This is a genomic window from Streptomyces sp. ME19-01-6, from assembly GCF_033793745.1.
Lineage (GTDB): Bacteria > Actinomycetota > Actinomycetes > Streptomycetales > Streptomycetaceae > Streptomyces.
The window spans coordinates 56,847-112,643 of sequence record NZ_JARAXF010000025.1; the positions used below are offsets into that span (position 1 = coordinate 56,847).

At 69.4% G+C, this 55,797-nt stretch carries 52 protein-coding genes and 5 pseudogenes (2 of these 57 running past the window's edge); 24 read left to right on the forward strand and 33 right to left on the reverse strand.

What is annotated here, in order from left to right:
* Window positions 1–88, forward strand: the final stretch of a protein-coding gene (locus tag PV419_RS38180) for a DUF6571 family protein (protein ID WP_319696896.1). It extends 2,084 nt beyond the left edge of the window; only the last 88 of its 2,172 coding nucleotides appear in the window; its start codon lies off the left edge, out of view; it ends in the stop codon at window positions 86–88.
* Between the two features lie 14 nt (window positions 89–102).
* Window positions 103–783, forward strand: coding sequence for a hypothetical protein (locus PV419_RS38185; RefSeq protein ID WP_319696897.1), 681 nt, complete (start codon window positions 103–105; stop codon window positions 781–783).
* 120 nt (window positions 784–903) lie between these two features.
* On the opposite strand, the gene PV419_RS38190 is transcribed toward PV419_RS38185, so the two are convergent.
* Together PV419_RS38190 and PV419_RS38195 are read right to left on the reverse strand one after the other, a co-directional pair.
* A complete protein-coding gene (locus PV419_RS38190) occupies window positions 904–3,300 on the reverse strand; it encodes an ATP-binding cassette domain-containing protein (RefSeq protein WP_415925470.1) in 2,397 nt (798 codons plus the stop codon).
* A gap of 103 nt (window positions 3,301–3,403) precedes the next feature.
* A complete protein-coding gene (locus PV419_RS38195; RefSeq protein ID WP_319696998.1) occupies window positions 3,404–3,814 on the reverse strand; it encodes a VOC family protein in 411 nt (136 codons plus the stop codon).
* 150 nt (window positions 3,815–3,964) lie between these two features.
* Here PV419_RS38195 and PV419_RS38200 point away from each other — a divergent pair, with 150 nt between their 5' ends.
* Window positions 3,965–4,393 carry a helix-turn-helix transcriptional regulator gene (locus tag PV419_RS38200; RefSeq protein ID WP_319696900.1) on the forward strand — a complete coding sequence of 143 codons (429 nt, stop codon included), beginning with the start codon at window positions 3,965–3,967 and terminating at the stop codon, window positions 4,391–4,393.
* Between the two features lie 10 nt (window positions 4,394–4,403).
* Window positions 4,404–4,820, forward strand: coding sequence for a VOC family protein (locus PV419_RS38205; protein WP_319696902.1), 417 nt, complete (start codon window positions 4,404–4,406; stop codon window positions 4,818–4,820).
* Window positions 4,821–4,839: 19 nt separating this feature from the next.
* Here the strand turns inward: PV419_RS38205 and PV419_RS38210 are convergent, their stop codons facing one another.
* Both PV419_RS38210 and PV419_RS38215 read right to left on the reverse strand, forming a co-directional pair.
* Window positions 4,840–5,991, reverse strand: a complete 1,152-nt coding sequence (locus PV419_RS38210; RefSeq protein WP_415925471.1) for a serine hydrolase domain-containing protein — start codon at window positions 5,989–5,991, stop codon at window positions 4,840–4,842.
* Window positions 5,958–7,274: a multidrug effflux MFS transporter gene (locus tag PV419_RS38215; protein ID WP_319696906.1), complete on the reverse strand. Its 1,317-nt coding sequence runs from the start codon at window positions 7,272–7,274 to the stop codon at window positions 5,958–5,960. Before PV419_RS38215 ends, PV419_RS38210 begins: the two co-directional genes overlap by 34 nt.
* A 97-nt stretch (window positions 7,275–7,371) precedes the next feature.
* Here PV419_RS38215 and PV419_RS38220 point away from each other — a divergent pair, with 97 nt between their 5' ends.
* Window positions 7,372–8,370 (forward strand): Gfo/Idh/MocA family oxidoreductase, encoded by a 999-nt coding sequence (locus PV419_RS38220; protein WP_319697000.1) that lies wholly within the window; start codon window positions 7,372–7,374, stop codon window positions 8,368–8,370.
* 120 nt (window positions 8,371–8,490) lie between these two features.
* Complete coding sequence (locus tag PV419_RS38225; RefSeq protein WP_319696907.1) at window positions 8,491–9,231, forward strand: aminoglycoside phosphotransferase family protein; 741 nt, start codon at window positions 8,491–8,493, stop codon at window positions 9,229–9,231.
* 177 nt (window positions 9,232–9,408) lie between these two features.
* Here the strand turns inward: PV419_RS38225 and PV419_RS38230 are convergent, their stop codons facing one another.
* The 3 genes and pseudogenes from PV419_RS38230 to PV419_RS38240 form a co-directional block, all read right to left on the reverse strand.
* On the reverse strand, window positions 9,409–9,879 hold the full coding sequence (locus tag PV419_RS38230) for an NUDIX domain-containing protein (protein WP_319696908.1): 471 nt from the start codon (window positions 9,877–9,879) through the stop codon (window positions 9,409–9,411).
* 2 nt (window positions 9,880–9,881) lie between these two features.
* Window positions 9,882–10,142, reverse strand: a pseudogene (locus PV419_RS38235) (XRE family transcriptional regulator); the annotation flags it as partial.
* Between the two features lie 41 nt (window positions 10,143–10,183).
* Complete coding sequence (locus PV419_RS38240; RefSeq protein ID WP_319696909.1) at window positions 10,184–11,806, reverse strand: alkaline phosphatase D family protein; 1,623 nt, start codon at window positions 11,804–11,806, stop codon at window positions 10,184–10,186.
* Window positions 11,807–11,979: 173 nt separating this feature from the next.
* Here PV419_RS38240 and PV419_RS38245 point away from each other — a divergent pair, with 173 nt between their 5' ends.
* From PV419_RS38245 to PV419_RS38255, 3 genes are all read left to right on the forward strand, one after another.
* Entirely contained in the window at window positions 11,980–12,774 is a 795-nt protein-coding gene (locus PV419_RS38245; RefSeq protein WP_319696911.1) for an SDR family oxidoreductase, read from the forward strand.
* Window positions 12,775–12,972: 198 nt separating this feature from the next.
* Window positions 12,973–13,647, forward strand: coding sequence for a hypothetical protein (locus tag PV419_RS38250; RefSeq protein WP_319696913.1), 675 nt, complete (start codon window positions 12,973–12,975; stop codon window positions 13,645–13,647).
* Between the two features lie 295 nt (window positions 13,648–13,942).
* Entirely contained in the window at window positions 13,943–14,647 is a 705-nt protein-coding gene (locus tag PV419_RS38255) for a response regulator transcription factor (RefSeq protein ID WP_319696914.1), read from the forward strand.
* A gap of 137 nt (window positions 14,648–14,784) precedes the next feature.
* Here PV419_RS38255 and PV419_RS38260 read toward each other — a convergent pair whose 3' ends face one another.
* The 11 genes from PV419_RS38260 to PV419_RS38310 form a co-directional block, all read right to left on the reverse strand.
* Window positions 14,785–15,234, reverse strand: coding sequence for an SRPBCC family protein (locus PV419_RS38260; RefSeq protein ID WP_319696916.1), 450 nt, complete (start codon window positions 15,232–15,234; stop codon window positions 14,785–14,787).
* A gap of 18 nt (window positions 15,235–15,252) precedes the next feature.
* Window positions 15,253–16,599, reverse strand: a complete 1,347-nt coding sequence (locus tag PV419_RS38265; RefSeq protein ID WP_319696918.1) for a hypothetical protein — start codon at window positions 16,597–16,599, stop codon at window positions 15,253–15,255.
* Entirely contained in the window at window positions 16,532–18,901 is a 2,370-nt protein-coding gene (locus PV419_RS38270; RefSeq protein ID WP_319696919.1) for an MMPL family transporter, read from the reverse strand. Before PV419_RS38270 ends, PV419_RS38265 begins: the two co-directional genes overlap by 68 nt.
* A gap of 46 nt (window positions 18,902–18,947) precedes the next feature.
* Window positions 18,948–20,126 (reverse strand): acyl-CoA dehydrogenase family protein, encoded by a 1,179-nt coding sequence (locus PV419_RS38275; protein WP_319696921.1) that lies wholly within the window; start codon window positions 20,124–20,126, stop codon window positions 18,948–18,950.
* Between the two features lie 6 nt (window positions 20,127–20,132).
* Window positions 20,133–21,200, reverse strand: coding sequence for a methyltransferase (locus PV419_RS38280; protein WP_319696923.1), 1,068 nt, complete (start codon window positions 21,198–21,200; stop codon window positions 20,133–20,135).
* Window positions 21,197–22,933, reverse strand: coding sequence for an AMP-binding protein (locus tag PV419_RS38285; RefSeq protein ID WP_319696925.1), 1,737 nt, complete (start codon window positions 22,931–22,933; stop codon window positions 21,197–21,199). Before PV419_RS38285 ends, PV419_RS38280 begins: the two co-directional genes overlap by 4 nt.
* Window positions 22,930–24,174: an aminotransferase class I/II-fold pyridoxal phosphate-dependent enzyme gene (locus tag PV419_RS38290; RefSeq protein WP_319696927.1), complete on the reverse strand. Its 1,245-nt coding sequence runs from the start codon at window positions 24,172–24,174 to the stop codon at window positions 22,930–22,932. Before PV419_RS38290 ends, PV419_RS38285 begins: the two co-directional genes overlap by 4 nt.
* Window positions 24,167–24,460, reverse strand: coding sequence for an acyl carrier protein (locus PV419_RS38295; RefSeq protein WP_319696928.1), 294 nt, complete (start codon window positions 24,458–24,460; stop codon window positions 24,167–24,169). The genes PV419_RS38290 and PV419_RS38295 overlap by 8 nt, the downstream gene beginning before the upstream one ends.
* Window positions 24,460–25,302: an acyl-ACP desaturase gene (locus tag PV419_RS38300; protein ID WP_319696930.1), complete on the reverse strand. Its 843-nt coding sequence runs from the start codon at window positions 25,300–25,302 to the stop codon at window positions 24,460–24,462. The genes PV419_RS38295 and PV419_RS38300 overlap by 1 nt, the downstream gene beginning before the upstream one ends.
* Before the next feature lie 3 nt (window positions 25,303–25,305).
* Entirely contained in the window at window positions 25,306–25,572 is a 267-nt protein-coding gene (locus PV419_RS38305) for an acyl carrier protein (protein WP_319696932.1), read from the reverse strand.
* Window positions 25,573–25,786: 214 nt separating this feature from the next.
* Window positions 25,787–27,421 (reverse strand): fatty acyl-AMP ligase, encoded by a 1,635-nt coding sequence (locus PV419_RS38310; protein ID WP_319696934.1) that lies wholly within the window; start codon window positions 27,419–27,421, stop codon window positions 25,787–25,789.
* Window positions 27,422–27,854: 433 nt separating this feature from the next.
* On the opposite strand from PV419_RS38310, the gene PV419_RS38315 reads away from it, so the two are divergent.
* Together PV419_RS38315 and PV419_RS38320 are read left to right on the forward strand one after the other, a co-directional pair.
* Complete coding sequence (locus PV419_RS38315; protein ID WP_319696935.1) at window positions 27,855–28,058, forward strand: hypothetical protein; 204 nt, start codon at window positions 27,855–27,857, stop codon at window positions 28,056–28,058.
* 95 nt (window positions 28,059–28,153) lie between these two features.
* Entirely contained in the window at window positions 28,154–29,497 is a 1,344-nt protein-coding gene (locus tag PV419_RS38320) for a BBE domain-containing protein (RefSeq protein WP_319696937.1), read from the forward strand.
* Between the two features lie 190 nt (window positions 29,498–29,687).
* Here the strand turns inward: PV419_RS38320 and PV419_RS38325 are convergent, their stop codons facing one another.
* Window positions 29,688–30,221, reverse strand: coding sequence for a hypothetical protein (locus PV419_RS38325; RefSeq protein ID WP_319696938.1), 534 nt, complete (start codon window positions 30,219–30,221; stop codon window positions 29,688–29,690).
* 131 nt (window positions 30,222–30,352) lie between these two features.
* Between PV419_RS38325 and PV419_RS38330 the strand changes: the two are divergent.
* Window positions 30,353–31,142 (forward strand): annotated as a pseudogene (locus tag PV419_RS38330) (DUF427 domain-containing protein).
* Window positions 31,143–31,255: 113 nt separating this feature from the next.
* Here PV419_RS38330 and PV419_RS38335 read toward each other — a convergent pair.
* The 4 genes and pseudogenes from PV419_RS38335 to PV419_RS38350 all read right to left on the reverse strand — a co-directional run.
* Window positions 31,256–31,418 (reverse strand): annotated as a pseudogene (locus PV419_RS38335) (transposase family protein); the annotation flags it as partial.
* A 110-nt stretch (window positions 31,419–31,528) separates the two neighbouring features.
* Window positions 31,529–32,590, reverse strand: coding sequence for an LLM class F420-dependent oxidoreductase (locus PV419_RS38340; protein WP_319696940.1), 1,062 nt, complete (start codon window positions 32,588–32,590; stop codon window positions 31,529–31,531).
* Between the two features lie 17 nt (window positions 32,591–32,607).
* Window positions 32,608–33,198: a 3-phenylpropionate/cinnamic acid dioxygenase subunit beta gene (locus tag PV419_RS38345; RefSeq protein ID WP_319696942.1), complete on the reverse strand. Its 591-nt coding sequence runs from the start codon at window positions 33,196–33,198 to the stop codon at window positions 32,608–32,610.
* Window positions 33,195–33,998 carry an SRPBCC family protein gene (locus PV419_RS38350; protein WP_319696943.1) on the reverse strand — a complete coding sequence of 268 codons (804 nt, stop codon included), beginning with the start codon at window positions 33,996–33,998 and terminating at the stop codon, window positions 33,195–33,197. The genes PV419_RS38345 and PV419_RS38350 overlap by 4 nt, the downstream gene beginning before the upstream one ends.
* On the opposite strand from PV419_RS38350, the gene PV419_RS38355 reads away from it, so the two are divergent.
* Window positions 33,949–34,782 carry a class I adenylate-forming enzyme family protein gene (locus PV419_RS38355; protein ID WP_319696945.1) on the forward strand — a complete coding sequence of 278 codons (834 nt, stop codon included), beginning with the start codon at window positions 33,949–33,951 and terminating at the stop codon, window positions 34,780–34,782. The genes PV419_RS38350 and PV419_RS38355 overlap by 50 nt on opposite strands.
* A 243-nt stretch (window positions 34,783–35,025) precedes the next feature.
* On the opposite strand, the gene PV419_RS38360 is transcribed toward PV419_RS38355, so the two are convergent.
* A complete protein-coding gene (locus PV419_RS38360) occupies window positions 35,026–36,036 on the reverse strand; it encodes a type ISP restriction/modification enzyme (RefSeq protein ID WP_319696946.1) in 1,011 nt (336 codons plus the stop codon).
* A 393-nt stretch (window positions 36,037–36,429) separates the two neighbouring features.
* Between PV419_RS38360 and PV419_RS38365 the strand changes: the two genes are divergently transcribed.
* Window positions 36,430–36,831, forward strand: a complete 402-nt coding sequence (locus PV419_RS38365; RefSeq protein WP_319697001.1) for a Tn3 family transposase — start codon at window positions 36,430–36,432, stop codon at window positions 36,829–36,831.
* 81 nt (window positions 36,832–36,912) lie between these two features.
* Here the strand turns inward: PV419_RS38365 and PV419_RS53515 are convergent.
* Window positions 36,913–37,191, reverse strand: a pseudogene (locus PV419_RS53515) (three-helix bundle dimerization domain-containing protein); the annotation flags it as partial.
* Between the two features lie 20 nt (window positions 37,192–37,211).
* Here PV419_RS53515 and PV419_RS38370 point away from each other — a divergent pair.
* A complete protein-coding gene (locus PV419_RS38370) occupies window positions 37,212–37,517 on the forward strand; it encodes a PadR family transcriptional regulator (RefSeq protein WP_381565935.1) in 306 nt (101 codons plus the stop codon).
* A 26-nt stretch (window positions 37,518–37,543) separates the two neighbouring features.
* On the opposite strand, the gene PV419_RS38375 is transcribed toward PV419_RS38370, so the two are convergent.
* Both PV419_RS38375 and PV419_RS38380 read right to left on the reverse strand, forming a co-directional pair.
* Complete coding sequence (locus tag PV419_RS38375) at window positions 37,544–38,203, reverse strand: response regulator transcription factor (protein ID WP_319696949.1); 660 nt, start codon at window positions 38,201–38,203, stop codon at window positions 37,544–37,546.
* The gene (locus PV419_RS38380) at window positions 38,200–39,327 is read right to left on the reverse strand and encodes a sensor histidine kinase (RefSeq protein ID WP_319696950.1); all 1,128 of its coding nucleotides are present in this window, start codon (window positions 39,325–39,327) and stop codon (window positions 38,200–38,202) included. The genes PV419_RS38375 and PV419_RS38380 overlap by 4 nt, the downstream gene beginning before the upstream one ends.
* Window positions 39,328–39,558: 231 nt before the next feature.
* On the opposite strand from PV419_RS38380, the gene PV419_RS38385 reads away from it, so the two are divergent.
* A complete protein-coding gene (locus PV419_RS38385; RefSeq protein WP_319696952.1) occupies window positions 39,559–39,930 on the forward strand; it encodes a DUF6223 family protein in 372 nt (123 codons plus the stop codon).
* Window positions 39,931–39,941: 11 nt separating this feature from the next.
* On the opposite strand, the gene PV419_RS38390 is transcribed toward PV419_RS38385, so the two are convergent.
* Complete coding sequence (locus PV419_RS38390) at window positions 39,942–41,216, reverse strand: APC family permease (RefSeq protein ID WP_319696953.1); 1,275 nt, start codon at window positions 41,214–41,216, stop codon at window positions 39,942–39,944.
* Window positions 41,217–41,856: 640 nt separating this feature from the next.
* On the opposite strand from PV419_RS38390, the pseudogene PV419_RS38395 reads away from it, so the two are divergent.
* Window positions 41,857–42,299 (forward strand): annotated as a pseudogene (locus PV419_RS38395) (IS3 family transposase); the annotation flags it as partial.
* A gap of 62 nt (window positions 42,300–42,361) precedes the next feature.
* Window positions 42,362–42,571: a hypothetical protein gene (locus PV419_RS38400; protein WP_319697006.1), complete on the forward strand. Its 210-nt coding sequence runs from the start codon at window positions 42,362–42,364 to the stop codon at window positions 42,569–42,571.
* A gap of 86 nt (window positions 42,572–42,657) precedes the next feature.
* Here the strand turns inward: PV419_RS38400 and PV419_RS38405 are convergent, their stop codons facing one another.
* Together PV419_RS38405 and ppk2 are read right to left on the reverse strand one after the other, a co-directional pair.
* Window positions 42,658–45,387 (reverse strand): bifunctional GNAT family N-acetyltransferase/acetate--CoA ligase family protein, encoded by a 2,730-nt coding sequence (locus PV419_RS38405; RefSeq protein WP_319696955.1) that lies wholly within the window; start codon window positions 45,385–45,387, stop codon window positions 42,658–42,660.
* Window positions 45,384–46,229: a polyphosphate kinase 2 gene (ppk2, locus tag PV419_RS38410; protein ID WP_319696957.1), complete on the reverse strand. Its 846-nt coding sequence runs from the start codon at window positions 46,227–46,229 to the stop codon at window positions 45,384–45,386. Before ppk2 ends, PV419_RS38405 begins: the two co-directional genes overlap by 4 nt.
* An 82-nt stretch (window positions 46,230–46,311) precedes the next feature.
* Between ppk2 and PV419_RS38415 the strand changes: the two genes are divergently transcribed.
* The 5 genes from PV419_RS38415 to PV419_RS38435 all read left to right on the forward strand — a co-directional run bounded on the left by PV419_RS38415 (window position 46,312) and on the right by PV419_RS38435 (window position 52,013).
* Entirely contained in the window at window positions 46,312–47,226 is a 915-nt protein-coding gene (locus PV419_RS38415) for a universal stress protein (RefSeq protein ID WP_319696959.1), read from the forward strand.
* 15 nt (window positions 47,227–47,241) lie between these two features.
* Window positions 47,242–49,647, forward strand: a complete 2,406-nt coding sequence (locus PV419_RS38420; protein ID WP_319696961.1) for a glycoside hydrolase family 65 protein — start codon at window positions 47,242–47,244, stop codon at window positions 49,645–49,647.
* Window positions 49,648–49,981: 334 nt separating this feature from the next.
* Window positions 49,982–50,341 (forward strand): RtcB family protein, encoded by a 360-nt coding sequence (locus PV419_RS38425; RefSeq protein ID WP_319696963.1) that lies wholly within the window; start codon window positions 49,982–49,984, stop codon window positions 50,339–50,341.
* 72 nt (window positions 50,342–50,413) lie between these two features.
* Window positions 50,414–51,295 carry a universal stress protein gene (locus PV419_RS38430; RefSeq protein ID WP_319697003.1) on the forward strand — a complete coding sequence of 294 codons (882 nt, stop codon included), beginning with the start codon at window positions 50,414–50,416 and terminating at the stop codon, window positions 51,293–51,295.
* Window positions 51,296–51,632: 337 nt separating this feature from the next.
* Window positions 51,633–52,013, forward strand: a complete 381-nt coding sequence (locus PV419_RS38435; RefSeq protein ID WP_319696965.1) for a hypothetical protein — start codon at window positions 51,633–51,635, stop codon at window positions 52,011–52,013.
* Window positions 52,014–52,165: 152 nt separating this feature from the next.
* Here PV419_RS38435 and PV419_RS38440 read toward each other — a convergent pair whose 3' ends face one another.
* Both PV419_RS38440 and PV419_RS38445 read right to left on the reverse strand, forming a co-directional pair.
* Window positions 52,166–53,041 carry a universal stress protein gene (locus PV419_RS38440; protein WP_319696966.1) on the reverse strand — a complete coding sequence of 292 codons (876 nt, stop codon included), beginning with the start codon at window positions 53,039–53,041 and terminating at the stop codon, window positions 52,166–52,168.
* A gap of 78 nt (window positions 53,042–53,119) precedes the next feature.
* Complete coding sequence (locus PV419_RS38445) at window positions 53,120–53,779, reverse strand: CBS domain-containing protein (RefSeq protein ID WP_319696967.1); 660 nt, start codon at window positions 53,777–53,779, stop codon at window positions 53,120–53,122.
* Between the two features lie 247 nt (window positions 53,780–54,026).
* Between PV419_RS38445 and PV419_RS38450 the strand changes: the two genes are divergently transcribed.
* On the forward strand, window positions 54,027–55,229 hold the full coding sequence (locus tag PV419_RS38450) for an Acg family FMN-binding oxidoreductase (RefSeq protein WP_415925469.1): 1,203 nt from the start codon (window positions 54,027–54,029) through the stop codon (window positions 55,227–55,229).
* 71 nt (window positions 55,230–55,300) lie between these two features.
* Here PV419_RS38450 and PV419_RS38455 read toward each other — a convergent pair whose 3' ends face one another.
* Window positions 55,301–55,797 carry the 3' portion of a CBS domain-containing protein gene (locus PV419_RS38455; protein ID WP_319696971.1) on the reverse strand. The gene runs 175 nt beyond the window's last position, so 497 of the gene's 672 nt are visible here — the last part of the coding sequence; its start codon lies beyond the right edge, outside the window — the gene reads right to left on this strand; its stop codon occupies window positions 55,301–55,303.

Here is a 55,797-nt window from a genome sequence, read left to right on the forward strand (position 1 = left end):
GAACAGTTTCACAATAGCGCAAAATACCGGCTACGGGAAGGGAATCGACAGTCAAGGGTTTGGCGGCAATCTACCGGTGACGGACTGAGACGAGTTCTCGCGATGAACAAACGCAAGATGAGGCGGAACCAACTGCTGCTGTTTCTCTTCACGGCAGGAATGTTGGTGGCCACAGTCCTCGTACAGTCAGCCAAGAACTCCCCCGATAAGGAGACGTTCCTTACGCCGGACACTGTGTGCGACAGCGCACTGAACAAGCAGGCCGCCAGGAGCTTTGGGTCCAACATATTCAAGGATTCCATCGTGGACGACTCAGCTCTCCATTCTTTTTCCAAAGTTGCCGATGCCCTCGCCAGAGACGCGGGAAAGGTCGGCAGGCGGACGGTACACCGACTGTGCGATGCGGAGTCTCCCGGAGGGAGCAACGCCCTTCTTACCATCGATTTCGCATGGGGAAAGAGTAAGTCATTGGAATCGTTCCCAACGCAGGGCGAACCGATGCAATTCAAGGAGTTCGACGCCTTGATCTTCGAGTACGATGCCAGGACTGGATTCCCATGCCCGGTCGACGGTAAAGCGTCCAGCCAGAACGACGGGGCCCTTTTGCAGGTGGTAGCGGGTGCTTTGTTTTCCAAGTCAGCTAAAGAGCACAAAGAAGCTGCTTACATCCTGCACTCCGTATCCGTAAAAATGGCCGAGGAGATGGGCTGCCTCAAGGAAAGCGGCTTGCCGAAGAAGCTCGACCACCTGACCCTCGTCCCCACCAAGGCCACGAAGAAGTGACCTGTCCCCGGCGCCCGCGCCGGCGCCGTCCCCGCCCCGGGGCCCCTGACAGCGCCCCGCGCGGGGCGCTGTCGGCCGGGCGCCGCCACGGGCCCGGCCGACTGATCGTCCCGCTGCCGATCATGCGCCGACGTAGGCCGCCAGGTGCTCGCCGGTGAGGGTGGAGCGGGCGGCGACGAGGTCGGCGGGTGTGCCCTCGAACACGATCTGGCCGCCGTCGTGGCCGGCGCCGGGGCCGAGGTCGATGATCCAGTCGGCGTGCGCCATGACCGCTTGGTGGTGCTCGACGACGATGACCGACTTGCCGGAGTCGACGAGCCGGTCGAGCAGGCCGAGCAGGTGCTCGACATCGGCGAGGTGGAGGCCGGCGGTCGGCTCGTCGAGGACGTAGACACCGCCCTTCTCGCCCATGTGGGTGGCCAGCTTGAGCCGCTGCCGCTCGCCGCCGGAGAGCGTGGTGAGCGGCTGGCCGATGGTGAGGTAGCCGAGCCCGACGTCGGCGAGCCGCTCAAGGACACGGTGCGCGGCCGGAGTGCGCGCCTCGCCCGCGCCGAAGAACTCCTCGGCCTCGGTCACCGACATCGCGAGCACCTCGCTGATGTCGCGGCCGCCGAGGTGGTACTCCAGCACCGAGGCATCGAACCGCTTACCCTCGCAGTCCTCGCAGGTGGTGGCGGTGCCCGCCATCATCGCCAGGTCCGTGTAGACGACGCCGACGCCGCCGCAGGTGGGGCAGGCGCCCTCGGAGTTGGCACTGAACAGAGCCGGCTTCACGCCGTTGGCCGTCGCGAAGGCCTTGCGGATCGGGTCGAGCAGTCCGGTGTACGTCGCCGGGTTGCTCCGTCTGGAGCCGCGGATCGCGCCCTGGTCGATCGACACCACGCCTTCGTCGGTGGCCCCCGGCTGCTGGCACAGCGACCCGTGCACGAGGGAGCTCTTGCCGGAGCCCGCCACTCCGGTGACCACGCAGAGCACCCCGAGCGGGATGTCGACGTCGACGCCCCGCAGGTTGTGTGTCCGCGCGCCGCGGATCGGAAGCGTGCCGGTGGGCTTGCGCACCGTCTCCTTGAGCGAGGCCCGGTCGTCGAAGTGGCGGCCGGTGATGGTGCCACCGGCCCGCAGCCCCTCGACGGTGCCCTCGAAGCAGACGGTGCCGCCCGCCGTTCCGGCGCCGGGGCCGAGGTCGACGATGTGGTCGGCGATCGCGATCACCTCCGGCTTGTGCTCCACGACGAGCACCGTGTTGCCCTTGTTCCGCAGCCGCAGCAGCAGGCCGTTCATCCGCTGGATGTCATGGGGGTGCAGACCCGTGGTGGGCTCGTCGAAGACGTAGGTGACGTCGGTGAGCGAGGAGCCGAGGTGGCGGATCATCTTGGTGCGCTGTGCCTCACCGCCCGAGAGCGTGCCCGCGGGCCGGTCGAGCGAGAGATAGCCGAGGCCGATCTCCACGAATGAGTCGAGGGTCTGCTGCAGCGCGGTGAGCAGCGGTGCCACTGACGGCTCCGCGATGCCGCGGACCCATGCGGCCAGGTCGCTGATCTGCATCGCGCAGGCGTCGGCGATGCTGATCTTCTTGATCTTCGACGACCGGGCACCCTCGCTGAGCCGGGTGCCGTCGCACTCGGGGCAGGTGGTGAAGGTGACCGCCCGTTCCACGAACTCCCGGATGTGCGGCTGCATCCCCTCCTTGTCCTTGGAGAGCATGGACTTCTGGATCCGCGGGATCAGCCCCTCGTAGGTCATGTTGATGCCCGCGATCTTCATCCTGGTCGGCTCGCGGTGAAGGAAGTCGTGCAGTTCCTTCTTCGTGAACCTGCGGATGGGCTTGTCCGCGTCGAAGAAGCCCGACTCGATGTAGAGACGGGAGTTCCAGCCGCCCCCCTTGTAGCCGGGGACGGTGATCGCGCCTTCGGCGAGCGACTGGGAGTCGTCGTAGAGCTGGGTGAGGTCGAGATCGGTGACCGAGCCCCGGCCTTCGCAGCGTGTGCACATGCCGCCGGTACGGGTGAAGGTCGCTTTCACCGCCTTCTTGGCACCGCGCTCGACGGTGATCGCACCGCTCGCCCGGACCGAGGGGACGTTGAAGGCGTACGCGCTGGGCGGGCCGATGTGCGGTTTCCCGAGCCGGCTGAAGAGGATGCGCAGCATCGCGTTGGCGTCGGTGGCGGTGCCGACCGTGGAGCGGGGGTCGGCGCCCATCCGCTGCTGATCGACGGTGATCACCGTGGTCAGCCCGTCGAGGACGTCGACCTCGGGCCGTGCCAGCGTCGGCATGAAGCCCTGGACGAAGGCGCTGTAGGTCTCGTTGATCAACCGCTGCGACTCCGCGGCGATCGTGTTGAACACCAGCGAGCTCTTGCCCGAGCCGGAGACGCCGGTGAACACCGTCAGCCGGCGCTTCGGGATCTCGATGCTGACGTCCTTGAGGTTGTTCTCGCGCGCGCCGTGCACGCGGATCAGGTCGTGGCTGTCGGCATCGTGCGGCGCGGGCGACTGCGGGTCCGGCTTCTTGGCCATGCTCATCGTGTCTCCGTCTGTGTGTTGCGCGGGGGCGCCTTCGCGGTCGACGCGACCCCGTCCCATTGACGCCGGACGGGGTCGTGCTCGGCAAGGAGCGGGGTCAGCGCAGTTCGTTGATGCGGATCAGGTTGCCCGCGGGGTCGCGGAAGGCGCAGTCACGAACACCGTACGGCTGCTCGATCGGCTCCTGGACGACCTCGGCATCGCTTGCCTGCAGCCGTGTGAAGACGTCGTCGAGGTCGGGGGTGGCCAGGGTGAGGCGGGCGTAGGTGCCCTTGGCCATCATCCCGGCGATGGTGCCGCGCTCCTCGTCGGTGGTGCTGGGGTCCATGGCCGGGGGCTCCAGCACGATGGACGTGCCGGGCCGGCCGGCGGGGCCGACCGTGATCCAGCGCATCTTGCCCTGTCCGACGTCGTTGCGGACCTCGAAGCCGAGGGTGTCGCGGTAGAAGGCCAGGGAGGCGTCGGGGTCGTCATGCGGGAGGAAGGTCCAGTGAATGGTGATGTCCATGGCGTTGTTCGTGGCGTTGTTCATGGCATTCACGCTAGCCACGCCTCCGTGACCCGGGCTTCTCCATTCCTGATCGGTTCCTGAGCGGTCTTCCTGAGCGGTCTTCCTGAGCGGTCTTGCTGAGCGGTCTTGCTGTGCGAAACTCCTCGAATGAAACGGCAGGACCTCGACGACCTCGTACGGCTGCGGCAGGCCCGCGACCGGATGGACCGTGACTACGCCGAGCCGCTCGACGTCCCGGCGCTGGCGCAGGGCGCCCTGATGTCGCCGGGCCATTTCTCCCGCAGCTTCCGCGCCGCCTTCGGCGAGACGCCCTACAGCTACCTGATGACCCGCCGCATCGAGCGGGCCAAGGCGCTGCTGCGGCGCGGCGACCTGACGGTGACCGAGGTCTGCTTCGCGGTCGGCTGTACGTCGCTGGGGTCGTTCAGCTCGCGCTTCACCGAGCTGGTCGGCGAGAGCCCGAGCGCCTACCGGGCCCGGAGCCATGACCACGGCGCCGCCATCCCGGCGTGCATCGCCAAGATCCACACGCGGCCGGTGAGAAACGGAGAGGCGAGGCCCGCCCCTCGGCCGTAGCGTGAACAGCATGGACATCAGGCTTTCCACATGCTTCATCGCCGTCGACGACCCCGACAAGGCGATCGCCTTCTACCGCGATGTGCTCGGTCTCGAGGTACGCAACGACGTCGAGTTCGAGCGGATGCGCTGGGTGACCGTCGGGGCTCCCTCGCAGCCGGACGTGAGCATCGTCCTGGAGCCGCCCCTGGCCGACCCGAACGCCTCGCCGGCCGACAGACAGACCATGGCCGAGCTGATGGCCAAGGGCCTGCTGCGCGGTGTCATCTTCTCGACGGACGACTGCGACGCCACCTTCGAGCGCGTCAGCGCCGCGGGGGCCGAGGTGCTGCAGGAGCCCATGGACCAGTTCTACGGCCTCCGCGACTGCGCGTTCCGCGACCCGTCCGGCAACCTGCTGCGCTTCACCCAGCCGCTCAAGAAGTAAGCCCTGGGGCGGGCCCCGCTCAGGGGCCCGGCGTTCCGGGTCGCAGCGCCCGCGCCAGCGCCGTCCCCGCCGCCGCGCGCGGGGCGCTGTCGGCCGGGCGGCGGCGCGGGTGCACGGTGTTGGCCAGCAGCACCAGAAACGAGGACGTGGCCCGGTCGAGCACCAGGCTGGTGCCCGTGAAGCCGGTGTGGCCCGCCGCGCCCCGGCCCGCCAGCTCGCCCATGAACCAGGGCTGATCGACCTCGAACCCCAGCCCGGGCGCGGCCAGCAGCAGCTCTACGGACTCCGGGCGCAGCACGGGCGGGCCCTGGCCCAGCAGGGCGCGGCACAGCAGGGTCAGGTCCGCGGCGGTGGAGAAGAGCCCGGCGTGGCCCGCGACGCCGCCCAGCGCGTAGGCGTTCTCGTCGTGGACGACGCCGCGCAGCATGCCGCGGTCGAGCTTCGCCCAGGGGCGCCGCTGGTCCTCGGTGGCGGCGATGCGGGGCAGCCAGGCGCGGGGCGGGCAGTAGCGGGTGGCGGTCATGCCGAGGGGGCGGGTGATGCCGTCGCGTACGAGATGAGCCAGGGAGCGGCCGGTCACCCGCTCGACGACTCGCTGCAGCAGCAGGAAGTTGAGGTCGGAGTAGCGGCGGGTGGTGCCGGGGGCGGTGGTCGGCGGTTCGGCGTGCAGCCTCGCCAGCCGCTGTTCGTACGCGTCGTAGTCGTACAGCGGGAGTTCGGGCAGCAGCCCGGAGGTGTGGGTGAGCAGCTGCCGCACGGTGATCCCGTGTTCGGCGGCGGCCGTGAACTCGGGGGCGTACGCGGCGACCCGGCCGTCCAGGTCGATCTCGCCGCGCTCGACGCACCGCACCGCGATGATCGCCGTGAACAGCTTGGTCAGCGAGGCGAGGTCGAAGACGGTGTCCTGCCCCCGGTCCCGGCCCGGCCCCGCGCCCCGCCCGGCGCGCATCGGCACCCACCGCTCACGCGGCAGCTCCACGCCGCGGTCCGTGGCCTCGTCGTACGCCGCGTACCGCACCGCCCAGCCGAAGGCCTGCTCGACGAGGACGTCCTGCCCCCGCCCGGCGGCCACGACCACCCCGGCGCACCAGGGGCGCTCCCCCTCGGGGAGCGCCCCTACCTCTCGTATCAGCTGGTTCAGACCGTCTTGCGCTGCTGCCACGGACGGCAGAGTCCCACGAAGGCGGCCATGGCCGCGAGCGCACACACCAGCTGGACCACGGTCATCGGCACGGCCGTGTGCTCTCCCGCGATGCCCACCAGCGGCGAGGCGATCGCGCCGACGAGGAAGGAGGAGGTGCCCAGCAGCGCGGACGCGGAGCCCGCGGCGCGCTTGGTGCGCATCAGCGCCTGGGTGTTGGTGTTGGGCATGGCCAGGCCCATCGCGGACATCAGCACGAACAGCCCGGCGGCCATCGGTACGAGGCCGACGTCGCCGAAGACCCCGGTGGCCATCAGGCACAGCGCGGTGGCCGACAGGGTGATCGCGGCGAGGCCGACGAACAGGGCCGCGTCCAGGTTGACGCGCCCGGCCAGCACCTTTCCGTTGAGCTGTCCGACGGCGACCAGGCCGATCGAGTTGATCCCGAAGAGCAGGCTGAAGGTCTGCGGGGAGGCGCCGTAGATCTCCTGGATGACGAAGGAGGACCCGGAGACATAGGCGAAGAGCGCGGCGAAGGCGAAGCTGCCCGCGAGCATATAGCCGGTGAAGACGCGGTCGGCGAGCAGGCCGCGCATGGTGTGCAGCGCCTGGCCGAGGCCGCCGCCATGGCGCCGCTCGGGCGGCAGCGTCTCGTGCAGCCAGCGCCAGACGACGAGGGTGAGCAGCACGCCGACGACGGCCAGCACGACGAAGACGCCGCGCCAGTCGGTGAGGCGGAGGATCTGACCACCGATGAGGGGCGCGGCGATGGGCGCGACGCCGGAGATCAGCATGAGGGTGGAGAAGAAGCGGGCCATCTCGGCGCCGTCGTACAGGTCGCGGACGACGGCACGGGAGATCACGATGCCCGCGGCCCCGGCCAGCCCCTGCAGCAGCCGGAAGGCGATCAGCAGCTCGACGGTGGGCGCGACGGCACAGATGGCGGTGGCGACGATGTAGACCACCATGCCGATGAGCAGGGGACGGCGGCGTCCCCACTTGTCGCTCATGGGACCCACGACCAACTGGCCGAGCGCCATGCCCGCCAGGCAGGCGGTGAGGGTGAGCTGGACGGTGGCGGCGGGGCTGTGCAGCGCGCCGGTGACCTCGGGCAGGGCCGGGAGGTACATGTCCATGGACAGCGCCGGGAGGGCGTTGAGCCCGCCGAGGACGAGGGTGACCAGCAGGCCGGCGCGGCGGGCGCGGTGCTGCGGCGCGGGGATCGGGGAGGTGGCGGAGGGAGCGGAGGGGGCGGACTCGGGTAGGGATATGGGTCTGTGGTCGGGCGCGGTCGGATGGCCGGACGGCGGCATTCAGCTCTCCGTGAGTCGTTGAGTCTTCTCTATGCTCTCAGCAATTCGTTGTGGTCATGACCGGTGTGTCCGGTGGGAGAGCGGAGTGAGTGTGGAGATGGGCGAGACCGTGCGGTGGGGGATCCTGGCGACGGGCGGGATCGCCGCGTCCTTCACGGCGGATCTGCTGGAGATGGCGGACGCGCGGGTGGTGGCGGTCGGCTCCCGCAGCCCGGAGTCCGCGAAGCGCTTCGCCGAGCGGTTCGGGATACCGCGCGCTCACGGCAGTTGGGCCGAGCTCGCCGCCGACGAGGAGGTGGACGTGGTGTACGTCGCCACCCCGCACTCGTCGCACCGCGAGGCGGCCGGGCTGTGCCTGGAGGCGGGGCGGGCGGTGCTGTGCGAGAAGGCGTTCACGCTCAATGCGCGGGAGGCGGTCGAGCTGGTCGGGCTCGCCCGGGCCCGTGGCCGCTTCCTGATGGAGGCGATGTGGACGTACTGCAACCCCGTCGTCCGGCGGATGGTCGAGCTGGTCCGCGACGGCGCGATCGGCGGGGTGCGGGTGGTGCACGCGGACTTCGGCCTGGCCGGGCCGTTCGACGCCGGGCACCGGCTGCGCGACCCGGCCCAGGGCGGCGGCGCGCTGCTCGACCTCGGGGTGTATCCCGTGTCCTTCGCGCAGCTGCTGCTGGGCGAGCCCGATGACATCCAGGCCACGGCGCGGCTGACGCCGGAGGGCGTGGACGAGACCACCGGGGTCCTGCTGGGCTGGGACAGCGGCGCGGTGGCGCTGCTGAGCTGCTCGCTCAACGCGGATACGCCGCAGACCGCGTCGGTGACCGGGTCGGCGGGCCGGATCGAGTTCCCGCGCGGCTTCTTCCACCCGGAGCAGTTCGTCCTGCACCGGCCGGGGCGGGACCCGGAGGTGTTCACGGCCGAGGGCCCGGCGGCCGGTCTGCACGGCTTGCAGCACGAGGCGGCGGAGGTGATGCGCTGCCTGAGGGCGGGCGAGACGGAGTCCCCGCTGGTGCCGCTGGACGGCAGCCTCGCGGTGATGCGCACGCTGGACGCGGTGCGCGAGCGGATCGGTGTGCGGTACGCCGCCGACGAGGGATGAGGCCCGCGGGTGAGGACCACGGCGGTGGACACCGCCGCGGTCCTCAACGCCTGTGCCGGCCGGTCTCAGCCCAGGACGAGGCCGAGGCGCAGCCCATCGTGATTTCGTAAGGTGGGCAGGATGGCACCCGTGGAGGCTGAAGTGCCGCTACCCGGCGGTCGAATCACCCAGGGCGTTGTCCGGATCGGCGGCACCGTCCGGCGCCCCGCCAGCGCCGCGTCGTCGTATGTGGCCGATCTGCTGCGACACCTGACGACACAGGGCTTCACCGGCTCACCGCGCTATCTCGGCCGTGACCCTGCGGGACGCGACACTTTCACCTACCTTCCCGGCTGGGTTCCGCCCAGATTCCAGTGTTGGACCGACTCACAAGTCGCCGCAGCCGGCGCTCTGCTACGGGCGCTGCATGACGCCACCCGCGGCAGCGCACTCGCCGGGCCGCACCCGGTCGTCTGTCACCACGACCCCGGGCCCAACAACACCGTCTTCCGTGACGGCCGCCCGGTCGCCCTCATCGACTTTGACACCGCCGCCCCGGGAGACCCGCTCGAAGACCTCGGATACATGGCCTGGACCTGGTGCATCGCTTCCAAGGCCGAGGCGCCACCCGTTGACGCGCAGGCTGCCCGGGTGCGGGTCCTGGCCGACGCCTACGGACTCTCCGATCACGGCCGCGCCCGCCTCCTCGACGCGATCCTCGACCGCCAGGCCCGGAATGCCGACTGGTGGCACGCGCACCTCCTCGCCCCGGCACCCCGGATCGCCACCGAGGATCAGATCGCTGAGCGAATCGCCTGGTCCCGCCGCGAGCACGCCTTCACAACCACCCACCGCAGGGTGTTCAGCACAGCGTTGCGCTGACACCGCGACGGATCAGACTCTGGGCACCAGCCCGCCGCCGGGGTCGCCGCTGGAGGGCTCTGGACCGCGCATGGTGCTCGCCCGGCCCTGAGTGCGTACCGGCCCCTCAATCTCCCGGCCGGAGCCTTGGACGGCGCGCTGGCCTGCGGTGAGGGACCTGCCCCGGTGTTCACGGGGTCAGCCGAGGTACGGTCGGTCGTGGTGCTCCAGGAAGTGGCGGAGTCGGAGCCGCTGTGTGTGGTGCATGGGCAGCTCCGCAAGTTCCTCTGGTGGGACGAAGCGTAGTTCTGTGGACTCGTCGGAGATCGCGAGTCGGCCGCCGACGATGCGGGCGGTGAAGCAGACGTTGAACTGTCGGCGGACCTCGCCGTCCGTGTAGGCGATGACGTGACGCGGGTCGGTGTACGTGCCGACGAGTCCGGTGATCTCCACGTCAAGTCCGGTCTCCTCCTTGACCTCGCGGACCGCCGTTCCCGGGAGGGAGTCCGTCATCTCCATGCCGCCGCCGGGGAGCGCCCAAAGATCGTTGTCCCGGCGGCGCTGGAGCAGGATGCGACCGGTCTCGTCGGTGATGACAGCGGAGGCGGCGACGACCAAGCTGTTCGGCTCGGGCGCGTTCGGATCGTCGTAGTACTCGGTCCGCGTCATCGTCACCTTTCTTGTACCGGCGTCGTTGTCACCCATACGACGTCGAAGCTTCGGGCGTAGGTGTCGAACATGCCGCCTTCGGCGTGTCGGCGGAGGTGCCAGACGGGTGCGCCGTACGCGTTCACGCCCCAGACATGGGCGTTCACCATGACTTGATCGTCCGCGCGGTAGAGCGAGTTGTAGAGAGTGGTGCCGTGGGTCCGGACCTCGCTGTCTGCGTCGCCGACCGCGATACGCACGGCGCAGCCTTCGGCCGCTCGCTCCCGTGGGGTGGTCCGGCTTCGCCGCCCGGGTCAGGCGGCCGTCAGACGTCCTGGAGGCCGGGGTTGCCGGCCTCGCTGATGAACGACGCCGCCGTGGTGAGCGGTGCGCCCGGCGTGGTGACCGCGGGGACCGTCTTGTAGTCGGCCCGGGCCGCTTCGCCGTCCAGGGTGAACGTCACATAGCCGCGGCGGCCGTCGTAGAACTTCATGTGCGGGTTGGCCGCCATGTACGTGGCCCAGTTGGCGGGCTTTTCGGCGCCGTCCTTGCCGCTGGTGATGGAGGTGCCGACGAACTCCACGCCCAGGGTGCGGGACGTGGGGTCGTCGAAGTCCTTCTTGATGTCGAAGGCGTAGTGGACGTGGACGTCGCCGGTGAGGACGACGAAGTTCTCGAGCCCGGCCGCTTCGACGCCCGCGAGGATGCGCGCGCGGGAGGCGGGGTAGCCGTCCCAGGAGTCCATGCTGAGCTTGGAGCGGGCGGCGGTGGTGTTCTTCCGCTGCGAGAAGGTGACCTGCTGCGGGAGGACGTTCCAGGTGGCCCTGGAGCGCTGGAAGCCGTCGAGCAGCCAGCGTTCCTGGGCGGTGCCGGTGAGGGTGCGCGAGGGGTCCTCGGACTCGGGCCCCGGGTACTGCCAGCCGTCCCCGTACGCCTGGTTGGAGCGGTACTGGCGGGTGTCGAGGATGTCGAACTGGGCGAGCCTGCCGTAGTGGAAGCGGCGGTAGAGCCGCATGTCGGGGCCGGCGGGCCGCTGGGGCATGCGGAGCGGCATGTTCTCCCAGTACGCGCGGTAGGCGGCGGCCCGGCGGATCAGGAACTCCTCCGGCGGGTTCCCGTTCTCGTCGACGTCGCCCGCGTAGTTGTTCTCGGTCTCGTGGTCGTCCCAGGTGACGTACCAGGGGAAGGCGGCGTGTGCGGCCTGCAGGTCCTCGTCGGTCTTGTAGAGGGCGTAGCGCAGCCGGTACTCGTCGAGGGTGAGGGTCTCGGTGTTGAAGAGGGAGGGCAGGGTGCGGTCGGTGTAGTTGCGCGCGCCGCCGACCGGGCTCACGGCGTACTCGTACTGGTAGTCGCCGACGTGGAAGACGGCGTCCAGGTCCTCGTTGGCGAGGTGGCCGTAGGCGGTGAAGTAGCCGTCGTGGTACGCCTGGCAGGAGACCAGGCCGAAGCGGCCTTCGCGGACGTGGGCGCCGGTGGCGGGGGCGGTGCGGGTGCGGCCGGTGGGGCTGGTGAAGCGGCCGGCGCGGAAGCGGTACCAGTAGCCGCGGTCAGCGTCGAGGCCCTTGGCGTCGATGTGCACGGTGTAGTTGAACTCGGCGTGTGCGGTGGCCGTGCCCTTGCGGACCACGCGTCTGAAGCGCTCGTCGTGGGCGATCTCCCAGCCGACGCGTACGAAGCCCTCGTCGGGCAGTCCGTTGCCCGGCTCGTACGGGCGCGGGGCGAGTCTGGTCCACAGCACGACGGCGTCCGGCAGCGGATCGCCGGAGGCCACGCCGAGCGTGAAGGGGTTTTCGGTGAGGGAGTGCGAGGTCAGCTCGGTGGCGTGGGCGCTGGGCAGGTTGGTGGTGAAGGCGATGGCCGCGGCGGCACCGGTGACGGTGAGGAAGCGGCGGCGGCCGAGGCGCGCTGCCGCGGCTCGGAGGGCCTGCTGATGCGGGTGGTGTGTCATGTGCTCTCCCCTGGCTCGTGACGTCAGAGGAATTGGACGGGCAGAGAGCGGCCCCGCGCTAGCCTGTACACGTCATCCAGATGTCGGACGGGTGAGTTCCACGTCGGGACAGGACGTTTGGCGCGATATGCGGTCGCGGTGCGGCCATATGACGTCGCGTACGCTGCGTCCCCATGAGCGAGAGCGGAGGCGCCGCGGGCGTGTCGGGAGTGTCGGTCGTGTCGAAGGTCGCGGTGGTGACCGGCGCGGGTTCCGGGATCGGCCGGGCGGTGGCCCTCGAGCTCGCCGACGCGGGCTGGTCGGTGGCCCTGGCCGGACGCCGCCGGGAGGCCCTCGCGGAGACGGAGCGGCTGGCGGGCCGGGACGGGGCGGTGGTCGCCGTACCCGCCGATGTGACCCGCCCCGAGCAGGTCGACGCGCTTTTCGCGGCGGTGCGGGACCGCTTCGGCCGACTGGATCTGCTGTTCAACAACGCCGGTAGCTTCGGGCCGCGGAATGTGCCGCTGGACGAGCTGAGCCACGAGGACTGGCAGGCGGTGGTCGACACCAATCTGACGGGCGCGTTCCTGTGCGCGCAGGCCGCGTTCCGCCTGATGCGCGTCCAGGACCCGCGCGGCGGCCGGATCATCAACAACGGCTCGGTCTCGGCGCACGCCCCGCGGCCGCGGAGCATCGCCTACACGGCGACCAAACACGCCCTGACCGGGCTGACCAAGTCGCTGTCGCTGGACGGGCGCCCGTACAACATCGCCTGCGGGCAGATCGACATCGGCAACGCGGCCACCGAGATGACCGAGAGGATGAGCGCCGGTGTCCCGCAGGCGAACGGGGAGACGGCGGTCGAGCCGGTGATGGACGTCGCCGACGTGGCGCGTACGGTGCGGCACATGGCGTCGCTGCCACTGGAGGCCAACGTACAGTTCGCGACCGTGATGGCGACGGCGATGCCGTTCATCGGGCGGGGCTGACGGGCGAAGGATCGTCACTACGCGTACTTAACCAGTCACTTGATCAGATAATTCGATCACGTGCTGTTTTCACCCCATAGGGCCAGCCGACCGCGGCCCACGGGCCGCCCCGGGCTGTTCGCAGACACGTTCGTATGGCATGGTCGTCCTCCTACCCGCGCCGCCTACCATGCCGCTCACGACCGAAGAGAGACCGCCATGCGTTCTCTGCCGCTCACGCTGGTCGCCCGCCTGCTGCCGGTCGCCGTACTCGCCGCCGCGGGCGTGGCCATGACGACCACCGCCGACTCAAACGCGCACCCCAAGCCCTCCGCCACCTCGCCGCACCCGTCCGCGACCGCGACCGCCCCCTCCGGTCCCACGTCCGCACCGACCTCGGACGGGCGGGGCACCGGCACCGCCGCGCCGCGCTACCCCGAGCCCCCGGCCAAGCCCTGCGACACCTTCCCGGCGAGCACCGTCAAGGACCTGGTGCCGGCCGCCGCGACGGCCGGCACCCGGCTCAAGACGAGCGACGCGACCCACCGCTCGGGCTGCTCCTGGCATGCGCTGAGCGGATTCGACTACCGCTGGCTGGATGTCACCTACGATGTGTCGGACTCCGCGGCCGCGCGCGCCCGGTCGGCGCAGGGCAGCGGCCCGAGCACCACCGTGCCCGGCATCGGTGACCAGGTGTCGGTCAGCATGAACGTCACGACCGACGACCAGCAGCGCATACGAGAGGCGGTCGTGGTCGCGCGCGAGGCCAACGCGGTGGTCACCGTGACCTACAACGGCGGCGACTTCGAGACGCACGAGGCGGCGGGCGCCGACGAGATACGCCAGGGCGCGATCACCGCCGCGAAGACGGCCCTCGCCGCACTGGACGGCTGACCCGTCCCGGAGCAGCCCATCACCTCGGTCATGGGACCGCATCGCGGCGCCATCCGCAAGCCCATGGAACAGAAGGTGGCATGAAGTTCCCATGCGCTTGAGACCGCGCCCCCCCATGCGCGACGATCGCCTACCAGTGGTAACTCCAGCACCACCGGAACCGCCCTGAACAGCGCAGAAGTGACAACTAGCCCCACCCGGGCGCCCTTAGGGGTGCCGATCTCTGCCCAGCTGGACGCCTTTGGGTGTCGTTTGGGCACCTTTCGGAGCCGGTGTGGATGAAAGGAGCTCAAAGGTGATCGTAACGGGGGAGGACGCCATGCAGATCAAGGTCCTGATCGCCGATGGACACGCCCTTGCGAGACTGGGGCTGTTAACCCTGCTGAGCTCGGTTCCCGGGCTGCGCGCCGTCGGCGAGGCCGCCGACAGCGACGGCGCCCGCGCCCAGGCCGCCGCGCACAGCCCGGACGTCATGCTCATGGACATCTCCCTGCCACATCTCGGCGGGATCACCACCACCCAGCGCATCCTGGAGGCCATGCCCGCCCGGCCGCCCCGCGTCATCATCACCGCCTCGGAGGTCAACGACGAGGAAATCCAGTCCGCACTGCGCGTGGGCGCCGCCGGGATCCTGCTCAAGGACACCTCACCGCAGAAGATGATCGCCTCCATCAGCGCGGTCGCCACCGGCGACATGGCCTTCTCGCCCAGCGTGATGGAGCGGCTGATCGACGCGTACACCTACCGCGCGACGGCCACCGAGACCGCGGGGTCCACCCTGGCCATGCTGACCATGCGGGAGACCGAGGTGCTGCGGCATGTCGCCAAGGGCCTCAGCAACTCCGCCATCGCGCGGGAGCTGAAGATCAGTGAGGCGACCGTGAAGACCCATCTGAACCGGGCGATGACCAAGCTGGGCATCACCAGCCGGGCCCAGGCCGTGGCGCTGGGCTACGAGTGCGGCCTGGTCGTTCCCTCGCAGGCCGAGCGGGTCGCCTGAGAGTTCCGCGCCCCATCCCTTCTCACTTCTCACTCCTGACGACGGGCCTGCCCCGGCGGACCGACCGGCGACCGGTGACGACGACGGCGTTTGGGGCCGCCGGGGCAGCGCGGCGCCTTCCCGCGCGGACGTAAGGCTCACTCCCGCTCCGCCACCTCCTTGATCCGGGTCAGGGTCGTACGCATCCCCTCGACCATCAGCCGCTCCCGCCGGAACCCCACGAGGCCGCTGGCGTCAAAGGCCCGGATCAGCACGTTGGGGCGCCCGAAATGCTCCCGCCACTCGGTCAGCACGACGCCGTCGCCGTCGGGCTCGATGCGGTAGCCCCAGCGCACCTTCGACTGGGCGACCTCGAACGCGAACACCTTGCCTTCCTCGCACTCGACGACCGTGCAGTCGGTGGTCCATGACATGAGCCCGTGCCTGTTGCGGCCGCGGAACCGGGCCCCGACGGCGGGCGCCGTCGCCGGGGCCACCCAGCTCCCGCCCTTGCACTCGGGGCTGAACCGGCCCATGCCGGTGACATCGGAGACCAGTCGCCACACCCGCTCGGGTGGGGCGGCGATGGAGATCGAGACCTCGTCCATTGCTCGTCCGCCTTCCGGTCAGCGGCCGTGCCAGTCCCGCATATGGGACCGGTGCACCTCGGGCACCACGGCCGGGTCGTAGAACTCATCGTAGAAGTCGACGTCCAGATGGACGGACTGAAAGCCCATCTGCGTGTGGTACGCGGGCAGATACGAGGGGAACCGGCCGGACTTCTTGTAGGTGTACTCGCAGAACGCCACCGTGGCGTCGATCGCCTTCTGACTGATCCCGCTGATCCCCGCCGCCACCTTCTCCGGCTCCCGCCAGCCGCCCCGGCCGATGCCGCCGCGGTAGATGCCGTTCTCGCCGAACTTGCGCTCGACGACGGCGTACACCGCCGCCTCCATCGACTCGAAGTACGGCGGGCAGTAGGGCTTGAGCAGCACCTCGCCGTCCCGCTCCAGGCCCAGCGGATAGGCGAAGTTCGCGTCCTGGCGGCGGAGTTTGAGGACCGCCTTGGCCAGCGTGGGCACCCGGAAGTACTGGCTGATCGGCATTTCGGCCATCCGGAAGTCCAGCGCCTCGAACCACCCGCCGTCGTGGCCGGTGTAGTGCGGGAAGCCGCCCAGCCCCAGCGCCTGGCTGACCAGGCCCAGGTTCTGCAGCATCATGCCCATCTCGATGCATGCCGTCTCCACCAGGAGCCGCTCGGCGTACTCCATCGGCATGGACTTCAGCTTCCGGGGATCGTCGTCCAGGTGGCCGCCCTTGGACTTGCCGAACTTGCCGAGGCCGGCCGGCAGGAAGAACCGCCGCTCGTCCAGGCAGAAGGCCGCCATCTCCTCGTTGAAGAACTCCAGCAGGATGTTGATGTAGAGGTAGGTCAGGTCCTCGATCGGCAGGAAGTAGGTGGACCCGGGGGTGTGCAGCGACCACTCGTTGCCGGTCAGGTTGTACGGGGACGCCACCGGCGGATGGCGGCGCTCGGTCCCGATCTTGATCCGGGTGGCCCGGTACGCCCCGACGAAGTCGTCCTTGGCGACCAGCTCCTTGACCTCGTTGAGCTCCGCCGTGGACAGATCGCCGGGCCGGCGGATCAGATAGGTGGCCTCGTCGTCCATGACCACCATCGCCCCGCTCTGGAGCGCGTCCGAACTGGAGACGGTGCGGCCGACCACGCCGGCCATCACATTTCCGCCCTTGCCCTTCTCCCAGTTCCAGTCGTTCAGCGCGGGGCCGGTGATGCCGCAGGCGGCGAAGGTGAGGATCGCCTGCTCCTCCTCCGTCAGCGGCACCGGCTCGTGCTTGCTGCGGTACTCCAGCGGCCCGCCGGGGACCGTCATCCCCATGCCGAATCTACGGGCCCGGCGGGACTTCAGGCCCTCGATCAGCGGAAAGCTCTGCCAAGTGTCGCTCGCTGTCATGCTGTTGCGTGCTCCCGTTTCTTGAGGTTCTCGAGTTATCGGCTACGGACAATGCGCCACGGTGGCCGGGAAACCACCAGTTCGCCGAGCCCATGAGCTTCATGGCGGCCGGAACGACGAACATCCGCACCAGCGTGGCGTCCACGGCGATCGCCACCGCCATGCCGAAGCCCAGCTCGCCGATGGGCTGGATCCCGGAGAGGGTGAAACCGCCGAACACCGCCACCATCAGCACCGCCGCCCCGGTGATCAGCGGGCCCGTGGCGGAGATGCCGAGCGCCACGCTCTCGGTATTGCCGTATCCCGCCTTGTAGTACTCGCGCACCCGACCCAGTACGAACACCTCGTAGTCCGTGCTCAGGCTGAACAGCAGGGCGAGCAGGAGCACCGGTACGAAGTTGGTGACCCGGCCGGACGCGTCGAAGCCGAGCGCTTCCGCCACCGGGCTGCCCTCCTTGAAGGCGAGGGCCAGCATGCCGAACGCCACGGACACCGACAGCACATTGACCGCGATGGCCTTCAGCGGCAGCAGCACCGAGCGGAACGACAGCATCAGGATGACGAAGATCGCGAGCAGCATCACCCCGACGACCGTGGGCAGTCCGTCGGCGATCACCTTGTTGGCGTCCACGCCCTCGGCGGTCTGGCCGCCGACCTCGATGCGCAAGCCCTTCCCGTCGGCCCGTGCCGCCGCCCGCCGCACGTCCACGAGCAGCCGGCGCGTCTCGGGCGAGGAGGCGTGCTCCTCGGGGATCACCTGCGCGATGAACTCGGTGCGGTCCTTGGAGACGAAGTACCCCACCGAGGCGCGGACGGGGGCCGGCAGCCGGTCGCGTACGCCGGGCTCGAGCGCGTCGAACGGGCGCCCGGGAGCCGCCTGCTCCAGGGCGTCCAGCGCGGAGTCCACCCGCCGGACGTGCTTCAGGTCCCGCAGCTCGTCCCGCAGCGCGGCGATCCGCCCGCCCGCGCCGCGCAGCGGGGTGTCGGAGCGGATCAGCACCACCATCGGGGAGGCGTCGCCCTTCCCGAACTGCTCCTCCACCCGGTCGTAGGACTGACGCACGGTCGAGGAGGTGGGGGTGATCTTGGCGTCCGGGGTGAAGGTGTCCAGGGCCAGCGCCGGGACGGCGCCCACCGCCAGCAGCGCGCTGCCGCCCAGCAGGGCGAGCACCGGCCGGCGCAGCACCGCGTGGGCGAAGCGGTACCAGCCGCGCTCGCGCGGGTCCGCGGCGGCGTTCGCCGGGCGCAGCTTGGCGAACAGGTCCCACCGCCCGATCCGGGCGCCGACCACGTACAGCAGCACCGGCAACAGCAGGACGCTGGTGAGCACCGACACCGCGACGACCAGCGCGGCGCCGAGGGCGATCGACTGGATCACCGGGAGGTCGACGAAGGCCAGTGTGGCCATGGACACGATGACGGTCACGCCCGAGGCGACCACGGTCTCCCCGGAGGTGGCCAGCGCGATCCGCAGGGCGCGCGGCACGGGCTCGCCGCCCTCCAGCTCGTCCCGGAAGCGGCGGATCATGAACATCGAGTAGTCGATACCGACGCCGAGACCCAGCATGGTGGCGGTGTTCTGGACGAACACCGACAGGTCGTAGGAGTCCGCGAGCACGGACAGGATCGCGAAGGTGACCACCGCGGCCGTGCCCGCGGTGATCATGGCGACCACCGCGGAGACCACGCTGCGGAACAGCAGCAGCAGAATCAGGGTGATCAGCGGCAGTACGATGATCTCCGCCTTGACCAGGCCCTCTTCGCTCAACACGTTGATCTCGCCGAAGAACGGGGCCGTGCCCACCATGCCGACGGTCAGGCCCCGCGCCTCGTACCGCTTGTCGAACTCCCGCTGGATGTCGGGGAGGATCCGCCGGGCGGTGCCGTCGTCCACGTCGAGGCCGAACATCTCGATCGCGGTGTGGCCGTCCCGGCCGACGAACGCGTTCTTCGGCGCGCCCTGGAAGGTGGACCACCCGTAGTGCGAGGCGGCTTTGAGCCGTTTGTCGCCCTCGATGTCGGCCATGACCTGGCGAACCCGACGCTCGAAAGCGGGCGTGCCGGTGGCGTTCCGCTGGTCGTGGACGACCAGGGTGACGCTCGTCCGGCCGCGGCCGGTGAACCCGTCCTTCTGCTGCTGCGCCACCCAGGTGGACTGCGAGCCGGGGACATACCAGCCGCCGCCGCTCAGCTTGTCCGGCAGCGACAGCGCGAGCAGCCCGCTGATCACCAGCAGCGCGCCCCACACCCCCAGCAACGGCCATCGCACCCGGCCGATGAACGCTACGAACCGCTCCGTCACGTGGCCTCTCCCCGGCTTCTCCCCATCTGCGGTCGGCGGACTGCGGTCAGTAGACCGTGGTGTCCAGGTCCTCGCCCAGGAAGTAACCGGCCAGGGCGGGCAGCGCCTTGGCCCGCGCCGGCGGGTGGAACGCCAGGGCTCGCGTGGCCTGCAGGAGATAGCCGACCTCGGTGTCGCGGATGAAGGAGATGCCGCCCGCCAGCTCGCTCGCGGCCGTGGACACCTCCATCACCGACTCCTGGACCTGGAAGCGGGCCAGCAGCGAGCGGGCCAGCTGGCCGCCCGGGTCCTCGATGGACTCGGCCATGTCCCGCGCCACGTTCTCCACGGCGCCCATGGCGCTCTCCAGCTTCACCAGCAGGGCGCCCAGTTCGGCGCGGGAGACTCGCGGGGAGGCCATCGCCTTCTCCACGAGCGTGCTCGCCACGCCCACGTACGAGGCCGCGGCCAGCAGCTCGAACCAGGTCCAGCCGCGGATCTGGAGGGTGTCCATCCGGGTGCCGGGGCGCTGGTCGGTGAAGACCATCAGCGACTCGTCCAGGACCAGGTCCTCCAGGATGACCTCGTCGCTCTCCGCGCCGGCCAGCACCTCGCTCTCCCAGAACGGGCGCCGGACCAGGCCCTCGGTGGCGGCCGGGATCAGGGCCATGGCCAGATGGCCGTCGTACTTCTCATCGCCCTCCACCAGCACGCTGGCGGTGAACCAGTCCATCGACGCCGACAGGCTGCACGGCTTCTTGCTGCCGCTGATGATGAAGTTCTTGCCGTCCCGGCGGGCGCGCATGGTCGGCTCCAGCATGCTGCCGCCGCGCTTGGCCTCGGCGGAGGCCGAGGCGACCAGCTGCTTCTCCCCCGCGATGGACTTCAGCAGGATCCACTCGAAGGCGTCGGGGGCGCAGTGCTCAGTCAGATACTCCGTGAAGGTGGCCAGCGAGAGCTGGTGCATCATCGCGGCGACCGCCAGCGAGGGCGAGCGCATGGCCAGGGCCCGCTGGACGCGGACCGCCTCCAGCGGCTCGGCGCCCAGCCCGTCGTGCTCGGCGGGCACCAGCAGCCCCGCCCCGCCGGCCTCCCGGAACGCCGGGATGGCCGGTCCGCCCCGCTTCTCCAGCTCCGCCAGCGAATGCTTCGCCAGCTTCTCGTCGAGCCCGGGGAGCAGCCGCTCCAGCACCGCGCGCTCCCGCGCCCCGAGGCGGCCCGCTGCGGACGTGTGGGTGTCGGTCATGGTGAACTACTCCGGCTTCGCTACGACGGCACAGACAGGGGAGAAGCCGCGGTGGACGGCTTCGAGGCGGAATCCGGCGGACGCGAGCAGGGTCTTCAGCTCCGGCTCGGTACGCAGCTCACCGCCGCTGACGACCAGGCACTCGATGTCGCCGAGGGTGGCGAAGGAGGGGGTGCCGTTGCCCGGGATCACCATGTCGAACAGGACCAGAGTGGCGTCCTCGTCCATGGCGGCCCGGCAGTTCTCCAGCAGCTTGCGGGCCTTGTCGTCGTTGTAGTCGTTGACGACCATCGACAGCAGATAGCAGTCGCCGCCCTTGGGCACCGAGTCGAACATGTCCCCGGGCACGAAGTCGACGCGCTCGGCCAACCCGGTCTCGCTCAGCAGCTCCTTGGCGTTGCCCACCACCCGCTCGCGGTCGAACAGCACACCGCGCAGATCGGCGTGGGTCTCCAGCAGGTTGGACAGCACCACGCCCGCGCCGCCGCCGACGTCCACGACCACCTTGTGCTTGCCGAAGTCGTGCAGCGGCACGGCCAGCAGCTGGGCCTGGGAGGCCATGGCCGTCATCGCGTGGTCGAAGAGGTCGCCCTCCTCGGGGTGCTTGTCGATGTACGCGTAGTAGGGCAGGCCGTGGTGGTCGGAGAAGGCCTCGCCGCCCTTGCGGACCGCCTCCGGGGTCAGCGACCACGGGTCCCAGTGCCAGCGCGAGCTGTGCAGCATGGCGTTGTAGCGCATCGAGAACGGGTAGTCGGTGCGCAGGAAGTGTCCGGCCTCGGTCAGCGAGAACGTCTCGTCCTCAGCGTGGTCCAGCACCCGCAGCGTGGCCGCCGCCCGCAGCACCCGGTACAGCGCCCGCGGGTCCGTCTCGTGCTGCTTGGCGAGGTCCTCGGCGCTGCGCGGGCCGTCGGCGAGCGAGTCGGGGATCCCCAGGGTGGCGAGCGTGCCGACGACCTGGGTGCCCCAGTGGCCCAGGATGAGCTGCATGAGGCCGGCGACCGGCAGCACGGAGTGCGCTATGACGTCGACCGGTTTCAGCTGCTGGTCGTCGGAGGATTCGGCGTGCTCGGTCATACTCGTCCTTCCTCGGGGCGCTGCGGGCGGTGGGCGACCACTTCGCCGGGCAGTTTCTGTTCCAGGTACTGGGTCAGCATCAGACGGCGCCGGGGCTTGCCGCTGGACGTGCGCTGGATGGTGCCGCGCCGGCAGCTGAAGACGGTGACATCGACGACACCGCCGATGTAGAGGGACAGCGCCTCGGCCAGCCGCTCGGCCCACTCCCCCGGCTCCAGTTCGGCGAGCACCACGATCCGGCGGGCGTCGACCAGGGTGGCGCAGCGGTATCGGTCCACGCCGGGGGTGTCCCCGAGCCGGGCGTCCAGGTCCTCGGCGTAGATGTTGCGGCCCCTGACGCTCAGGGCGTCGCCCAGCCGCCCGATGACGTACGTCTGGCCGTCCAGCAGGAACCCGGCGTCGCCGGAGTACACGCTGCCGTCCACGAAGCGGGACGAGCTCTCGGCGTCCGGCGGCTCGTACCCGGCGGCCACGCTGTCGCCGGAGAGGAGGAGCTCGCCGAGGTAGCCGTCGGGCAGCGGCCGGCCCTCGGGGTCGACCGGGGTCACCGAGACGCCCTCGATCGTGGTCCCCGAGCTGACCAGCCACTGGGCCGGGCTGTCGGCGGCGCCCGCGTCCCGCAGCGTGCCGCGGGCGAGGAGCTTGACCGGCTGCTCCGGGGCGAGCGACTCCCAGTCGAGGTGGACGGCCTGCGGCACGGTGCCCGGAGGGTGTCCGGTGATGCCGAGCGTCATCTCGGCCATGCCGTAGCAGGGCGTGAACACAGCGGGGTCGAAGCCGTACGGCTCGCACAGCTCGGTGAACTCCCACAGCCCGCGCGGATCGTGCCGCTCCGCCCCAAGAGTGGCCGAGCGCAGGGTGGAGAAGTCGGCGCCCTCCAGGTCCTTGGGCTTGAGCCGACGGGCCGCGTACGCGAATCCGAACGACGGCGCCGCGGTGTACGCCATGCCTTCGCGGGCGATGCAGTCGATCCAGCGCCGGGGGTCGTAGATGAACTGCTCCGGGCGCATCAGGGAGAGGTCCCCCTGCTGGGCCACGATGGTCATCAGACAGCCGACGAGCCCCAGGTCGTGGTACATCGGCACCCAGCTCACGGTCTGCTGCGCGCCGTCGTAGTCGATCAGGCGGCCGTTGCCGCGGGCGTTGGCCTCCATGTTCGCCCAGGTGATGCGGACCCCGCGGGGGCTACTGGTCGAGCCGGAGGTGAACTGGAGGGTGGCCAGCTCGGCGGTGGGGACCGCGCTGAGCCGGTCGGTCTCGGTCCCGGTGGAGAAGTCGCTGGACAGCACGGCGACCGGGCCGCCGCCGTCCTCGCCCGCCGCCTCGGCGGCGTCGGCGGCGTCTTGGAGTATCGACAGGTGCACTGGGTCGCCGACCACCGCCGAGGCCCGGGTCAGCCGCAGGACGCGGGCGACATGGCGTACGTAGTCCTCGCGGCCGCCGAAGCGGGCGGGCGGCGCGATGGCGGTGGGGACCAGACCCGCGTTCACGGCACCGAAGTAACCGGTGACGAAGCCGACGCTGTTGGGCGTGGCCAGCACCACGCCCGGGCGGTCCGGCAACGCCCGGGCCCGGAAGGCCGCACTGGCCAGGGAGACCAGGTGCGCCAGGTCGGCGTAGCTGTAGCGGTCCCAGCCGCCCGAGCCCCGCGCGAAGCGCATACCGCGGTCGGTGCGCGGGGCGACCAGCCAGGAAAGCAGCGGTGAGGGAGCGGCGCCGGGCGCACCGGTCACGGGGTGCCCACCTTCCGCTTCATCACCTTCTGCACCTCGGCGAACACCTCGAGGGCCTGTTCCAGCTGCGCGCGGGTGTGGGTGGCCATCGGGCAGATCCGCAGCATGGCCCCCGTCGGCGGGACACCGGGGTACAGCGCCACACCGGTGAACACCCCGCGGTCGTACAGCTGCCGCCACCACTCCATGGCCAGGTCGTCGTCGCCGAGGATGACCGGGATGATGGGGGTCGTCCGCTCGGGAAGGTCCGAGTCGGGCCCCATCGGCAGGCCCAGGCCCTTGAGTTCGGTGCGCAGAAAGCGGGAGTTGAGGCGCAGCTGCTCGGCGAGCTGGGCGCCTTCGGCCGAGCGGCGGATACGTACGGCTTCCAGCGAGCCGCCCAGGGCCGCCGGGACGCCGACCGTGGTGAACACGAAGGCGCGCGCGGTGATCTGCAGGTAGTCGATCAGCTCACGGCTGCCGGCGATGAACCCGCCGACGCCGGCCAGCGCCTTGGACAGGGCGCCCATCCGGATGTCGATCTGGTCCTGGACGCCGAAGACCTCGGCCGCGCCGGTGCCGTGCTCGCCGAGCACACCGAGGGAGTGCGCCTCGTCCAGCATCACGGCCGCGTCGTTCTCGCGGCAGATGTCCAGCATCTCGTCCAGCGGCGGCAGGTCCCCCTCCATCGAGTACAGCCCGTCGAGGATGACCAGGATCCGGCCGCCGTCGGACTTGGCCCGGCGGACGCTGTCGGCGAACAGGTCCATCCGGTTGTGCCGGAAGCCGCGCAGCTTGGCCCGGGAGAGCCCGGCCCCGTCGAGCATCGAGGCGTGTGCGAAGGAGTCGGACACCACGGTGTCGCCCACGCCCACCAGGGCGCTGATGGTGCCGATGTTGGTCTGGAAGCCGGTGGTGAACAGCAGGGTGGACTCGACCCCCAGCCAGTCCGCCAGCTCCTCCTCCAGCTCCCGGTGCAGGGCCGTGGTGCCGTTGAGGATCCGGGAGCCGGTGAGCGAGGTGCCGTAGCGGTCCACCGCGGCCTTGGCGCCGGCCAGCACACGGGGGTGGCTGGCCAGGCCCAGGTAGTTGGGCGAGCCCAGCATCAGCCGCGGTGTGCCCTCCATGGTGACAACCGGGTCGAGCAGGGATTCCGCGTTCCGGAAGAACGGCAGGTTTCCGTTGGCGACGCCGCGGTGGTACGCCGTCACGAACTCCGACGCCTGCAGGTCCTTGAGCCAACTCGCTGTGTACTCAGGCATCGTGGGCCCCCTCGCTGTCGGTCTTGGCGCCGGACACGCGCACGATGTAGTCGATGGCGTCCCCCACGGTGCGGAGGTCGATCGCGTCCTCTTCGCCGATCTTCACGTGGAAGGTGTCCTCGAGCTCCTGGGTGAGGGTGAGGATGTCGAGCGAGTCGATGCCGAGGTCGGCCTTCCAGGTCGCGCCGCGCACGATGCGCTCGGCGGACACCCCGCGGACCACCAAGTGGTCCTCGATCACCTTCATGACCTCGTCATTCGTCACCCGGGTCGACTGCTCTGCCATCACTCGTCCTCTCCCTGCTCCTGGCGTTCCCCGTGTTCTTGGCGGCCTTGGTCTTCCCGGCGCAGTTGTCCCCGGGCCCTGACCAGATCGCGACGGCTGACGCCGACCTTCTTGAGGGTCGGCATCAGGACGTCGCGGAAGAACACCTCGCGGTCGATCCCGATGACCTGCATGACGGCCAGCCGCTTGTCGTAGTCCGGCAGCAGGTCGTAGGCCGGCATCTTGAATTCCTTGACCACGTGCGCGATGTCCTTGAGCGTGCCCTCGTAGTCCTCCTGAAGGCAGGCCTGGAGAGTGCGCCGGTAGAAATCCGCGTGCGCGGCCTCGTCCCGCGCGATGTAGCGGCAGATCTCGGCCATCACGGGGTCGCCGAGGTCACGGGCCCGGTTCAGCTGTTGCCGATAGCTCATCCAGGTCGTCTTCTCCTGGATGGCGCCGTACACGAACATTCTGCGCGGCGTGGCGAACGGCATCTTCCACCGCCGGCTCAGAACCTTGCTCTCGAATTCCCGGATCTGCTCCTCGGTGCGCTGTCCGCTGCGCAGCAGGAATTCCTTCAGGGCGAGCGCGTGCTTGGATTCCTCATAGCCCCAGTTGACCTGGAACCAGGCCTGCCCGAACGATTCCCGTACGAGGTTGAGCCCCTCGGCCACATAGTCCGGGAGATACATCTCGACGCCGAGGAAGGTCTCCGCGCACTGGGCCAGGCTCTCGTCCCGGCTCTGCTCCTGCCATTTGTCCCACGGGATGTCGTCGAAGACGCTCCAGCGGCGGCGGCGCTCGGCGAGTTCGAAGAACTCCATGTACTGCCGGTACAGAGATTCCTCTGAGAGGAGGTCCACGGCTCAGCCCTCCCGGACCGCGGGCGTTCCGGTCCGGATCAGTTCGACGACATCGCCGACGGTGCTGACCCCGAACAGCACGTCGTCGTCGAAGCTGAGCCCGGTCTGGTCCTCGATGGAGACGATCAGCTCGAGGGTGGCCACCGAGTCGAGGCCGATCTCCCCGATGTCGTCCGCCAGCGTGAACGTCCGCGCGGCCAGCCGGGCGTCCACCTCTGCCGCGGCCTTGGCGACGATGCTGAGCGCTTCTTCTTCCGTCAGATCGGCCATCACCGAACCTCCCGAGAGAGGCGCCTGCCTTCAGGCACGGCTGGTAGCAGCTTCGACGTGCTGAGCGAGAGCCAAGCCAGCACAGCAACCTCCAATCTTTGGGGAAACCGGGCTGGTTCCAACCCGGCTGGTGTTGATCGCACAAGACTCGATCGCTCGCCGAGCAACCGAGCAGCGTGAGCCAGGAATCCCTCTCGTTCGCGAGGGGGAGGGTTCAATGAGCTCCTCCATGGCCCGCCAGGGCGTTGTTTGCATACGCGTCACGGCACGCTGCGCGCCGCAGTTTGCCGCTGCTGGTCTTGGGCAGCGTGCCGGGCTTCACCAGCACCACGTCGTCGGGCGTCACCCCGACCGAGCCGCGGACCCGGGTGGCGATCTGCTTCGCGAGGTCCGGGGGCGAGCTCGCCGGCTTGTGCTCGGCCACCACCACCAGGCGCTCGTCCGGGGTGGAGAACGCGATCACATGGTCCGGGCGGATCCCCGGGAGCCCCAGGGCGGCCCATTCGATGTCCGTCGGGTGGTACTTGCGGCCGTGGTGGATGACCAGGTCCTTCGTCCGGCCGGTGACATACAGCTCGCCCTCGCGCAGAAAGCCGAGGTCTCCGGTGCGCAGCCAGCCGTCCTGGAAGGCCTCCTCGGTCAGCTCGGGCGCTCCCCAGTAGCCACGCGCGACGCTGCCCCCGCGGATCTCGATCTGCCCCTCGGTGAACTCTCCGGCCGACTCTTCGGCGAGCTCGCCCGAGGCGGCGCGGATACGGATGTCCCAGCCGCTCAGCAGCGGTCCGCACGAGACGATCTCGCGGGTCCCCGTCTCCTCGGCCCCGGGCCCGGCGTCCACCGGGCGGACCACGCCCTGCTCGCTCAAGGCGGCGGCGTCCACCGACAGGGTGCGAAGCCCCTCGCCGATCGTGGTGAAGGCCACGCCCAGGGTGGCTTCCGCCATCCCGTAGGAGGGGGTGATCGCCTTCGCGTCGAACCCGGCCGAGGCGAAGCGTTCGCCGAACTCCCGCATGGTCCGCGGCCGGACCGGCTCCGCGCCGACCCCCGCCACCCGCCACGCGGACAGGTCCCAGTCGGCCATCTGCTTGTCGGTCGCCCGGCGGGTGACCAGCTCATAGGCGAAGTTGGGCGCGTAGCTGAAGGTGCTCTTGACCCGGGACATCCAGTCGAGCCAGGTGGTGGGGCGGCGCGCGAATTCGTAGGGCGGGATGAACCAGACGGGGACCTCGTACACCAGCGGCCCGAGCATGCAGCCGATGAGCCCCATGTCGTGGTACAGCGGAAGCCAGCTGACGAACCGGTCGCGCTCGCCGGACGTCCCCAGCGCCTCGTCCATGGCCCGCGCGTTCTCCAAGAGGTTGTCGTGGGTGACGACGACGCCCTTGGGGCTGGCGGTGGAGCCGGAGGTGTACTGCAGGAAGAGCGGCTCCCCGCCCTCCGCCTCCACGAGCTCTCCGGTGGGCTCCCCGGCGGCGAGTTCCGCGTAGCTGACGGGCTTCGCCCCCACCGCCTCGACGCAGATGTCGAAGAGCGTCTCGTCGGCGATGATGTGCCGCGGCTCGCATGACGAATGGATCGAGAGCAGGCGTTCCCGGTAGGCCTCGATCCGGGTCAGCATGGCCGGCGGGAACACCGGTACGGGGATGACGCCGGCCCGCACCATACCGATAAAGGCGACGATGAACTCACGCTGACCGGAGAGCATCAGAATGCCACGGTCACCTCGTTGAAAACCCGCGGAGGCGAGCCTTCTACCGAAGTCCTCACCGGCGGCCTTCAGCTCCGCGAAGCTGAGAAAGTCGGTGAAATCCCCGGAGATGAAGGTGAACCCCCGGGAGGTTGATGACAACCGAGCGATGACACGAGAAAAGCTCACGTACTGGAAACCTCCGCGTGCACGTACACTCCATGGCAAGGGGGCATCGTTTTGCCGGGCCGCGATTTCGGTCCCCGGCGCCGTACGACACGGCAAGAAACTACCGAGGCTCGCACCGCGGGGAATCCGGCACCCGATGTAGTCATGCTGCAACCCGGGCGGAAGTCCGGGCGTCAACCTTCCGCGGCACACCGGATCAACCTCAGGGGGTGGAGGCGGGCGACTGTGCCGCAGGGGGACTCCGGGCGGCAGCCCGGAGGTGGAAACCCCCTTGGCGTGGTGGTGCCTGATATACCCCGGATGCGCTGGGTAGCACTCCTCTCAGGGCCGCCGGATCTCCCTACCGTCGAAGGTGCGCCGCCGCGCGGCGCGCGCACCACCTCCGCCGAACAGCGAGGAGCCGGCCATGGGTTCGGACGACAAGCACGCGCGGCGCACCGTCCTGCGGGCCGTGTCAGCGGCGGGCGCGGGGGTGGCGCTGACCCCGTCGGCGGCGCGGGCGGCCTCCCCGGAGGGCGGCGCCGCCACCGGCTCCGGCGCGGGAGCGTCGGGCTGGCTGCCCGAAGGCCCGCTGCGCGTATCCCCCGCCGACCCCGCTACGCCCATCTGAGCGCGAGGGGCGCCGGCAACCGCTTCCGGGGCAGGCCCGACCGCGTCTACCTGGTCGGCTCGACGGATCACGTCGTACGGGCCGTACGGGAGGCGGTGCGGTCCGGGGCGCGGCTCGCCGTCCGCAGCGGTGGGCACTGCTTCGAGGACTTCGTCGACAACCCCGAGGTCAAGGCCGTCATCGACATGTCGCCCATGGGGGAGGTCTCCTTCGACGAACGCCGCCGGGCGTTCGTCGTCGAGGCGGGGGCCGCCCTCGGCGAGGTGTACCGGAAGCTGTACCTCGGCTGGGGCGTGACCTTACCGGCCGGTTACCACGCCGAGGTGGGCGCGGGCGGGCATGTGCCCGGCGGCGGATACGGGCCGCTGAGCCGGCTGTTCGGGCTCGTCAGCGACTACCTCTACGCGGTGGAGGTCGTCGTCGTGGACCGCACGGGCGAGGTGCGCGCCGTCGTGGCCACCCGGGAGGAGGACGATCCCCAGCACGAGCTGTGGTGGGCCCACACGGGCGGCGGGGGCGGCAACTTCGGCGTCGTGACCCGCTTCTGGTTCCGTTCCCCCGAGGCCACGAAGGACACCGACCCGGCCCGCATGCTGCCCGCCCCCACCAGGACCGCGCTCACCTTCACCGCGGACTGGAGCTGGGAGGGGATGGAGAAGGAACGCTTCACCCGCATGGTGCGCAACCACGGGCAGTGGGCCGAGCGGCACGGCGCCGCCGGTGACGAGAACGCCGCGCTCTACGCCGAGTTCGCCCTGACCCGCCGCGCGGCGGGCGCTTATCTGCTCCTCGGCCAGGTCACGGCGGAGCCCGGCGCGGACCGCCGGCTCCTGGACGGCTTCCTCGGCGCGGTGAGCGCGGGCACCACCCGGCCCGGCAACCTGAAGGTCCGCCGGCTGCCCTGGCTCACCGCCGCGCTCCACGGCTCGGGAGAGGCGGTGGGCGACTGGCACATCAAGATCAAGTCGGCCTTTCTGCGCCGCCGCCTCACGGACCCCCAGATCGCCGTCGTACACCGCCACCTCACCCGCGCGGACACCGATGTGGTCGCCGGGAGCGTCGTCCTCAACACCTGCGGGGGCGCCGTCAACACCCTGTCCCCCGCCGCTACGGCCATGCCGCACCGCGATTCCGTACTGAAGCTCTCCTGCCTCGCGTCCTGGGCCGAGCCCGAGCGGGCGCCCGAATACCTGGCCTGGATCCGCGCCTGCTACCGAGACCTGTTCACCGACACGGACGGCGTCCCCGTACCCGGCCGGGCCGCCGACGGCGCCTTCATCAACTACCCGGACACCGACCTCGCCGATCCGCGCTGGAACACCTCGGACACGCCCTGGCAGACCCTCTACTACAAGGCCAACCACCCCCGGCTGCGCGCGGCCAAGACCCGCTGGGACCCGCGCGACACCTTCCGCCACGCACTGTCGGTCCGCCCCTGACTCACCTAGCTGCGCCACCTCTTCGACAGGTGATGCATGCGATGGAACACCACCTGAGCATGAACCGCTCTGCCTCCTTCGTCGCGCAGAGGGTGACCTTGACCATGAAGCGGCCGGGGGTGTGGTCAGCCCTGAGCACGCTTGGCCGCCTCGGCGGCCGGGAGACGGCAGGAACTCGGCGCGACGGGACTCAGGACGCCGGGGTTTTGTCCGCCGCGGTGATCTGACAGGTGATGGACGTCCGCTTGGTATAGCTGGTGGTGTCCGCCATGGTGACGGTCCTGGTGGAGTTCGCGAGCACCGTGAAGTACTTGTGGCGGTACCCGATGAGGCCGCCTGATGGATCGTTCCAGCTCACCGCGATGCTGTAGCGGTAGCCCCGCGTCGTGTCGGCGTTGGTGATGGTGACGTCGTACGTGAGCTGGCCGGCCGACAGGGTGAAGTTGCAGTTGCTGCCGTCGACCTCGTCGAGCCCTTCCGGGTCGTAGGTGGACGGCGTGGAGGGGGAGTCCGACGGGGTCCCGTACGACGGCGCGGACGAGGGGACGCCCGAGGGCAGATCCGTGGGCAGATCGGTCGGGACCCCGCTGGCACCGGACGACACACCGCCGCTGCCGCCGCCGGAGACGAAGCCACCGCCCCCGAGCCCGCTGCTGCCCTTGTCCTTCTTCCCGCAACCGGTCAGGGCCAACAGCCCGACCGCGGCGACGGCGACGAAGCGCATGGAACGGCGATGCATGCATTACCCCCGTGGGACGAACAGCCGATTCACGGCTTTGACGAGCTCACGCCACCCTAAACGGCACCCTGTCTCGAAGTCGCTCCGGGGGGTTCCGGCACGGCCGGTAGCCATCGATGGCCGACGAGAGCGTGAAACACCCAAGCCTGATCGTCCCGGTCGGCCACGTCGAACCCGTGCCGCGACGCATCCGGGGCCGATCGGCGGCCACGTCGTCTTCGACACCCGGCGCGCCCTGTACGTATGGGAGCGGCCCGTCTATCCCCGGTTCAGCATCCCGATCGAGGACATGGTCGAAGGTGTGCTGACCGATGACCACTACACCGAATCCCTGGGCGCCGGCCCCGCGCGGCGCCACTCCCTCCACACCGGATCCGAGGTCCGCCCGGGTGCCGCATGGGCCTGGGCCGACGGCGCCCCGAGCCCCTGCGCGGCACCGTCCGTTTCGAGTGGGAGGCCCTGGAGTCCTGGTTCGAGAAGGACGAGCCGGTCTTCGTCCACCCGAGGAGCCCCTACTCCCAAGTGGACGCGCTCCGCTCCTCCAGCAGCGTCCGCGTGGAGCTCGACAGGGTCGCGCTGGCCGACGCGCCGCACTGCGTAAAGCTGTTCAAGACCGGCCTGCCGACCCGCTACTACCTCGACCGCACCCACATCCACTGGCCCCGGCTGCGCCCCACCGACACGGTGACCAGCTGCCCGTACAAGGGGACGACGGGCGACTACTGGACGTTCGACAGCGACGTCGCCACCCACGAGGACATCGCCTGGGCCTACGGCCTCCCAACGATCCACGCCAACCGCATCGCGGGCATGGTCGCGTTCTACAACGAGCACGTCGACCTGTACGTCGACGGCACGCTGCTGCCACGGCCCACCGACCCGACCCCGGCCGCGCCGACCAAATAGCCCGACGCACACGGCCGAGGACACCCAGGCACCGCCCGCGCGCAACGGGGAAGATCGCAGAGGCCCTTTCTAAGGGAAAGCCGGCGTCGGCCCACCGACGACGATCGGCCGGGGCGAGGCTGGAGAACGAGTAACGTCCCAAGGCGATCGATGATGCCGCCAGCGGCCGACTTCGCCACCCCGAACTGCGGCGCGAACTGCCGCAGGGCAGGTCCGCCAGTACGCGGCGACGAGCAAGGCCCGGTCCTCCAGCGCCAGGGCCCACGGCCGTCCCTTGCAGCCCGGAAGTGGAGCACGGCCGCAGGGTGAGCGCGGTCAAAGACGATGTCATCGAGTCGTGCCATCCGCCCATGATCCACGCGCATGATGGACGAGGTCACACGTCTTCAGCACACAGCTGGCCGGGATCCAGGGCCTCGAAGATCCCCCTTTCCCTGCCGAATGGCCTGGAGAACCTGCAGAGTGTACGCGCCAGCTGGGTCATCCGGTGTAGAACAAGGCAGCGCAACTACTTCGTCAACTGCCGCACCGTAGGTGAGCAGACCTTGCCGAACAGCATCCTTGTCACCGAATATTCCGATCTTTTTGACCAGTTCGAACGGCACCGCCTCAATCAATTGAGAACGATAAGGCCGGGGTGAACTCCGGGCGAAGTCAACCACATCACCGTACCCAGCACGCGCGAACATCTGGCTATATCCAGGTGCGTTAAGGTAATCGGCCAGCATGTTTCGCACTTGTTGCAGGGCCGCTGCCTCCGCGGTAGCAGCTACCGGCACCCAAGCAGCGACTGGCGGCCGGGGGCGCAGGGCAGCCTCTGACTCCTTGGCGAGTTGCTTGGCCAACTCCGCTGCCGTCTCAGCGGTGACGAGAGCCACCGCCATTCGGTCGGCCTGGCGGGCTGCCGTGCGGATGGCGTGCGTCCCGAAGGCGGCCATCGTGAGATATCCAGTGGGCGCGGGAAGACGCAATCGGTATCCGCGGGTCCTGATCACCTGACCGTCAACTACCGCCCTCTCTTGGGCAAGAAAATGCCTTAGGGCCTGCACGGATTCACTCATGGCTCTGGCCGGTCGCCTGTGGTCACGCCCGTGCCAACCTGTGACGATGATGGGGCTGGATGGCCCCACTGCGATGCGCACCTTCCTGCCGCCGGAAAGAGCGGCGACGCTGGCCGCACCTCTTGCGATCATTGCGGGGTCCCGAACTGCGACAGGAAGCGGCCCCAGAGTCAATGGAATTCTCTGCGTGCAGCTTCCGATAGCTGTGGCCAGGGCGAAGGTGTCGTAGGTTTCTCTCTCGCCGATCCATAACTCGGGAAAGTTGTGCTCGTCAGCGAGTTTTGCCGTCTCAAGCGCTTCATGCGCAGGGCGGTCCTTCCAGAGTCCCAATCCCACCGTGATCTGTGGCAGATCCTCGGTCCCGGCAGCAGGATGGTTACTTGTCATGTGGCTCCTCCGCTCGATTATAGAAACGTGTTGATAGACGGCGCCGGCAAAGTACTGTCCTGCAGCAGGATGGTGCGGCGCGCAATACGGAGAGAGCCATCCTTCAGACGTCGCAGCCTATCTTCGCGGCGCGCATACAACGTGTGCCTCTCGTTCTCAAATCGACTGGAGTAAAGGATCAGCACCGAGTGAACGTCCAGGTTCCTCAGAGCGTCGGCGGGTATGACCTCAATGTTACTGATGACGTGCAAGTGGCGGACCGGGGGATCCTGGGACCACGCAGCCGGATGTTCAAGGTGCTGCGCACGCTCCTTGAGCAATCTCTTGTCATGATCGAAGTAGGCCATCCGTTCAGGACCGTACGTTCCCGCCGGGTCCCGGCGCTGACGGTCTTCAATTCCGGGCATCCAATAATGGATGTCGTCGGTGCACAGCTCCAACCATTGAAGATATTTTCCGTTGTCGAGGAGCCGAGCCTCTTTGTAGAGGAAGTCTTCCACCTCTCGTTGAAGGGCTAACGGTTCAAGTACCTCCATGAGCGGCTGCGACAACTGGAAACCCAGGAATCCTGAAGAAGATTGCGGCGGATTAAAAGGAGATTCGTTCATGGCATCTCCGTAGACGTTGAGTCGCTGATGACGTCACCCCAAGTGGGGGCGAGCATGAGAGCGCGCCACCGTTTATAGTAGGCTCGCGCATTCTCCTCGCTTACCTGCCCCTTGGAGACGTTGAGCCCTTCAGGAAGTCCCGGGAGCGATACGCGACTGCCCTTACCCAGCGCACTGTACAAATGATGTTTCCGGGTGGCTGTACCCTGGTGGGACGCGGTCGCACCTTGCCAGGGCGGCACATCATCAGTCTCGAATACCCCGGCCGGGGAAAATGTATGCATCGCCCCTACGCGCCATGCACGCTTCACTTCTTCAGGAGCATTCTTGTTGACCAGGACATAGGTGTGCAGAACCGTTTGGCTGGGGCTCACTGGCCGCCAGACACGGAAAGTATTCTGCCCGGGAAGGAACGAGAAATTCGGGAAGACCGTAACTGAGCTGGTGGAGCCGACCGCCCAAGCGCGAGGCCATCCGAGTCGCTCAACGAACTGTTGCTCGTGCTCTCGCAAATAATCTTTGACGAGCGGTTGCCCAAGAGTGGCAGCGTTACCGCGCTTATCGAGATTAAATTCCCAGCAATGCCCATTTGCATTGATTTGAAAGCTTTCGGCGTCAGGACCTCCGAGAAGTGGAACTTGACGCCCTAGCATCACTTGCGCACCGGACGCATGGGTATACCGGGCGTGAAGAGCATCGCTCGCGAAGTTCTCGGCGGGAATTTTGTAGTTACAGGATATTTCAGAGCGGATGGATCCGGGAAGGAACTCCGTTCCTCCTGGGTCGTTGTCCAGGAACATTTTTTCTGGTGGCCCTGCGGCGATCTACAGCGGTCTATTGGCTGCCCCAAATCTCTCCTCGGCAGATCTCCGGCAACTGCGTGTCTGCCCAGGAGGCGGCTCTCCTTTCCCTGCCTCGGTGCTCCACCAATGGAAAGATGCTACTGGCCTGGAGGTTCGTGAGGCATATGGCATGACTGAGGTAGCGCCCATCACCAGCCAGGTGCCGGGAAAGAAAGCGCTGGCTGGCTCCGTAGGTCGCCCTGCGCCCCAGATTGAAGTTCGAATCGCTGCAGACGGAAGCCAGGATCCGCAGCCCATCGGCGTTGTGGGGGAAATTTTGGTGCGCTGCCCTCAGCGCATGTTCCTGGGTTATCATCGAAGGCCGGATGATACGGCAACGGCACTTACAGGCGGCTGGTTGCGAACAGGTGACATCGGTCGACTTGACACAGAGGGGTACCTGTATATCGTCGACCGCGCGAAGGACATGATTCTTGTAGGCGGGTTCAACGTTTTCCCGCGCGAGATAGACGAGGTCATTGTCTCACATCCCCACGTTGCTCACTCCGTCACCATTGGAGTACCTGATCAGCGAAAAGGCGAGCAGCCGATATCATTCATCGTACCCGTTACAGGAAAGTCTCTGGACTTGGAGAATATTCATCGGCATTGCGCCGAACACCTCGCCAGATACAAGCGGCCGACTCGCATTATAGTATTGGACGAGATTCCATACACCCCCGCCAGAAAAGTAGACCGCATGGCTTTGCGCTCCTTGTTCGTTCACCAATCGAAGCCTTAACGGCTCAAACAGGAAAAATCGATAAGGAAAATCGATTCCACAGGTTGAAGCCGCTGAACCACGGTGGGGATCCAAACCACTTTTGACACGACCGGGCTCCCTGGCCATAGCACCAACGGCAGCGTCCATCCTGCGCCGCGATGCATCGGTCGACGGGGGGTACAGGTCCACTAACCCAAGTGTTTCCGTGTCCCATGGCAGCTGAGCCGAAGCACGATAGCTGTCACAGCGGCAGGCTTGTTGTCACTTGTGGGAGTGGACGCCGGTAGGTTCATCCGTATCAAAAACCGCAATATCGTTATGTGCGAGTGCAAGATCTGGCGCGGCCCCAAGGCCCTCACCGATGCACTTGATCAGCTGCTCCGCTACACGGACACCGACACCATCCGGTTTGCTGTAGATGATCGTCGACCGGTCAGGCTGCCCCTTGGTCTTCGGGATCTTCATCTTGGCGACGCGGTACAACTCGCTCGGCGGAGTTGCCGAGATTTCGCCGGTCGGCGTCTCGACGAGCCCCTTGTACGGCTCGGCTTGCTCATAGTTGATGTGCAGGTCGGCGAGCTTGCGTCCGGCCTCGGTGAAGCTGTGGAAGTCGCGCACCCTCGGGATTCGAGACAAGGGTTTCTTCAAGTCGGCCTTGAAGAGCTCGCAGTACTCCAGGGAGTGGAGCAGACCGTAGGTGTAGTAAAAGATGTCGTCCTTGGTGATGGTGGGGTCAGTGCACGTCTTGCGGTAGTCCACCAGTGCAGAATCGGTGATGTTATCGACGCGCTCGTACCCACCACCGCCACTTTCACCGAAGTCGAATCCTCCCTCGACGGCTAGTTCTCGATATGTATAGCGAGGGAAGAACTGACCGTTCGTCTGCCCGCCGAATTCGGAGAGATCAGGAATATTACCAGCGGCGAGGGCGGTGAATTTCATAGCGGCACCGACGCCTGTCACGTAGAATCCGAAGTTCGCATGTTCCGACGTAGGGAAAACCCGAGGGAGCTGGGAGCGCTCATGATTAGCATGGCTATCAAAATAGACAATCTGCTTCGCGAACGGCCGGTACATGCATCGAACCATCCGGGAGGAATCAAACTGAATCTTTTCCGAATTGGCTAGGTACCCCTGCAGACTACGCGACCAGCTGATTTTCTTTGGGTTCAATTCAATAAAGCCGTCTACATGTTCACGCGGGCGCACAACCTTGCTATCAATGCAGTAGGCACCGAAATCATCGACTTGCGAGTTAAAGAAGTCAATCATCGAGATAACTGTATCCGCGCAGACGATTAGCCGAGTAGTTATAAACCCACACGTCACGGTTTGTTTGCAACCCTGCTGAGTAAGTCTCGAAGACGGGGCGCGAGTTGCCCTTGCGGAGCTTATCGCCGATCTGTTGAAATTCCGTAAGCTTTCGTCACGCTGGTTGATCCAGTCTCCGTCATTATCCGGCAGCACATGTTCCCAGATGACGTCATTCAGGCTCTGCGAACCGATGACGCGAAGCTTATCTTCACGGCTGAGATAGTCTCCAATATCGTTGTATTGAAACGTACACTTTGTGGATGCGTCAACTTTTCGCCTATGCGGCGTTCCGCGAGGTCGGCCGCGTGATCCGCACCGTGCAGCTGCTGCGCTACCTCTCCGACGCCCCCGCTGCGGCGGCGGGTGACCGCGACGGCCAACAAGGTCGAGGCGTTCAACGGCTTCTCCCAGTGGCTCGGCTTCGGCAACCGCGGCGTCATCGCCGACAACGACCTTGTCGAGCAGGAGAAGGCGATGAAATTCAACGCCCTGCTCACCAACGCGGTGATCTTCCACAACGCCCTGGACATCACCGAGATCGTCCGCCAACTGCTGGAGGAGGGCTGGACGATCGAGCCGGAGGACCTGGCCCATATCTCGCCGTACCTGACCGAGCACATCAACCGGTTCGGCGAGTACTCCACGCACGAGCTCGGCATCCAGCCCGACGCGTACGACCCCAAGCTGGACGTCGGCTTCACCCCCCTGCGCGACCAGGATCTGGCCGCCGCCGGCTTCACCGCGGCCGCCTGACCCGCCGGCCGTGGGGGTTACGCCTGCTGGACGGGGCGCTTGGGCAGCGTGCGGGCGAGGCGCGTTCCCGGCCGGCCGCTGAGTGAGCGCCGCCAGGTGTGTGCTGACCGTGGCGCCCTGCCGCAGCCGGGCGTGGGTGGCGTACACGGTCTCGGCGACGGTCTGTTCGTCGTGGTGAGGGAAGCGGGCGGCGAGGTGCTCGATGACGCGGTCGAGGGAGTGCTCCCTGTCCATGAAGGGCCCGTCTCTCAGGCATCGAAATCCGATGTCGTCTCGCGATATCCGTGCCCGAGGTGGTTCCCGGAGGCATCGGACGAAGTCCGGTGCGGGCGTAGGATCGGATGCCGATATCGGTTTCATCACTGCCGGAGGTGGCCAGGGTGCGGGAGTTCCAGCGGGGGGCGGTGCGGCTGCACATCCTGCATCACGCGGCCGAGGAGGAGATCCACGGTGCGTGGATGACCGAGGAGCTGGCCTCCCACGGCTACCAGATCAGCCCCGGCACCCTGTATCCGACGCTGCACCGGCTGGAGGCCGACGGACTGCTCACCTCGGAGCAGCGGGTGGTCGACGGCCGTACCCGGCGGGTGTACAAGGCGACCGAGGCCGGGAAGAAGGCTCTGGCGGAGGACCGGAAGGCGCTGAAGGAGCTCGCCCGCGAGGTCTTGGGCGACGAGGCGCCGTAGCGCCCTGGCCAGTCAACGGTGCGGGGTCAGGAGTTGCGCGGGGCTACCAGGCCGGATTCATAGGCCAGGACGACGAGCTGGGCGCGGTCGCGCGCGTGCAGCTTGCCCATGGCCCGGTTGATGTGGGTCTTGGCAGTCAGCGGGCTGATGACCAAGCGGTCGGCGATCTCGTCGTTGGACAAGCCCTGGGCGGCCAGGGCGACTGCCTCGCGTTCGCGGCTGGTCAGCTCCTTAAGGCCGCTGCCTGTGCGGGCAGGGGGCTGGGTGACGTACCGGTCGATGAGCTTTCGGGTGATCGCGGGCGCGAGCAGGGCGTCGCCGCGGGCGGCGACGCGTACGGCGTGCAGGAAGTCTTCCGGCACGATGTCCTTGACGAGGAAGCCGGCGGCGCCGGCGCGCAGCGCGTCGAAGACGTACTCGTCCATGCCGTAGTTGGTCAGCATGACGACGTGTACGCCCGCCAGGGCCGGGTCCGCGGCGATGTGCCGGGTTGCTTGGATGCCGTCCATCACGGGCATCTGGATGTCGATGAGCGCGACGTCGGGCAGTTGCTCCTTGACGAGCGCCAGGCCCTCTTGGCCGTTGGCGGCCTCGGCCACCACCTCGATGTCGTCTTCGAGGTCGAGCAGCGCGCGAAAGCCGCTGCGGATGAGCGGCTGGTCATCGACCAGCAGGACACGGATCACGACGCTCCGTTCGTGGGAAGTTCAGCCTGGACAGTGAAGCCGCCTGTGCTGCGCGGCTCGGTACGCAGCCCACCGCCCAGGGCCGTGACGCGTTCGCGCATGCCGAGCAGACCGAGGCCGGGCGTCGGCGCGGGGTGCAAGGTGGCCTTTCCGTTGTCGTCGACGCGGATGGCGAGGGCGTCTGGCCGGTAGTCGATGAGCACCGATGCGGCGGTGGCGGCGGCGTGCCGGGCGACGTTGGTGAGCGATTCCTGAACGATCCGGTATGCGGTACGGCCTACCGCTGCTGGCACGGGCTGCGGCTGTCCTTCTATCGTGAGCGTCGTTTCCAGACCGGTCGTTTGGAACCGTTTCACAAGGTTCGGGATGTGGTCGAGTCCGGGCGGCGGAGTGGTGTCGTCGTCGCGCAGTGCCTCCAGGGTCGCGCGCAGCTCCCGGCTCGCCTCCCGGCCGGCTTCCTGGATCGCCAGCAGGGCCTCGGGCACCTGCTCGCCTCGCCTCCGGGCCACGTGGACGGCGACCTCGGACTGCACTTTGATGACCGAGATCTGGTGGGTGAGGGAGTCGTGCAACTCCCGCGCGATGCGCAGCCGCTCCTCGTCGGCCCGGCGGCGCGCGGTCTCCTCGCGGGTGTGCTCTGCTTCGTCCGCCCGCCGTTCGGCCTGCCGCACCGCCTCCCCGGCGGCGAACGCGGCGATGAGCCAGGCGATCTCAAGGGTGTTCCGGGCCTGCGTCACGATTTCGCGCGCGGGACCGTCACGGGACATCAGGGCGGTGAGGTGGAGCACCGCCAGCAGGCCCATGGATGCGGCCAGTGTGACGGCGCGGTGCCCGGCGCAGACCGCGCCGTAGACCGCGACCAGATAGGAGACGGCGAGCACCTCGAACCCGGCCCCCAGGTAGCCCACTGCGGACAGCCCGGTGACGGCCAGGACCACGAGCGGTGACCGCCGGCGCGCGGCCAGCGCCAGCCCGCCGACCGCCAGCAGCGCGGAGCCGAGCAACTCGCGCCCCCCGGCCGGGTGTGGCCCGGACAGCCCGGTGCCCAGCTGCAGCGCCGCCACGCCCACGGCGATCGCCCAGTCAGTGACCCCGGCCGGGACAGCGAACCGCCATTTGTCCATGCGGGCACCATAGCCGCATGCGGTTGCGGGCGAGTCCCGCTCGTGGACGAGCGGCCGGCTACCGCGTGCGCGGTACCCGCGCGCGGCCTGCCGCGTACGCAGTATCGGGATGCCGCCGCGGCAGTAGCGGATAGTGCCTGCGCCTGCTGGACGACCGGCAAGGGCCCGGCGCGCATGCTCAAGGCACATCGGAAACCTCGGAATCAGTGACAGACACGGAGGGAAAGAGGCATGAATGCTTCAGTACTGGTGGCAGCCGCCGAAGGCGGGATCATCGGCGACGGGCGGACCGGGGCCAACCTTGCCCTCGGGGTAGGGCTGCTCGGCCTGGCCGTCGGCTGGCTCGCCCTGGCCCGCGCCCGCGGCCGGATCAGTACCGGTAACGCACGCACCGGCGGGATGTCGGCCATCGCGGTGGGAACGGTCGGCACAGTCCTCGCGGTGCTGCACCTGGCCACCTCCAGCGGCGGCCCCGGCACCGGCAACGGGCTCGTCGGCGCCATCGTGGCCATTCCGCTGGGGCTGGGCGCCGTACTCCTCGGCCGCCGGGCGCTGACCCGCTGCCGCCACACCAACAGGGCAGCCGACCGGGTGCCCGCCTGACCGCCACCGGGTCACGGCGTGCGTGTGGCCACCACGCGCCGGGCCCCGTAGGCGGCGGCACCGACAGCCAGCACCGCGGCCCCGGCGACCACCGAGGACAACGGCAGGGCAAAGGCAAGGATGAGGCAGCCGACCAGCCCTACCACGGGGATGATCCGCACGGGACGACCCTCGTGCGGCCGCAGAGTCCAGGCGGAGGCGTTGGCCACGGCGTAGTAAGCAAGGACGCCGAAGGATGAGAATCCGATCGCGCCGCGCACGTCGGCGGTTGCGGCGAGCATCGCCACCACCGCGCCGACCAGCAGCTCGGCGCGGTGCGGCACCCTGAACTTCGGGTGGACGACCGCCAGGGCGTGCGGCAGGTGCCGGTCGCGGGCCATGGCCAGCGTGGTGCGGGAGACTCCGAGGATCAGCGCGAGCAGCGAACCGAGCGCGGCAACGGCAGCGCCGACGCGCACAACGGGAGCCAGCCAGTCGGCTCCTGCCGCCCGGGCCGCGTCCGACAGCGGCGCGGCAGCCTCTGCCAGCCCCTGCGGACCGAGGACCGTCAGTGCGGAGACGGCGACGACGGCGTAGACGACCAGGGTGATGCCGAGCGCGAGCGGGATGGCCCGGGGGATGGTGCGCTCGGGATCGCGGACCTCCTCGCCCAGGGTGGCGATACGCGCGTACCCGGCGAAGGCAAAGAACAACAGGCCCGCCGCCTGGAGCACCCCGCCGAAGGTCGCGTCGTCCCCGACGTCGAGCCGGGCCGCGTCCGAGGCCGAGGAGGTGAGCGCGGCGACCACCACGGCGGCGAGCACCGCCAGGACCACGGCCACGATGACCCGGGTCAGCAGTGCGGACTTCTGCACCCCGGCGTAGTTCACCGCGGTCAGCGCCACCACCGCCGCGACCGCGACCGCGTGGGCCTGGCCCGGCCACACGTACGTCCCGACGGTGAGTGCCATCGCCGCACAGGAGGCGGTCTTGCCCACCACGAATCCCCAGCCCGCCAGGTAGCCCCAGAAGTCGCCGAGACGTTCACGGCCGTAGACGTAGGTACCGCCCGACGCCGGATACCGGGCCGCGAGCCGTGCGGAGGAGGTGGCGTTGCAGTAGGCGACCACCGCGGCGAGCGCCAGGCCGATCAGCAGCCCGGAGCCGGCCGACCGCGCGGCCGGGGCAAGTGCGGCGAAGATCCCCGCGCCGATCATCGACCCCAGACCGATCACCACGGCATCCGGCACTCCAAGCCGACGGCTCAGCTCGTCCGGCATCCCGGCGGCGGTCGATGGCTTGCTCATGGCCTACTCCCTCGGCGGCACAGCCGCAGACGTTACGCACTTCGATATCGGCAGACGATACGTGAGCCCCGGTCCGGCCGCCGACCCGCATCCCAGGCCATGGATGCACGCTCAGTGTTCGCAGAAATGAGTACTTCTTGAGAGATCGCGGACCCCCGTCGGGCCGTGTCCGGTTTGCCCCTGATCTCCGTTCTCGCAACCCTCGCAAAACGGCATTCGCACCATGCCCCTCGCACGACGTGCCCCAGCTCACCGAACCGGCCGCCGTCGCACAGTTCGACTGCCCCACCTGTTCCGCCCCTGCGGGAAGCGCCTGCCGCACCCGCGGCGGCAAGGTCGCCCCGAAGTACCACACCCCGCGCTTCATGCTCGTCCCCCAGCTCCGCGCCGAGCTGGAGGTAAGACCCCCGCCGGCCGCGGCCCCGGCCGCGCGTGGGAGATGGGCCCGGCGATCGACGCCGCGGTACCCGAGGCCGCAACGAAGCCCATGAGGGTGGGATATGCCCGTTGGGGCGTTACCCCTTGATCGTGGACACCCTGATCATTGGATCGTGAGGATCCGAAGAACAGGAGTTCCCGTTGGGGACGTCGAAGTACTCGCCTGAGTTCCGGGCGGATGCCGTCGCGCTGTACCACGCCAGTCTTGCGGAGGGCCGCGAAGTATTTTGCGGGCGAGACCAGCTGGTGAGCAGCCGCTTCCAGTTCGTCGACGATCACCGTGGCGCCTTCGGTGTCAAGCGGCTGTGCCAGGTTCTGGCCGTCTCCCGGTCCGGGTTCTACCGGTGGCTGGCCGGCGCGGACGCGCGGGCCGAGCGGGCCCGGGCCGATGCCGAACTCGCCGAGCGCATCACCGAGATCCACACCGAGTCCGACGGCACCTACGGGGCTCCACGCGTGACAGCCGAGCTCCGTGACGAGGGTGAGCGGGTCAACCACAAGCGGGTGGCACGCGTCATGCGGAAGTTCAACATTGTCGGACGGCACCTGCGCAAGAAGGTCCGCACCACCATCCCCGAGCCAGCGGCGACGCCGGTGCCGGACCTGCTGCGGCGCGACTTCACCGCGATCGCACCGACAAGCAAGGCATCGACTCGGCCTGCACCGTCGTCCAGATCTTCTGGATCTGGCGCATCCTCGTGCATTACATGCTGGACGAGGATGTCTCGCTCCCTCCCAACATCGTGGCCCGGATCGAACTCCCTGACGTCACACCACGCGTCAAGGTCGCTCTGTCACCGGGACAGGTCGCGGCAGTCGCAGCGGCCATGCGGAGGGTAGCGCCCCGCTATGAGGTCCTGATCTGGCTCGGAGCCTGTGCCGGGCTACGCCAGGGCGAGGTCTTCGAAGGCCGTTGACAGTCAGCCACTCCCTCCTTCACCACGCCAGCTGCCCGGTCGCCGTGGTCCCGCAGCAGTCGTGACCGCGGAGGCCGCTGGCTTCTTCAGGCCCCTTGTCGGCGTGTCGCGGCACGCAGTCGGCGCAGGTAGGGGTCGTGGGCCTGGCGGGGCAGGATGCGCAGCCTGACGTCGAGCGCCACCACGCCGTCGGGCCGGGCGATCACCGGGTTGAGGTCGGCCTCGGCGAGTTGCGGGAGGTCGCAGGCCATCCGGGAGAGCCGCAGCAGCACTTGCTCCAGGCCCTCCAGGTCCACGGCCTGGCCGCCCCGGTAGCCGAAGAGCAGGGGGGCGCAGCGCGGGGAGGTGATGAGGGTGTGCACATCGCGGTCGGTGAGCGGGGCGAGCCGGGCGGCATGGTCGGCGAGCAGTTCGGTGGCGGTGCCCCCGAGGCCGAAGAGCACCAGGGGGCCGAACACCTCGTCCTGGACCACGCCGGCGAACAGCTCGGTGCCACGGCGCGCCATCGGCTGCACCAGCGCTGCGGTCATGCGGCCTGGGAAGCGTTCCCGTAGCTCCCGGTAGGCGGTGCGGACCTCTTCCGCTCCCTCCAGGTCGAGCCGCAGTGCTCCTTGGTCGCTCTTGTGCACCAGTCCGGGCCAGTATGCCTTGAGGGCCATCCTGGTGTTCTCTTCGGTGAGGTGGCGGACGGCTTCGGCGGCGCTGTCCTCGTCCTCGGCCCAGGCCCAGGGGAGTTGGGGGATGTGGTAGCGGTCGAGGAGGGCGGCACAGGCGCGGGGGTCGAGCCAGCCTCCGTCGGGGTGGTGGGTGAGGTATTCCTCCACCATGGCCGTGGCGCCGGCGGTGTCGATTCCGGACAGCGGGGGGATGGTGCCCGGCGGCTCGGCGCGCCAGCGGGCGTGGCGGACGGCGTGGGCGAGGGCGCGGGCGGCGGACTGGGGCTCGCCGTAGGCCGGGATGGCGCGGTCGTCGGTGCTCGTGAGCAGTCGTACGGGGGCCTCCTGGTCGAGGAGGACCGCGAGGACCGGCCGGGGGCGCCGGCCCGGTGTGCCGGTGAGGGCGAGCAGCGGGTCCTGGTCGGTTCCGCTGGCCAGCGCGGTGGGGACCAGGGCCACCAGCACCGCGTCGACGGCGCCGTGTGCGGCGAGCCGGTCCACGCAGGCGCGCAGCCGGTCGGCGGTCACCGCGGCCGTGGTGTCCACGGGGTTGGCGGTGGCCGCCCCGGGCGGCAGGAGCGTGCGGAGTTCATCGACCAGGGCGGTGTCGAGGGCGGGGACGTTCAGCCCCGCCTCGACGCAGGCGTCGGCGGCGAGCACTGCGGCGCCTCCCGCGTTGCTGATCACCGCGACATCGGCTCCGGCCGGCGGTGGCTGGGTGTACAGCAGGGCCGCGGTGTCGACCAGTTCGGCGATGCTGTGGGTGGCGATGATCCCGGCCTGGGTGAACAGGGCCCGGCGGGTCATGGTGGGGGTGGCCGCGGCGGCGGTGTGAGAGGCCGCGGCGCGCCGTCCGGCGTCCGATCGGCCCGCGTCCACCGTGAGGACCGGCATGCCGCGGGCGACCCGTCGGGCGGTGCGGGAGAAGGCTCGGGGGTTACCGAAGGACTCCAGATGGAGGACGGCGAGACGGGTGCCGTGGTCGGATTCCCACCACTGCAGCATGTCGTTGCCGCTGACGTCGTACTTGTCGCCGAGTGAGACGAAGCTGGAGATGCCCACGCCCAGGCGGCCGAGCCGCTCGAGCAGCGCGATGCCCACCCCTCCGGACTGCACGGCGACCCCTGCCCGTCCCGGCAGCGGCGGATGCGCGGCGAAGGTTGCGTTCAGGCGCGCCTCGTCGGCCGTGTTGGCGACGCCCAGGCAGTTGGGGCCCACCAGCCGCATCCCGTACCGGCGGCAGGTGGTGAACAGCGCCTCGGCCTGGGCCGCGTCGAGGCCCGCCGTCAGGACGACCAGCGCGCCGACCCCCCGGGCGCCGCACTCCTCGGCCGTCTTGGGGACGTCGGGCGCGGGTACCGCAACCACGACGAGCTCTGGGACGAGGGGAAGGGCCGCCACCGACGGGTGGGCAGGCGTTCCCTCGATGACATCGGCGTGCGGGTTGACCGCGTACAGGGGCCCGTCGAATCCTCCGGAGCGGAGGTTGCCGAGCACCGCGCGCCCCACCGACCCAGGGCGTCGGCCCGCGCCGACGACGGCCACCGAGCGGGGCCGCAGCAGTGGCCTCAAGCTCGCCACATCGGCGATCCGGCCACGCTGGTCCACCGCCGACAGATAGTGTTCGTCCTCCTCCAGGTGCACGGTGCAGCGCACGTCGGTGCCGTCGAAGTGGCGGGAGGTGCGCAGGCCCAGATCGGCGAAGACCTTCAGGACTGCGTGGTTCTCGGCGAGCGCCTCGGCAGTGAAGGTCGAGACCCCCGCGTCCCTGGCCGCGTGAACCAAGTGTTCAAGCAGCAGCGTGCCGATGCCCTGCCCGTGGCGGCCCTCCGCGACGGCCAGGGCCATGTCGGCCGACACCGGCTCACCAGGGGTCGCGGGAAGGGTCGTGTACTCCGCCGCACCGACCACCCGCCCTCGCGCCACCGCGAGCAGGGCTCGGTAGCCGGAGTGCGCGGGTGCGCAGATGCGTGCCGCCGCCTCGCTCGCGTAGCTCGGATTGGCCGCGAAGAACCGCAGCCGCAGGTCCTCCGGTGACATCTCCCGGTGCATGCGCAGCACTTCGTCTCGGTCCTGCGGTCCGGCGGCGCGTATCTCGACGGTGCTGCCGTCGGCGAGCAGCGCGTGAACCGTGTCGGGGCGGTGTGCCGGGTCCGTCATCCGTGAGCCCTTTCGCCACGGGTTTCGCGATCCGGTGCCCGGAGCGAGGCGGCGTGGTCGGGCACATAGGTCTGCAGCTGCCTGGGCGGCCGCTCGTAGCCGGTGGGCGCGGGACGCGGCGGCAGGCGCAGGTCCGGCAGCCGGACGTCGCCGTACGGCACGGTGGACAGCAGGTGAGCGATCATGTTGATGCGGGCCGCGCGTTTGTCGTCGGCCTCGACGACATACCAGGGTGCCGCGGGGATGTCGGTGCGCGCGAACATCTCGTCCTTGGCCTGGGAGTACGCCTCCCAGCGCGTGATGGACTCCAGGTCCATCGCCGAGATCTTCCAGCGCCGGGTCGGATCGCTCAGCCGTCTGCGGAACCGTCGCTCCTGCTCGGAGTCGCTCACCGAGAACCAGTACTTGCGCAGCAGGATCCCGTCCTCGACCAGCATCCGTTCGAAGACCGGACACTGGCGCAGGAAGCGCTGGTGCTCCTCCTCGGTGCAAAAACCCATGACGCGTTCGACGCCGGCCCTGTTGTACCAACTGCGGTCGAAGAGCACGATCTCACCCGCGGCCGGAAGCTGCGCGGCATAGCGCTGGAAGTACCACTGGGTGCGTTCCCGCTCGGTCGGCACCGGCAGGGCGACAACCCGCGCGATACGCGGGTTCAGGCTCTCGGTGACCCGTTTGATCGCGCCGCCCTTGCCGGCCGCGTCCCGCCCCTCGAAGACCACCACCAGCCGCCGCCCCTCGGCCCGCACCCACTCCTGGAGCCTCACCAGCTCGATCTGCAGTCGGCGCAGCTCCTGCTTGTACCGGGCCCGGGGCAGTCGGCCGGAGCCGCGCTCGCCCATGGGGCCAGTGTCGCATCGGACAGACCGCTCCGCCGCCCCGCCACCACGCCCCGAGCTGACACCACGCGAAGGCGGAGGCAGGGTGGAAACACGGCAGCACATGGGAAGGGTGGTGGTCGTCGTGGGGCTGCCCTTGGTCGTCGGCGTCGACGGGTCGCGTTCCAGCCTCCGCGCCGTGGACTGGGCGGTGGACACGGCGGTGGTCCACGGTGTGTCACTGCGCCTGGTCCACGCCTTCCTGTGGGAGCGATACGAGGCCACGGAACCGGCCATCGCCTCGGGCCGCCGCTCCGCACGGGCGGTCGCCGAGAACATCGTGGACACTGCCGCGGGACACGCCCGGCGCCGAGCCCATGAGGTGGAGATCTCGGCTCTTGTGTTGCCTGAGGACCCGGTGCGGGCGCTGCTGGGCGAGGCCCGTAACGCGTCGATGGTGGTGCTCGGGTCGCGGGGCCACAGCCGACTGACCGGGCTGCTCCTCGGCTCGGTCAGCCTGGCCGTAGCCGCACGCGCCGACTGTCCCGTCGTGGTCCTGCACGACGAGGGGAACGACGCCTTCGGGACACGGCCACGGGTTGTGCTCGGCGTGGGCCGACCGGACACCGGACCGCAGGCCGTGCGTTTCGCCTTCCGGGAGGCCGAAGCCCGCCGCTGGGCGCTGTATGCCGTACGGGCCTGGCGCCGCCCGGCGCAGGACACCGCCGACCGTCCACCGTTCGCCAGGGATCTGGCCCGCCGCCATCGGGAGCAGGCGGCCGAGGTCCTCGAGGATGCGCTGGCCGAGTCCCTGCGCGACCATCCGCGGGTGGAGATCCGGCCACAGGTGACCGAAGGCCGGGCCGGGCAGGTGCTTCTGGACGCTTCCCGCGGGGCCGGCCTGCTGGTGGTCGGCGCCCGGCGCGCACACGGGTACACGGGGCTGCAACTCGGTCGAGTGGCCCACACGGCTCTCCACCACGCCGCCTGCCCCGTCGCCGTGGTGCCGCAGCGGGGGTGACCCGTGGGTTCGCCGATGCCCAAATGGACCTGGGTGTACGAGGGCTACGACCCGGCCGGGGAGCGGCTGAGGGAGTCCCTGTGCACCCTCGGCAACGGCTACTTTGCGACCCGGGGCGCCGTCCCGGAGTGCGGCGCGGACACCGTTCACAGCCCCGGCACCTACGCCGCCGGCTGCTACAACCGGCTGGAGTCCAAGGTGGCGGGCCTTCGCGTGGAGAACGAGGACCTGGTCAACCTGCCCAACTGGCTGCCGCTGCGCTTCCGGCACCGGGGCGAGGACACCGCCGACGAGGCCCCGACACCGTGGTTCTCGCCGGACACCCACCCCCCGCTCGACCACCGGCTGACCCTTGACCTGCGCGCGGGCGTCCTGGAACGCACCGCGCGCTACGTGGACGACACCGGCCGGCACCTGGCCGTGCGGCAGCTGAGCCTCGTCCACATGGGCGACCCGCACCTGGCGGCGCTGCGGACCGAGTTCACGGCGGAGGACTGGTCGGGACGGCTGGAGGTCGAGTCGGCGCTGGACGGGGCGGTGGCCAACACCGGCGTGGCCCGGTACCGGCAGCTGGCCAACCGGCACCTCACCCACATGCATACGGGTACCGCACCCGGTGGTGACGTGGTCTGGCTGCGCTGCCGCACCGGCACCTCCGACATCCGCGTCGGCATGGCCGCCCGCACCACCACCGACGGCGACACCGACACGGCCACCACCCACCGGCCGGAGCGCGCCTGCCTCCTGCTGCGGCCGCTCATGGAGCCGGGCCGGACGGTGACCGTCGACAAGTGCGTCGCCCTGCACACCTCCCGCGACCCGGCGATCAGTGATCCCCTGCACGCCGCCGTGGACCGCGTGGGCCGTGCACCGGGCTTCACGGCACTGGCCCACACACACCGTGCGGCGTGGGAGCAGCTGTGGCGCGCGTGTGAGATGGACGTTCCCGGCCAGGCGGGGCGGATCCTGCGGCTGCACCTGTTCCACCTGCTCCAGACACTCTCCCCGCACACCGCGGACCTGGACGTCGGGGTGCCCGCGCGGGGGCTGCACGGCGAGGCGTACCGGGGCCATGTGTTCTGGGACGAGCTGTTCGTGCTGCCCTATCTGAACCTGCACCTGCCCGAGGTCTCCCGGGCGCTGCTTGACTATCGCCACCGGCGGCTGGAGCAGGCGTGTTTCGCGGCCCGCGACGCCGGGCGGGCGGGCGCGATGTACCCGTGGCAGAGCGGCAGCGACGGCCGTGAAGAGACCCAGCGGCTGCATCTCAATCCGCGCTCGGGACGCTGGCTGCCCGACCACTCCCACCTCCAGCACCACGTCGGGTCGGCCATCGCGTACAACGTGTGGCAGTACGGTGAGGCCACCGGTGACGTGGAGTTCATGCACACCAAGGGCGCCGAGATGCTGCTGCAGACCGCCCGGTTCTGGGCCGACGCGGCCACCTGGGACAGCGCCCGGGGACGGTACCGGATCCTCGGCGTGGTCGGCCCCGATGAGTATCACGACGCCTACCCCGGCGCCCTTCGCCCAGGCATCGACGACAACACGTACACCAACGTCACCGCCGCGTGGGTGCTCACCCGCGCCCTCGACCTGCTGCGCTCCCTGCCCGAGCCGCGCCGCCGGGACCTGTTCGAACGCACCGCTCTCGCCGACACCGAGCTCGACGTCTGGCAGGACGTGTCCCGAAGACTGCTGATCCCCTGGCACCAAGGGGTCGTCAGCCAGTTCGACGGCTACGGCGAGCTCGCCGAACTCGAGTGGGACCGCTACCGCGAGCGCTACGGCGACATCCGGCGCCTGGACCGGATCCTGGAGGCCGAAGGCGACACGGTCAACCGCTACCAGGCCTCCAAACAGGCCGATGCGCTGATGCTCGGCTACCTCTTCGCCCCTGCCGAGCTGCGCGGTCTCTTCCGCCGGCTCGGCTACGAGCTGGACGACACCGCCTGGAGACGTACCGTCGACTACTACCTGCGCCGCACCAGCCACGGCTCCACCCTCAGCAGCCTCGTCCACGCCTGGGTCCTGCCCCGGGTGCGACGGGCGGAGGCCTGGCGGTTCTGCCAGGAGGCGCTCACCGGCGACATCGCCGACCTGCAGGGTGGCACCACCGGGGAGGGCATCCACCTCGGCGCCATGGCCGGCACCCTCGACCTCGTACAGCGCGGCCTGACCGGCCTCGAGCCCCGGGGCGGGACCTTGCGGCTGGACCCCGTGCCGCTGCCCCAGCTGTCCCGGTTCGAGCTGTCGATCCGCTACCGGGGCCACTGGGGCGTACGCCTGCGACTGAGCACCGGACAGCTGCGGATCACCGTACCCGCCTCCGACCGCGAACCGATCGACGTGGCACTGGCCGACCGCACGGTCTCCGTGGCTCCGGGCGAGACCTGCCTGCTGACCCTGCCGGGCGAGTGACCGCGACCGACAGCGCGAACTTGTCCCCGACACGCCATGATGGGGATACGGGCGCAGGCGGTGCGAAGGGCCTGCACATCGTTCCTGGACCTGGCGGACGCGGCAGGGGTCCGCAGACGGGATTTCGTGGTGCGGGCAGACACGGACGAGGACCTGTTGGCGGCCCTGCTGGAAGAGGTCGTCTACTGGCTCGACACCGCGGACGAGATCCCAGTCGCCATGGAACCGCCGACCCGGGTGGTCTGCGGGCCTGCCTGCACATGGCGACGGACACCGGGTCGCTCCCGGCGACGGGGCCGCGCCGAAAGCGGTCACCCTCCACGGCCTGGAATGCGTGGAGGAGAGCCCGTTTCGCTTCCGCATCGACCGGCAGGACCGGATGAGCGTTCCCGGGATCGTCTTCGCCAGCCGAGAGCTGCTGCCGCAGGCGGTTGGGGACAAGGCGCTGGAGCAGGTGGTGAACGTGGCGATGCTGCCCGGCGTCGTCCGTGCCTCCTTCTTCGCCATGCCCGATGTGCACGGGGGTTACGGCTTCCCGATCGGCGGGGTCGCCGCCACGGACATCGACGCCGGAGGCGTGGTCTCGCCGGGGGTGGGATTCGACATCTCCTGCGGTGTCCGGATCTCCTGCGGTGTCCGGCTGCTGTTGCGGACATCAAGCGTGCGGAGCCGGCCCCTCGCCTGCCAAAGCTGATGAGCCCGGTCGGTGCCACTGTGGAGATGTGGGTACCCAGGGGACGAGCCCCGCAGGAAGGCGGTGGGGATGATGTCACTCTCGCTGGTCGTGGGGGTCGACGGATCAGAGTCGAGTCTGCAGGCGGTGGACTGGGCCGTCGACGAAGCGGCACGCCATGGGCTGCCCCTGCGTCTGGTCCACGCCTCTCGTTGGGAGCGGTACGAAGGAGGTCTCCCCTTCTTCGACACCGGCCGCCCGCCCTCGGGGGAGATCCTGGCCGAACGCATCGCGGCGTCCGCCACGGAACGCGCGACACTGCGCAACCCGGACGTCAAGGCCTGCGGCGAAGCGCTGGCCGATGACACCGTGACGGCCCTGCTGGCCGAGAGCCGTGAGGCGTTCGCCGTGGTCACGGGCTCCCGCGGCAGAGGCGAGCTCGCCGGTTCGCTCCTGGGGTCGGTCAGCCTGGCGGTGGCGGCCCGTGCCGTGTGTCCGGTGGTCGTGGTCCGTGGCGGCGAGCGGAACCGCGAGGGGGCCTTCGGGCGCGTCGTCCTCGCGGTCGGCGACCCTGCGGAGGGGTTGGCGGCGGCGCGGTTCGCCTTCCATGAGGCACAGGCACGGAACGCCGAAGTGCAGGCCGTACGGACCTGGCTGTGCCCGGCGGAGCGGCACGCGGGCCGGCCGCTGCTCGAGCACGCGGCCACCACCCTGCTCTACGAGGAGCAGGCAGCGAGCATCCTCAGCGAGGTGGTGGACCGGATCGAGCGCGAACACGACGCGATCACATGCCACCGCGATGTGGTCGAGGGGCGTGCGTACCAGGTTCTGCTGGACCTGTCGGAGCGTGCCGATCTGCTGGTGGTCGGAGCCCTCCGCCGCCCTGACCACACCGGTCTGCAGCTCGGCCGGGTCAGCCACGCCGTACTGCACCACTGCGCATGTCCGGTCGCCGTCGTGCCGGAGCGGCTGTGAGACGCCGAGCGGCCAAGACCGGCCCGCGCCGGGCCTTCTACCTTTCCTCCATGGCCAGCCTGCGATCGTGTCCCGCGTCGCGGGCGTCATGATCCGCGACGAAGCGTGCTATCAAAATCCACCATCAGTCACGATGGCCGCTTGACTTCCTGATTGGGAAGTCGTTTATCTGACCAGGCCAAAACATGCCTTCCGTCCCCGGACGCGACCCGGACCGCGCCGGTTTCACCACCGCGGTGGAGGCCGCACGCGACACCGTCACTCGCGCCGAGGGCTTGACGATCACTCATACCGCGGACGCAGCGCCGATCTGGTCGGCCGCATCGGGGCGGCGGTTTTGCGGAACCTGCTGCCCCGGCGCAGGCCACGCATCTCCGCACGCATCGTCAAGTGCGGGATCTCCCGGTACCACACCTGGAACCGCGACGGACGGCCCACCAGCAGCGTCCCCGTCATCGACATCACCCCCACCCGCCCGCCCTGCTCGCCGCCGCCACACCGACAGCGCCCGCACCAGCCGCCCAGGCCGCTGGACACTGGTATCACGGTCCTGGTACCGGACCCGGGCCGAGCATGGCACCTCCAGGAACTCGCCGCCGCCCTCGGCCTCACCGGCATGAAGATCAAGAGTCTCAGCAACCAACTCGCCCGCTGGACCGCTCCGGCATCCTGGCCCGCACCGCCCCAGCACCTACAAGATCGCGCTCCCATGCCTTGACACCGGCGACGGCGCCTTAACTTCGCGGCATTGGCCGATCAAGACCGAGTGCGTGCACGGGAGGTTCAGTCGGACGCGCAGTGCGGCGTCCTTACGGATCGTCTCCCAGGCCATGGGGGTTCGTTCCGGCATGTGCCCGCCTCATACGCGGGTCATTCGTGGGGGACCACAGCGACCGGACACATCGCGTGGTGCACGGCCGCCTGCACCACGGGGCCGATCCGGGGCGCCAGGGCGGCCCGGTGCTTGCGGCGGCCGATCATCAGCAGCCCGCTGCCGGAGGCCCCCCGTACGACGGCTTGCGCGGGGCTCTCAAGCCGCACCTCGTCGATGACCCGCACGCGGGGAAACTTCTCCCGCCACGGCCGCAGCACCCCATCCAGCTCCCTCTGCGCCTTGTCGGCGACCTCCCTGGCGATGCCGGGGTCCACCCCCCACGGAACGTACGCCTGGACCGGCAGGCTCCTGCCGTGGACGGCGCGCAGCGGCACACCGCGGGTGAAGGCGGTGACGTAGGCGAATTCCAGGAGGTTGTCCTGGGGGCCGTGCAGGCTCAGTCCGACCACCACGTCCCGCTCGCGGGCCCCGGGCGCCCGTTCCTCCTCCGTCTCACCGGCACGCACCAGGACCACGGGCCGTTCGGCCCGGCCGACGACGTACAGGCTGATGTCGCCGAAGAAGAAGCTCGCCAAGGGCTCCATGCCCCGCGATCCGAGCACCAGCATCCGGGACCGCGCCGCCGCGCCGATCAGGGCGGTCTCAGCCTCCTCCGCGACCAGCTCCTCGGTAATGGGCAGGCCCGGGTAGCGACGGCTGAGCTCAGTGCGCGCGTCGTGCACGATCCGCTTCGCCCAGTAGTTCTGGTCGTCGGCCGAAGGACTGTCGGGAGTGGGCGGGGACAGCAGGACCCACGCGTGCAGCAGGCGCAGCGCGAGTTCGCGCCGCTTCGCCTCGCCGGCGGCCCAGCGGGCCGCGGCAAGGCTCTCCGGTGAGCCGTCGAGGCCCACGGTGACGACTTGTTCCTCCATGGCGGTGCTCCGTCTCGCGCGTAGCCTCTCGATGCCACGTGTCCTGCGTCCGGTGTGACGGTGGCAGACCCTTCGGCGTCAGCTTCCGGTGTCATCGGTTCCGTAGGCGATGTGTTCGGTGACGGAGACCACCCCGTCCACGCTCCGGCACAGCCGCTCGATGATCGGGACCACGCTCTGGGCCTCCACCGAGCCGCGCAGGGTGACCTCGCCCTCGCGTACCTCGACCGTCACCGCCGAGGGAGCCATGCGCATCGTCCGGCGCAGCACATCCCGTTCGATCTCCTCGCGGATCGCGTCGTCATGGCGCAGGAAGATCCGCAGCAGGTCGCCGCGGCTGATGATGCCCAGCAGCTTGTCGGTCTCGTCGACCACGGGAAGCCGCTTGACGCCCTGGACCGCCATCAGTCGGGCCGCCTCGACCGCGGACCACTCCGGTCGCGCGCACACCGCGGGGGCCGACATCAGCTCCTCCGCCCTCGTGCCTTCTGTCTTCGCGCGCTCCCATGCCTCCAGGTGCGGGATCGGCACCCGGCCGGACGGATCGGCCTGGCCGGAGGACTTGCGCAGCAGATCCGCCTCGGACACCACACCGATGGGGTGGCCGGAGGCGTCCACGACCGGCACGGCGGTGACATCGTTCTCCGCCAGCAGCTCCACGATCTCCTTGAACGGCATCTCGCGCGGCGCCCGGACCACGTTGCGGGTCATGAGCTCCCCGACCGTCCTGTGCTGCATGTCCCGACTCCCTTCGGACATTCGCTCTTCGGCCTGCCCGTGTCCGCCACGCGGCGGAGCCGCACATGGGCATTGCCAGCCTCGCAGCCCGCGCCTGCCACCACATGAGCCGCCTGGCCCCGCTCACCGGCCACCCGGCCCGGCGCGAGGGCCATCGAGTACCCCCGCGAGGACCTTCCGCCCATGCCATCGCTCGCCAACCGTGAAACGCTGGACGAAGAAGACCGGCAGAGAGGCGGGGATGCCGATGCGTGCTCATGTCGGCGACCACCTGATTGTCGAAAGCCCGACCACGGGTGCGACCAGGCGCAACGGCGAAATCGTCGGAGTCCACCACAACGACGGGACGCCTCCGTACGACGTGCGCTGGTCGGATTCCGGACGGGTCTCCCTCGTATTCCCCGGACCGGACGCCCATATTCACCACACCGGCCACCCGGCCGGAACGGCAGCGGGGGCGGGCGCACGGCCGCTCTCCGACGTGGAGGTTGCGGCGCTGGTGCGGGATGCCTCGGCCGCCCCGTCGATGCACAACGCACAGCCCTGGCGGTTCCGGTACTTCCGGGGCGAGCGCCTGTTCCACGTCACCGCGGATCTGGCGAGAACTCTGCCGCACTCCGACGCGGACCTCCGCGCCCTCCACCTGGGCTGCGGCGCCGCCCTGATGAACCTGCGCGTCGCGGCCGCTCACACGGGCCGGCAACCGACGACCCGGCTCCTGCCCGATCCCGGGGATCCCACGCTGCTCGCCACCGTAGCGCTGACCAGCCCGCTCGGCGACGAAGACGACCTTTGCGGCCTGTACCCGGCCATCCACGCCCGCCACACCAGCCGGTCCCCGTTCGCCGACACCGAGATCCCCGAGTCCGTGCGCACCACCCTCCGGGAGGCGGCCGGAGCGGAAGGCGTCTCGTTGTCCTTCGCCTCCGGATGGCACCTGCAGACGGTCCTGGACCTGACCCTGGAAGCCGAGGCGCGCAACCTCACCGACCAGGGCAGCGCTGCGGACCTCACCCACTGGACCCAGCTCCCCGACCAGACGCCACGATCCGCCACCGAAGGTGTGCCGCCATACGCCTTCGGCCCCCGCCGGCACGGCGGCAAAGCCCCCGTACGGGACTTCGCGGGCGGCAGACCGGTACCCGGCCGCGAAACCGCCGACTTCGAAAGCTCCCCTCAGCTGGCGCTGCTGGCCACCCCTGGCGACAACCCGAATGACTGGCTGCGCGCGGGCCAGGCCATGGAACGCGTCCTGCTGACCGCCACCCTCGAAGAACTCTCCAGCTCCTTCATCACCCAGGCCCTCGAATGGCCCGACCTGCGCTGGCCACTGCGCGACCCCGTGGCGGGGGCGGGACACGTACACATGGTGCTGCGCCTCGGCTACGGCCCACCAGGCCCCAGAACACCACGGCGCCCCACCCGCCACACACTCGACATCCAGCCCTGACCAGGTGTGCGCCAGGCGCCACGCGCCCACGGAGCTCGGGGACACAGGGCCTGCCTGCCCGGAGTGTGTTGTCAGGAGCCGCGTGCCCCCTGAGCTTGTCCGGCAGCGGTGAAGTGGCATTCGACGTCCACAACCCCCTCCACCGCCCGAATGAGACGCGCGGCCACGGGAATCATCGCGGCGTTCGGAATCTGGCCACCAAGAGTGACGACACCCTCGTCCACCCGCACGCGCACGGCATGGCCGGCCTCCGGGAAGAGATAGGAAATCACCGTACGGCGAACCTCCTCCTCAATGTCCTCGTCCGGCCGGAGAAAGACCTTCAGAAGATCGCCCCGGCTGACGATGCCCCGCAGCATCCCCTCATCGTCGACCACGGGAAGCCGTTTGACCCGCCGAACGGCCATGATCCGGGCCGCCTCGGCCAGGGTGGCGTCCGCGTGGACCGTGACCGCCGGGGCGCTCATCAGCTCCTCCGCCGTCACCGCCCCCGCCTTCGCCATGTCGGGGAGGCGCCGCAACTGCTCGAAGCGATCCGGGTCGCTGTCCCGGAACTCCTCCTTGGGCA

Bases quoted from the DNA above. Each gene is read 5' to 3' on its own strand.
- PV419_RS38185 (WP_319696897.1), top strand. From the start codon at position 103: ATGAACAAACGCAAGATGAGGCGGAACCAACTGCTGCTGTTTCTCTTC.
- PV419_RS38190 (WP_415925470.1), bottom strand. From the start codon at position 3,300: ATGGCCAAGAAGCCGGACCCGCAGTCGCCCGCGCCGCACGATGCCGAC.
- PV419_RS38195 (WP_319696998.1), bottom strand. From the start codon at position 3,814: ATGGACATCACCATTCACTGGACCTTCCTCCCGCATGACGACCCCGAC.
- PV419_RS38200 (WP_319696900.1), top strand. From the start codon at position 3,965: ATGAAACGGCAGGACCTCGACGACCTCGTACGGCTGCGGCAGGCCCGC.
- PV419_RS38205 (WP_319696902.1), top strand. From the start codon at position 4,404: ATGGACATCAGGCTTTCCACATGCTTCATCGCCGTCGACGACCCCGAC.
- PV419_RS38215 (WP_319696906.1), bottom strand. From the start codon at position 7,274: ATGCCGCCGTCCGGCCATCCGACCGCGCCCGACCACAGACCCATATCC.
- PV419_RS38220 (WP_319697000.1), top strand. From the start codon at position 7,372: ATGGGCGAGACCGTGCGGTGGGGGATCCTGGCGACGGGCGGGATCGCC.
- PV419_RS38225 (WP_319696907.1), top strand. From the start codon at position 8,491: ATGGCACCCGTGGAGGCTGAAGTGCCGCTACCCGGCGGTCGAATCACC.
- PV419_RS38230 (WP_319696908.1), bottom strand. From the start codon at position 9,879: ATGACGCGGACCGAGTACTACGACGATCCGAACGCGCCCGAGCCGAAC.
- PV419_RS38240 (WP_319696909.1), bottom strand. From the start codon at position 11,806: ATGACACACCACCCGCATCAGCAGGCCCTCCGAGCCGCGGCAGCGCGC.
- PV419_RS38245 (WP_319696911.1), top strand. From the start codon at position 11,980: ATGAGCGAGAGCGGAGGCGCCGCGGGCGTGTCGGGAGTGTCGGTCGTG.
- PV419_RS38250 (WP_319696913.1), top strand. From the start codon at position 12,973: ATGCGTTCTCTGCCGCTCACGCTGGTCGCCCGCCTGCTGCCGGTCGCC.
- PV419_RS38260 (WP_319696916.1), bottom strand. From the start codon at position 15,234: ATGGACGAGGTCTCGATCTCCATCGCCGCCCCACCCGAGCGGGTGTGG.
- PV419_RS38265 (WP_319696918.1), bottom strand. From the start codon at position 16,599: ATGACAGCGAGCGACACTTGGCAGAGCTTTCCGCTGATCGAGGGCCTG.
- PV419_RS38275 (WP_319696921.1), bottom strand. From the start codon at position 20,126: ATGACCGACACCCACACGTCCGCAGCGGGCCGCCTCGGGGCGCGGGAG.
- PV419_RS38280 (WP_319696923.1), bottom strand. From the start codon at position 21,200: ATGACCGAGCACGCCGAATCCTCCGACGACCAGCAGCTGAAACCGGTC.
- PV419_RS38290 (WP_319696927.1), bottom strand. From the start codon at position 24,174: ATGCCTGAGTACACAGCGAGTTGGCTCAAGGACCTGCAGGCGTCGGAG.
- PV419_RS38295 (WP_319696928.1), bottom strand. From the start codon at position 24,460: ATGGCAGAGCAGTCGACCCGGGTGACGAATGACGAGGTCATGAAGGTG.
- PV419_RS38305 (WP_319696932.1), bottom strand. From the start codon at position 25,572: ATGGCCGATCTGACGGAAGAAGAAGCGCTCAGCATCGTCGCCAAGGCC.
- PV419_RS38315 (WP_319696935.1), top strand. From the start codon at position 27,855: ATGGGTTCGGACGACAAGCACGCGCGGCGCACCGTCCTGCGGGCCGTG.
- PV419_RS38325 (WP_319696938.1), bottom strand. From the start codon at position 30,221: ATGCGCTTCGTCGCCGTCGCCGCGGTCGGGCTGTTGGCCCTGACCGGT.
- PV419_RS38340 (WP_319696940.1), bottom strand. From the start codon at position 32,590: ATGACAAGTAACCATCCTGCTGCCGGGACCGAGGATCTGCCACAGATC.
- PV419_RS38345 (WP_319696942.1), bottom strand. From the start codon at position 33,198: ATGAACGAATCTCCTTTTAATCCGCCGCAATCTTCTTCAGGATTCCTG.
- PV419_RS38355 (WP_319696945.1), top strand. From the start codon at position 33,949: ATGGATCCGGGAAGGAACTCCGTTCCTCCTGGGTCGTTGTCCAGGAAC.
- PV419_RS38350 (WP_319696943.1), bottom strand. From the start codon at position 33,998: ATGTTCCTGGACAACGACCCAGGAGGAACGGAGTTCCTTCCCGGATCC.
- PV419_RS38360 (WP_319696946.1), bottom strand. From the start codon at position 36,036: ATGATTGACTTCTTTAACTCGCAAGTCGATGATTTCGGTGCCTACTGC.
- PV419_RS38380 (WP_319696950.1), bottom strand. From the start codon at position 39,327: ATGGACAAATGGCGGTTCGCTGTCCCGGCCGGGGTCACTGACTGGGCG.
- PV419_RS38385 (WP_319696952.1), top strand. From the start codon at position 39,559: ATGAATGCTTCAGTACTGGTGGCAGCCGCCGAAGGCGGGATCATCGGC.
- PV419_RS38390 (WP_319696953.1), bottom strand. From the start codon at position 41,216: ATGAGCAAGCCATCGACCGCCGCCGGGATGCCGGACGAGCTGAGCCGT.
- PV419_RS38400 (WP_319697006.1), top strand. From the start codon at position 42,362: ATGCTGGACGAGGATGTCTCGCTCCCTCCCAACATCGTGGCCCGGATC.
- PV419_RS38405 (WP_319696955.1), bottom strand. From the start codon at position 45,387: ATGACGGACCCGGCACACCGCCCCGACACGGTTCACGCGCTGCTCGCC.
- ppk2 (WP_319696957.1), bottom strand. From the start codon at position 46,229: ATGGGCGAGCGCGGCTCCGGCCGACTGCCCCGGGCCCGGTACAAGCAG.
- PV419_RS38420 (WP_319696961.1), top strand. From the start codon at position 47,242: ATGCCCAAATGGACCTGGGTGTACGAGGGCTACGACCCGGCCGGGGAG.
- PV419_RS38430 (WP_319697003.1), top strand. From the start codon at position 50,414: ATGTCACTCTCGCTGGTCGTGGGGGTCGACGGATCAGAGTCGAGTCTG.
- PV419_RS38440 (WP_319696966.1), bottom strand. From the start codon at position 53,041: ATGGAGGAACAAGTCGTCACCGTGGGCCTCGACGGCTCACCGGAGAGC.
- PV419_RS38445 (WP_319696967.1), bottom strand. From the start codon at position 53,779: ATGCAGCACAGGACGGTCGGGGAGCTCATGACCCGCAACGTGGTCCGG.
- PV419_RS38450 (WP_415925469.1), top strand. From the start codon at position 54,027: ATGCGTGCTCATGTCGGCGACCACCTGATTGTCGAAAGCCCGACCACG.